We start from the raw sequence: 56,936 nt of genomic DNA on the forward strand, positions 1-56,936 counted from the left end.
GGGCGACGGTCGCCCTCTACGAGGCGCCCGACGCGACCGATCTGCACGACGCGCTGGCGTCGCTGCCGATGTGGCGCTTCACGGACGTCCGCGTCGAGCCGCTCGCGAGCCACCCGCAGGAGCGCTGAGCGACTGCCGCGCCGAGCCGGCTGCCCCACGACGCAAGAACGGGGCCGCTCCGAAAGGAGCGGCCCCGTCTGCGTTGCGGTCTTGTCCGGCTGGGATCAGTTGATCCCGAAGACCTGCTTCTGGTAGGCCTGCAGGTCCAGCAGCTGCTGCTTGCTGAACGCGGGGAGGTTGTAGAGCGTGACCTGGCTGGCGTCGAACAGCGACGTCGAGATGCCCGGCAACGCGGAGCCGGAGTCGGTCGCGGAGATCTCCTGCGCCTCTCTCGTCATCGCCCAGTTGGCGAACACCTGGGCGGCGTTGGGATGCGGGCTGTCTCTCGTCAGCGCCATCAGCGTCAGCGGCGCCGGCGGCTTGTCGAGGAAGCCGACCTCGATCGGGGCGTCTCTCGGCACGAAGGCCTTGGCCGTGAACGACGTCCAGGCGTACTGGCCGGCCGACAGCGCCTGCATGCCCTGGTTGAGGCCGATCATCAGCCGCGCTCTCGCGTCGGCGGACAGCTGGACGAAGTTCGGATCGTTGAAGGTCTTGTCGTAGGACTGTCCGATCAGCCACACGCCGTACGCCTCGTTGGTGTCCTGCGTGAAGTCGAGCATGGCGTTCGGCATGCTCTTGTACTGCCCGTCGGTGAGCAGCTGCTTGAGCGTCGGTCTGCCCTTGATGAGGTCCGTGTTCCAGGCGTACGCGATGATTTGGAAGCCGTACAGCGTCCACAGCGGCGCCTCGGCCGGGCCGGTCCACTTCTTGATCGTCGACGAGTCGATTATGTTGGGACCTCTCAGCGGGGTCCAGTAGTCCTTGTGGTCCTGCATGAAGCCGAGATCGGACGAGATGTCGATGTCGGCGATCTTCTTGCCGCCCTTCTGCTCCGCGTCGATCTTGATGTCGCCGTTGGGCAGACCGCAGAGGAAATCGACCTTGATGCTCGGGTACGCCTTCTCGAACGCCACCTTCTGCTGCGGGCACGTGGTGTCCGGGTTCTGGTTGGAGTAGACGGTCAGCGTGCCTTCTCTGTTGGCGGCCTCGACCACCTTGTCCCAGTCGGCGGAGCTGGTTCTCGCTGAGCCTCTGTAGGAGCCGCCCGGCATCCCGTCGACGGTCGCGTCCGGCGGGACCGGGGGTTGTCTCGGCGTCGCCGAGCTGGACCCGGCGCTCGTGCCGGATCCCGTTCCTGAGTTGGACGCGCCACAGCCAGCTGTGAGCAGCGCGACTGCAAGGACGACCAGGGCCGCCCATCGCACAGATTTCATCTCTTCCTCCCTCGAACTTGCTGGTCACCGATTGGCCAGCTACTGATTGGCCAACAACCGGTCGGGGCTGCGAAGCCGAGCTTCGCGGCTGTCGGCTCGACGTACTTCACCGTGGGGCGCTCTCCTCTGATCCGCTTGGATCCGCACTGCGATCCGGTCCATCTCGCGCCTGTGGCCAGGCTACCCGCGGCGTCCAGACCCGGCTGTGCCCACCGTGCCGGGTTTCTTGCCTTTCTGTGCATTCGGCGCGAAGAGCGCGTGACCATGACGCCGAATCACGACGCTGACACGGTGAATTGACCACCGTAGCGGCGCTCTGAACAATGATCTGAGGGTCGGGGGCGGGCGTCATCGGTGTGTGACGCCCGGCTCCGCGCCGCGCGCGAGCGTCTGTTCCTTGACCGGTACGTCGCCCAGCGCCTCGTCGATTGCGGCAAGCGTGTCCGGCGTGAGTTGGATGCCGGACGCCTTCACGTTGGCGCGGACCTGTTCGGGCCGCGAGGCGCCGACGATGGCGCAGCTGACCTCGTCGCGGCGCAGCACCCAGGCGAGCGCGATCTCGGTCAGTGAGAGTCCGGCCCCCTCGGCGACCGGGCGCAGGCGCTCGACCGCGTCGATCGCCGCGTCGCTCATGACGAGGTCCATCGCCGTTCCCATCTCGCTGTGCGCCGCGCGCGAGTCCGCCGGCACGGGCTGACCGGGACGGTACTTGCCGGTCAGGAGCCCCTGGGCCAGCGGGGACCAGACGATCTGCCCGATCCCGTTGGCGCAGCAGAGCCCGAAGACCTCGGCCTCCGGCGCCTGCCAGAGCATCGAGTACTGCGGTTGGGAGGAGACGAACAGGTCGGCTCCCGCGATGTCGATCGCCGCCTGGATCTGCTCGGGCGTCCACTCGCTGAAGCCGAGACAGCGCGCCTTGCCGGCGGTGACGACCTGCGCAAGCGCGTCGATCGTCTCCTCGATCGGGACGCTGACGTCGAAGCGGTGCGCCTGGTAGAGGTCGACGTGATCGGTGCGCAGCCGCGCCAGCGAGGCGTCGATCTGCTTGGCGATCTGCGCGGCCGACAGACCGCGGTCGGCCGGGTCGTCGGACATCTGGCCGCAGACCTTGGTGGCGAGCACGTAGGAGTCGCGCGGGCGCTTGGACAGCAGCTCGCCCCAGACGGACTCGGCGGCGCCGCGGCCGTACACGTTCGCCGTGTCGAAGAAGGTGACGCCGGCCTCGAACGCGGCGTCGGTGCAGGCGCGCGCCTGCTCGAACGCCACGCCGCCGTCGAACGTGAGCCATGACCCGAGCGAGATCTCGGAGACCTCGATGTCAGACGAGCCGAGCTTTCGGTAGTTCATGGAGGAGGCTGTTCCTTTCCGCGGGTCTTCGGAGGGGCTCAGACGAGCGCTTCGCGCGCGAACGGGCGCTCACGCGCGAGCGATGGGTCGATCTCGACGCCGAATCCCGGCTTGTCCAGGGCGGAGACGCGGATGCGCCCGTTCACCGGCACCGGCTCGTCGAGGAACAGGGGTGAGAACATCGGGATCACCTCCGTCGCGTCGTGGTGCAGCATCAGGAACTCCGCGTACGGCGTCGTCGGGCGCGTGCAGACGAAGTGGTAGCTGTAGACGCTCGAGCCGTGCGGGATGACCGGCGTGTCGTGCGCGTCGGCGTAGGCCGCGATCTTCAGCAGCTCGGTCATGCCGCCGCACCAGTTCACGTCGGGCTGCACGAAGTCGGCGCAGCCCATGTCGATCAGCATCCGAAAGCCCCAGCGCGACCATTCGTGCTCCCCCGTCGAGAGCAGCACGTCGCGCGGCGCACGGCGACGGGCCTCGGCGTAGCCCCAGTAGTCGTCGGGCGGCAGGAACTCCTCCAGCCAGCGCAGCTGGTAGGGGGCCAGCGCGTCGATCAGCCGCAGCGCGTACGTGAGGTCGAGCGCCATCCAACAGTCGTAGGACATGAAGAACTGGTCGGGGTCGCCCGCGCGCTCGCGCATCTCGGCGAAGATCTCGACGTTCTTGCGCAGGCCCTCCGTCCCCTCGGCCGGACCGTGCTTGAGCGTCATCTTGCCGCCCACGAAGCCCATCTCGCGAGCGAGGTCGGGACGCGGGCCGGTGGCGTAGAAGCTGATCTCGTCGCGCACCGCGCCGCCGATCATCGCGTGGACCGGCTCCTCGCGCAGACGGCCGAGCAGATCCCACAGCGCGAGGTCGACCGCCGAGATCGCGTTGACCGCCAAGCCCTTGCGGCCGTAGTAGAGCGAGGCGCGCCACATCTGGTCCCAGCTGCGCTCGATCTCGTGCACCGGACGGCCCTCGACGAAGCGGGCGAGGTGGTTCTCCACCAGCCAGCAGGCCGGCGGGCCGCCGGTCGAGACGCCGACGCCGACCTCGCCGGTGTCGGACTCCACCTCCACGATCACCGTGCCGAGCGCGTTCAGCCCGAACGAGGAGCGCGTCATGCGGTACTCGGGATAGGGGGACATCGGCGTGGCGATCTGGCCGTCGATCCAGTGTCCGCTCGCCTGGTCGTGGTAGTCCGCGCCGCCACCGGCGACGACGTACGCCCGCACCGACGCGACCCGCGCGGTGCTTCGAGCACGTGCGTTCAGCAAGGTCTCGCTCTCCTTCTCGTCATGCGTCATGGATCCTGTGTTTCCGCGGCGGCTCAGCGTGCGGCCGTCATGCCAAGATGGCTGTAGGTGGCGCGCTCGACCGCGGCGAAGACCCGCAGCGTCGGCTCGTCCAGGAACGGCAGGATCTGGGTCATCATCAGCCCGGCGACGCCGGCGGCCGGGTCGATCCAGTAATGCGTGTTGGCGATCCCCGCCCACGAGAGCGCGCCCGCACAGCGGCCCTCCGGCGTCGGCTCGGTCGTGATGACGAAGCCGAGTCCCCAGCGCTTGGGGATGCCGCCGGTCAGGTCGAGGTCGAGCGAGAACTCCGGCAGCACGCTCCTCCAGCCGCGCATCGGCAGGGTTCCGATCTGGTTGCGCGTCATCGCGCGCACCGACGACGGCGCGACGATGCGGACGCCGTCGAGCTCGCCCTCCCCGAGCAGCATCCGCAGGAAGCGCAGGTAGTCGCGGGCCGTGCTGTAGAGCCCGCCGCCCGCGTTGGTGAACTCGGGATCCTCGACCAGGTCGAGCGTCGTGGGGACGAGCCCGGCGGGACCGCGCAGGTGGACGCACGCGGAGCGGCGCACCTGGTCGTCGCTGCGCTGGAAGACCGTGTCGTGCATCCCCAGCGGATCGAGCACCGCCGCGCGCAGGTGCGCGCCGAGCGGCCGGCCGGTGAGCGCCTCGACGACCTGACCGGCCCAGTCGAGGCTGACGCCGTAGCGCCACTGCTCGCCGGGATCCGACAGCAGCGGCAGCTCGTGTGCGCGGCGCAGCCCGCCGCCGGCGCGCGGCAGGCCCGTCCGCCGCACGTAGTCGTCGAGCGAGGCGTCGGCGAAGTCGTAGCCGAAGCCGGCGGTGTGCGTCAGCAGATGCCGCATCGTGATGCGGCGGGCCGGCGGGCGCAGACGCGGCTCGCCGCGCTCGTCGAACCCCTCGAAGACCTGCACCTCGTCGAGGTAGGGGACGATCTCGCCCGCCGGCGCGTCGAGTTCGAGCAGCTGCTGCTCCACGAGCTGCAGGACCGCCACGGTCGTCACGGCCTTCGTCATCGAGGCGACGCGCACGACGGTGTCGGGCGTCATCGCGGCGCCGGCGCAGCGCGCGCCGGCGGACGCCATGTGGCAGTCCGCCGGCGTCGCGACCGCCGCGCACGCGCCGACGAGGTCGCCGTCGCGGACGGCGTCGTGCAGGATCCGCTGCAGCTCGGCTTGCATCGTGTCCACGGGACCTCGGCCGTCGCGCCTCAGCCGCGCGGCGACGCCCAGGCGAGTCCGCGCAGCTCTGCGAGCTCCGCGGGCGTCGGCGTCCAATCGCGCGCCTTGATGTTGGCCTCGGCCTGCTCGGGCGTGCTCGCGCCGACGATGACGACGCCGACGGCGGGCATCGCCGCGATGCCGCCGATCGCCAACTCGACCAGCGAGATCCCGCGCGCGTCGGCGAACGCCTGCAGGCCCTCCAGCGCGTCCCACGCCGCGTCGCTGACGTCGTCGAGGAGCGCGTTGTAGCGGGCCCCGTCAGGTCCTCTCGCGCCGCGACGGAACTTGCCCGTCAGGAGGCCGCTCTCCAGCACGAACCATGGGTGCACACGGATTCCCAGCCGCTCGCAGGCCGGGATGACGCTCTCCTCGTTCTGCCGTGAGAGCAGGCTGTAGTGCGTCATCGACGAGATCGGGTACGGCAGCTCGCCCGCCTTGGCGGCGCTCGCGGCCGCCTCGAGCTGCTGCGCCGAGAAGCCGGCGACGCCGACGTAGCGGACCTTGCCCGCGCCGACGAGCTCGCCGAGCGCCCCCAGCGTCTCCTCGATCGGCGTGACGGGGTCGGGCTCGTGGATCTGGAAGAGGTCGATGTAGTCGGTTCCGAGCCGTCTGAGCGCGCCCTCGCACGCCCACCGGACGTACTCGGCCGAGCCCTTGGGCACGTCCGGGGCACCGGGGATGTCGCCGTGGCCGCCGAACTTCGTGCCGACCATGACTTCGCCGCGCCGCGCGCCGAGCGCTCTGCCGAGGTACTCCTCGCTCTCGCCGGCGCCGTACACGTCGGCGGTGTCGAACAGCGTGTAGCCGAGGTCGAGCGCCGCGTGCACGACGCGCTCGCAACGCTCGTACTCGACGAAGTTGCCGAACGGGTTGTGGCCGAAGTTGTTGCAGCCGAAGCCGAGGGCGGACACGTCCGGACCGCCCTCGGTGAGCTTGATCGTCCGCATGCGGCTAGGCGGTCTGCGGGACGGTGCGGCCGACCCACTCGGTGCCCGCGTCGGCTGCCATTCTGTGCAGACGCTCGAAGCTGACGACGTAGTCGTCCTCGGTCTCGAGGTGCTCGCACATGCACGGGAAGTCGGCGTCGTACGCGGCGAGGTGTCTGATGTAGGTCGGGTAGTCCATCTCGCCGTCGCCGACGATGACCTCGTCGAGCCGCAGGAACTGGTAGTGCCGATCCCAGCGGATGTCCTTGAGGTGAGCGGCCCAGATCTTGTCGCCGAGCAGCTCGAACGTGGTGTCGATGACCTCGGTCGTTCTGTAGTAGGTCGCCTGCGAGATCATGTTCATCATGTCGAGGTGAAGCCCGAAGTCGGGGTGGTCGACGGAGCCGATCAGCTCGGCGCAGCCCTCGGGGGAGTAGAAGAACGTCTTGTTGTTGGCCTCGAGGCCGTACTTCGTGTGCTTGAGCTCGATGCCGTCGAGCACGCGCAGGACGAGCTCGCGCAGCTCGGCCTGGAACTCCGGCGTGAAGTTGTAGGCGCACTGTGCGCCGATCTCGTCGGAGGGGTGAGCGCTGCCGGCGAACCCGAGCACGCAGCGGGCTCTCATCAGGTCCGCCTTGCGCAGCAGCGAGCGGCCCAGCTCGACCCGCTCGGTCCGCAGCTCCGGCGTGGGCGCGACCAGGTTGGTGAGGAAGTGCACCTCCGAGATCACGAGGCCGAGCGACGCGGCCTTCTCGCCGAACTCGACGCACTCGTCGTCGTCCATCTCAGGAGTGCGCACCGGCGATGCGATCGCCGACAGTCCGTAGAGGTCGAGCTTCTCGACGATGCGGTCGAGATCGTCCGCGGTCTCCGCGCGGAAGTAGCTCAGTCTCGCGTCGTTTCTCTGGCCGCCTGCGGCTCCCAATTTCATCTCATTCTCCTCATCGTTGTGATAACTCTGCAGATTGCGTACGTGCCCCGATGCGATCGAACATCGGGATGGATATAGCTCGGTTGCCTTACTTCACTGCGTCGCTATAGTCACGCCCCATGGCCAAAGTTATCGTTACACGTGCAATTCCCGGACCCGCGATGCAACAGCTCGTGGAGCGCCACGATGTGAGTGTCTGGCCGGGTGAGTTGGCACCCGCCGCCGAGCAGCTGCGCGAGCTGGTCGCGTCTGCCGACGGGTTGCTGTGCACCAGCGCGGACCGCATCGACGAGCAGCTGCTCGACGCCGCGCCGCGCCTGCGGGCGATCGCCACCTACGCGGTCGGCTCCGACAACATCGACCTGGCCGCCGCCGCGGCGCGCGCCATCCCCGTCGGCGTGACCCCGGACGTGCTGACCGACGCGACGGCTGACATCGCGATCGGCCTGCTGCTCAGCGTCGCACGCCGCCTGCGCGAGGCCGAGGCGGCGGTGCGCGCCGGGAAGTGGGGCCCCTGGACGCCGCAGGCGTGGCTCGGCGCAGACCTGAACGGGGCGCGGCTGTTGATCGTCGGCGCCGGGCGCATCGGCAGAGCGACCGCGCGGCGCGCCCAGGCGTTCGGCATGGAGATCGCGTTCGCCGGCCGCGACGACGACCTGCCCAGCCTGCTCGCGGACGCCGACGTGGTCTCGCTGCACACGCCGCTCACGCCGGCGACGGAGCGGATGATCGACCGTGCCGCACTGGCCGCGATGAAGCGCGGCGCGATCCTGATCAACACCGGGCGCGGCCGGCTCGTCGACCAGGAGGGGCTGCGCGAGGCGCTCGTCAGCGGCCAGCTCGGCGGCGCGGGACTCGACGTCACCGATCCCGAGCCGCTGCCCGCCGACGCGCCGCTGCTGCAGGCGCCGAACCTCGTCGTGCTCCCGCACATCGGCTCGGCGACCCACGCCACGCGCGAGGGGATGACGCGCCTCGCCGTCGCGAACCTGCTGGCGGCGCTGGACGGGCAGCCGATGCCGCATCCCGCTCCCGCTCCCGTTTCCGCGTCGCACGCCTGAACCGCCCTCAGTTCCCGGTCTCGGGAAGCAGGTTCAGGCGCTCGCGCCAGGCCAGCCCGTCGCGGGTTCCCGCGACGGGTCGGTACTCGCACCCGACCCAGCCGCGGTAGCGGAGCGCGCGCAACTGCTCGAAGAAGCGCTCCCAGGCGATCGTTCCGCTGCCGGGCTCGCCGCGGCCGGGAGCGTCGGCGACCTGGACGTGCACGGTGACGTCGATCAGCGCGCGCAGGCGCTCGGCCGGGTCCTCGCCCGCGCGTGCGCAGTGGTAGGCGTCGAACAGCAGGCCGAGCCGCGGGTGCGCGATCGCCTCCACGACCTCGGCCGCATGCTCGCTTGAATCGAGCACGAATCCCGGCGCGTCGCCGTGGTTGAGCGCTTCGATCGCAAGCGTGACAGCGGTCGGCGACGCCTGCTCGACGCACCAGCGGAGGTTGTCGCGGTAGGTGTCGAGCGCGTCCTCCCGCGTGACGCCGTCCGGGCGGATCCCGCCCAGTACGTGGATTACGTCGGCGCCGAGTTCCGTCGCGTACTGCAGCGCCGCGAGCATGCCGTCGCGAAATTCGGACACGCGATCCGGCATGCACGCGCTGCCGTTTCGCGTGGGGGAGTCGGGCGCGCCCGCAGGTGAGTTGATCAGCACCTGCTCGAGGCCCGCGTCGTCGAGTCGCTTGCGCAGCGACGCGGGCGAGCAGGCATACGGGTCGGGGAACTCGACAGCGCGAAAGCCGGCGCGGGCGGCGCTTTCGAAGCGCTGTTCCAACGGCTCCTCCGTGAACAGCCAGCCCAGATTGGCATCGAGGCGGACAGGCGTCGGGACGCTGGAGTCGTCGATCGGCAGCGGCGCCTGCGGGGCCGTCGGTGTCACGTCTCGCTCCTCTCTTCGTCCGCTGCGCCTCGACCTCATCCGAAATCTCGGATAAGAATCCGTACTTGCAGACAGCGACGCTAGCCTGCACAATGGCCCAAGTCAACTGGCGGGTCGTGCAACCGCTGTGACGACCTTGCAGATCACCCGAGGGGGAGCGACCGTCTTGACGAAATCCGAACTGCTGCTTGCGGGACTCGGCCTGCCAGGGCGCGACGTCGGAGACCTCGCACCCTCGGGCAAGCGCTTCCCCGACGCGGCCCAGGTTCGGGTGGAGATCCCGTCGGTGGAAGGCCCCGCGGCGATGGCGAGCGTCATCGCCGCCGCGGCCGAAAGCGGCACGCCGATCCACCGCGTCAGCCAGGGCAGCGGCATCTGGATGCTCGACGACGCCGAGATCCAGGAGATGCTCTCGATCGGCGCAGCCTCCGGCGTCGAGGTGTGCCTGTTCGTCGGCCCGCGCGCGGGCTGGGACATCGGACGCCAGACGCTGAGCTCGTCGGGAGCGGCGATCGGGGCGTCGCTGCGCGGTGCCGATCAGCTCGCCTACGGCATGGAGGACGTGATCCGCGCCTGCGAGCTCGGCCTCCGCAGCGTGCTCGTCGCCGACCTCGGCCAGCTGATGGTGCTGGGCCGGCTCAAACGCGAGGGCGGCCTGCCAGCCGACCTGCAGCTGAAGGTCTCCGTCTCGCTCGCGATCGGCAACCCGGCGACCGCGCGGGTGATGGAGGACCTCGGCGCGACCAGCCTCAACCTCCCGGTCGACCTTCCGGTGGCGGCGATCGCAACGATCCGCCAGGCCGTCGACGTCCCCCTCGACATCTACATCGAGGCCCCCGACGACTTCGGCGGCGGGATGCGCTACCACGACATCCCGGACCTCGCGCGCACGGCCAGCCCGCTGTACCTCAAGTTCGCGGTGCGCAATGCCGCGCACACCTATCCCAGCGGCGGCCACCTCGACTCGCTCGTGCGATCGCTCTCGATCGAGCGCGTGCGGCGCGCCGCTCTCGGCATCGCGCTGCTGCGCCGCCAGGCACCCGACGTGATCGTCAGCGGGGACGCCTCCTCGGTGCCCGGAGCGGCGATGTGAACAGATCTGACGCCTCATCGGCGATCGGCATCGACTTCGGAACGGAGTCCGGTCGGGTCCTGGTCCTCGATCTCGCGACCGGCGCGGAGCTGGCGACCGAGACCGTGCGTTATCGCCACGGCGTCATCGAGGACACGCTCCCGTCGTCGGGAGCGCAGCTCGAGCTGGAGTGGGCGCTGCAGCATCCGCTCGACTACCTGGAGGTGATCGAGCAGGGCATTCCGCTGGCGCTGCAGTCGGCCGGGGTGAGCGGCGACCGCGTCGTCGGCCTGGGCGTGGACTTCACGTCGTGCACGGTCCTTCCGGTCACCGAGGACGGCACGCCGCTGGCGGTCACCGACCGCTGGCGCGATCGCCCGCACGCGTGGCCCAAGCTGTGGAAGCACCACGCCGCGCAGCCGCAGGCCGATCGCCTCACCGAGGTCGCGGTGCAACGCGGCGAGGCGTTCCTCGCCCGCTACGGACAGCGGATCTCATCGGAGTGGTACTTCCCGAAGCTGCTGCAGATCTACCAGGAGGACCGCGGCGTCTACGAGGCGACGGCGGCCTTCCTGGAGGCGACCGACTGGATCGTCTGGCAGCTCACCGGCACGCTGTGCCGATCGCGCTGCGCCGCCGGCTACAAGGCCTTCTGGAACGAGCGCGAGGGGCTTCCGTCGCCGGACTACTTCGAGGCGGCCTGCGCCGGATTCTCCAGCGCTCGCGCGCGGCTCGACGCGCGCTTCGCGGCGCTCGGCACGCGCGCCGGGCTGCTGCGCGCGGACCTCGCCGCACGCGTCGGCCTGCCGGCGACCGTCGCGGTCGCCGTCGGCAACGTCGACTCGTTCGTCTCGGTTCCGGCCGTCGGCGTCGAGCGGCCGGGCACGTTCGTGACGGTCGTCGGCACATCGATCTGCAGCATGGCCGTCGGCGAGGAGGAGCTGCCGATCCCGGGCATCACGGGCGTCGTCGAGGACGGGATCCTGCCCGGGCTGTATGGCTACGAGGCCGGTCAGCCGGCGGTCGGGGACATGCTCGCGTGGTTCGTCGATCGTCTGCTCGGCAGTGCGGGCGGCGGGTACGGCGAGCTGGAGGCGGCCGCCGCCGCACCTGCCCCGGGCGCCGGCGGCCTCGTCGCGCTCGACTGGTGGAACGGCAACCGCTCCGTGCTCGCCGACGCCGACCTCTCCGGCGCGATCGTCGGCATGACGCTGTCGACGACGCCCGCGGAGATCTACCGGGCGCTGCTGGAGTCGATCGCGTACAGCACGCGCTGCATCGTCGACAACTTCACGACGCACGGACTCGGACTGGATCGCGTGGTCGCGTGCGGGGGGATCGCGGAGAAGAGCCCCCTGCTGATGCAGCTGTTCGCCGACGTGACGGGACGCCCGGTCGACGTGCCCGCCTCGTCGCAGGTGCCCGCCCGCGGTGCCGCGCTGTTCGGCGCGGTCGCGGCCGGTCACTTCGCAGACACCGCGAGCGCGGTCGCGGCGCTGCGACCGGCGGTCGCGCGCTCCTACGCGCCCGATCCGGCCGCCAGCGCCGTCTACGCGCAGATCTACGACGTCTACCGATCGCTGCACGACCTGCTCGGGCGCGAGCACGTCGGCCTGATGCACTCGCTGCGGCGCATCCGGCGCGAGGCGACCTCGCCGCAGGGCTGGACGCTCACGCATGCTTGAGCAACTGCGCGACGCGGTCCTGGAGGCGAACCTCGCGCTGACCGCGCACGGCCTCGTGACCCTGACGTGGGGCAACGCCAGCGGCATCGATCGCGAACGCGGGTTGGTGGTGATCAAGGCCAGCGGAGTTCCCTACGCGTCGATGTCGGCCGCTGACCTGGCGGTGGTGACGCTGGACGGCGAGGTCGTGGAGGGCGGGCGTCCGTCGACGGACACGCCGACGCACCTCGCGCTGTACGCCGCGTTCGAAGAGCTCGGCGGCGTCGTCCACACCCACTCGACGTGGGCGACGGCGTGGGCCCAGGCGACGCGCGAGATCCCCGTCCTCGGCACGACCCACGCCGACTTCTCGCCGTTCCCCGTCCCGGTCGCCCGCGAGCTCACCGCGAGCGAGGTGGACGCGGGCTACGAGGCGAGCACCGGGGCCGCGATCGTGGACGCCGTGGGCGATCGTTGCACCGCCGAGGTGCCCGGCGTGCTGCTGCCGTGGCATGGTCCGTTCGCGTGGGGCGCGACCCCGGCGGCGGCAGTCGAGAACGCTGTCACGCTCGAGCAGGTCGCGCGCGTCGCGCTGCTGACGGAGCGGCTGCGTCCGCAGCCCCGGCCGATCCCCGGCCCCGTGCTCGCCAAGCACTTCGAGCGCAAGCACGGGCCGCGCGCCTACTACGGGCAGCGCTGACGGACGCGCCTGGCGCGTCCGTCGTCGAGGTCCCCGCCGCGCTCGCCGTCAGTCAGCGGTCGCGCAGATGCAGGCGCAGCAGCTCGCGCAGGTAGTCGCGGTTGCGCGCGGACACGCTCAGGCCGTCGCCGCCGTAGTGCTCGACGCAGATCGGGCCTGAGAAGCCGGCGTCGAGCGCCATCTTCAGCGCCCGGCGGTAGTCGATCACCCCGAGCTCCGCCGGCGCCGGTGTCGTGAAGTACGCCCCGGTGGCGGGGTCGTGGTCGCGGAAGTAGTTCTTCAGGTGCCAGTGCTTGGCATAGGGGAGGACCTTCTCCAGCACCGACTCCCACGGCTCGATCGGGCGGTGAAGGCGCACGAGGTTGCCGATGTCGGGGTTGATGCCGACGTTCGCGAGGCCGATCTCCCGTACGAGCCTGACGGCGTCGTCCGCTGTGCCGAGATAGGACTCCTCGTACAGCTCGAGCGACACCTGCACGCCGCGCTCGGCGGCGTATGCGCCGACCTCGCGCAGGCGCTGGACCGCGAGCTCCCAGCGTTGCGAATCGCCGTGCGGGTCGCCGTCCCAAGGCGCCAGCCAGAACCATTCGGCCGCCTCCTGCTCGGCGGTCAACGGCCGGTGCAGCCCGGTCCCCACGACGCTCGCGCCGAGCACGACCGCGGCATCGACCGTGCGCAGCGTCGAGGCGAGGTGCTCGCGCGCGAGCGCGTCGTCGGGGTCGATGACGCTCTGGCGCGCGATCGAGATCGCGCTGACGCGCAGGCCCGCGCCCTCGACGCAGCGGGCGAGCTCGCGCAGCCGCTCCGGCTCGAGGTCACCCGGCCGCAGCCAGGAGGTCGTGACGTCGACGTGGTCGAAGCCGGCGGCGGCGACCTCGTCGAGCACCTTCGCCCATGCCTCGGCCGGGGCGTCCTGCACGCTGCGCCCGGCCGCGTCGACGCCGGGGAACTGCAGCAGCGCCGCGCCGATCGGCCACTGGTCGGCTGTCATCGACATCGGGTCACGCCTCCACGGGAGCCGCGTCGGCGGATGCGCCGAGGCCGCGGACGAAGTCGGGGAAGCCGGCCATCAGGTCGGCGCTCGCGGACATCCGCTGGCCGGGCAGCGATGCCGGCTCGCATTTGTAGCCGACCCAGCCGGAGAAGCCGCGCGCGGCGAGCTCGGTGAACATCCGCTGCGCCTGGACGATGCCGGTGCCGTACTTCGCCAGCTCGAACCGCACGTGGAAGTAGCGGCCGTCGAAGCGGCCGAACTCCTTGTCCCGCACGACCTGCCGGTCGGCGAAGCAGATCTTGTGGATGTGCTGCGCGTAGCGGTCGATCAGCGCGAACATGTCCTCCTGCATCACCAGAACGTGATCGCAGGAGAACTCGACGCCGAAGCGCGGGTCGCCGGCACGCTCGACGGAGGCCAGCGTCTCGCCCGCGTTCGCGCGGCCGATGTGGTTCTGGATCACCACGCTGGTCACCTCCGGGATGCCGTCGAGGCCGCGCGCGACCGACTGCCAGACGCGGTCGAGGTACTCGTCGTAGGAGGCCGCCGGCGGGAACGCCTGCTCCGGGCTGATCATCAGGCGCGGCGCGCCGACCTTGCGCGCGAGCTCGGCGTGGCGCGCGATCTCGTCCTCGAACAGCGTCCATGAGCCGGAATCCGGGAGCTCGGGGTCGAGCGGCGAGCAGAGCAGGCTCGAGACCTCGACGCCGGCGCGCTCGAAGGCGGTCCGGATGCGCTCCAGCTGCTCGTCGGTGGACACGAGGCTCAGGTCGGCGATCCGGCCGGCGTCGTCGCCGCGGGCGGCCCGCAGGTCGACGCCGTCGTATCCCCATTCCTTCGCGTGCCCGGCGATCTGCTCGATCGTCCACTCGGGCTCTCCGAGCATCCAAAAGCAGAGCTTCATCGATCTCGTCCTCCTCGTTCGCTTCCCGGCCGGCTGCGCGCCGGAGTTCACTTGATCGCCAGCGCGTTGGCCGGCGAGCCGACGCCGGCGCGCGTGCGGATCGGGGCGCTGATCACCGCGCACTCGTGCACGCCGTCGGCACGGCAGTCCGCGGCCAGCGGTCCGAGGTTCCAGAGCTCGCCGAGCGCGAGGCCCAGCTCGCCGATCAGAACCGTGTGCAGGAACCCGAACGGGTAGGCGGCCTCGCTCTGGTCGGGCGGCCAGGCCTCGATCGCGATGTTGTCGACGACCACCATGCTGATGTGCAGGTCCCAGAGGTACTCGGCCATCTCCTCGGACTGCTCGAGGCCGGCGTTGCGCACGTCCGCGACATACGCGCGGCGGTCGTCGCGCCCGAGCGCCGACCACCAGTCGACGAAGCCGGTGTGCAGCAGCATGACGTCGCCCGGCTGGAACGTGAGGCCCGTGCGGGCCCGCGCCGACTCGAGGTCGGCGACGGTGATCGGCACGCGCGTCCCGACGCGCGGCTCGCCGCCCGGACCCATCCCGAGTTGCTGCGCCATGTCGAGGACGATCCCGCGGCCGACGATCCCCTTCGTCGCCCACGCGTCGATCGAGTTACGTCTGCCCGAGCGGATCTCCGCCGCGGTCGCTCCGCCGTAGAAGACACCGTCAGCTGCGCCGATGTGGCCGAGCGAGTCGATCTGGCTGGAGGCCTGGGGATAGAAGTTGTCGAGTACGTCGTCGAAGGCACGTGCGCTGCCCGGCAGGATCGTGTGGCGCGGCGGCGTGCGCTGCCCGAAGAACGGTGGGTCGAAGAGGTCCAGCGGCGCTGACAGCGAGAAGACCTCGCCGCGCCGCGCGAGTCGCAGCGCCTCGACGATCCGCTGCGGCGTCTGAAGGTTCATGAGGCCGAGGTCGTCCCCGTCCCCGAACAGGCCCCATCCGCTCCCCGCGCCGCTGACTCCCCGCGGCAGGTCGCGATACGCGGGCAGCCCGGTGCCCGTGCGGTCTTCTCGCATCTCTCACTCCGTCCGTGACTGGCTCGGCTGGCGGCGAGACCATAACATATGGTTCGAGAATCCAGACAAGTATCCGAAATACCGGATGGAGTGAGGCGCCAGCTATGGAAGACGACTCGGTGACACGATTCGCACGGGCCGGCGTCCGCGCGCGCACACCGCCGGACGCGCCCGGTGGCCACCGCGGGATGGGGCGCCGATCAGTCGGCCGAGACGGCCAGCTCGGGCGTCCCGAGGCGGCGCGACATCTGCGCCGCCGCCTCGACGACCAGCTCGATCAGCCGCGCCTCCTGGTCGTCCCAGCGCATGATCGGCACCGAGACGCTCACGCCCGCGACGATCTGCTGGTCGCGGTCGCGCACCGGCGCCGCCACGCAGCGCACGGCTTCGTTGGACTCGCAGTCGTCCAACGCGAAGCCGGTCAGGCGGATCTGCTCCAGCTCGCGTCGCAGCTGGCCGACGTCGGTGATGCTGTTCGGCGTCAGACCGGGCAGCGGTCCGTCGCCCAGCCGCAGCGTCAGCTCCTCGTCGCTGAGACCGGAGAGCAGAGCCTTGCCGGTGCCCGTGCAATGCGCGAGCACGCGACGCCCGACCTCCGAGATCAGGCGCAGCGAGTTGGTCCCGTCGACGCGAGCGATGTAGACGGCCTCGACGCCGTCGAGGATCGCCACCTGCGCCGTCTCCTGGCACTCGTCGACCAGCCAGCGGGCGGCGACGGCTCCCTCCTCCGCGAGGTCGAGTCCGGAGCGGTAGGCGCTGCCGAGCTCGAACGCGCGCAGGCCCAGTCGGTAGCCCGCCGGCGTCAGCTCCAGGTAGTGGCGCTCGCGCAAGGTGAACAGCAGTTCGTGCATCGTGCTGCGCGGGATGCCAAGGCGCTCTGCCAGGTCCCTCGCGGACAGCGGCCCGCGCTCCCGCAGGAATATCTCGAGGATGTCGAACGCCCGGCTGGCAGCGTTTACGAGGCGAGCCATGATCCGTCGGAGTTTATCGATCCGCTGCCGATCGTTGAGCGGTTGGTTGCAAGCTCCGGTCGCTGCGCGGACGTGCGGCCGTCGTCGTCGCGCGGGCGCCTGAACGGAACGGATCGTTGACAGCCGTGCCCGCGCCCGCCGCCCGCCGGTCGGTCGGCCGCCCGGGTCGCCTGGTCGTCGTCCTGGGCGCGCTGACGGCGTTCGGCCCGCTCACGATGGATCTCTACCTGCCAGGGCTGCCCGACCTCGCCGAGGATCTCGGCACGGGCGTCGCCGACGTGCAGGTGACGGTGACGGCCTGCGTGCTCGGACTCGCGTTCGGTCAGGTGCTCGCTGGGCCGATCGGCGACACGTTCGGCCGCCGGCGTCCACTGCTGATCGGCCTGGCGCTGTTCACGCTGGCGTCGGTCGGCTGCGCGCTCGCGAGCTCGATCGGGATGCTGAACGCGCTGCGTGTCGTCCAGGGCCTCGCCGGAGCCACCGGCATCACGCTCGCCCGGGCGATGGTCCGCGACTCGTTCGAAGGCGCGGAGGTCGCGCGGATGTACTCGAGCCTCGCCGCCGTCGTCAGCGTCGCCCCGATCGTCGCACCGCTGGTGGGCGCTCTGCTGCTCGCCGTCGGCAACTGGCGCTTCCTGTTCCTGTTCCTGGCTGTCGTCGGTGCTGTCCTCTTGATCGTCAGCGCGGCTTGGACCGCCGAGACGCTTCCGCGCGCACGGCGTCGCTCGGGTCATCCCGCCGACATCCTGCGCACCTATCGGGACCTCCTGCGCGACCGCGGCTACCTCTCGTACACGGTCCCGCTCGCGATGTCGGCGGTCCTGATGTTCGGCTTCCTGACCGCGTCGTCGTTCGTCTACCAGGACGTCTACGGGGTCAGTCCGCAGGTCTACGGCCTGCTCTTCGGCGTCAACGGCTGCGTGCTGATGGCCAGCAACATCGTCAACAAGCGGCTGGTCGGGCGCGTGCCGCAGCGACGGCTGCTCGAGGTCGGGCTGGTCTGGATCGCGGGCGGCGGATCCGTGCTGGCGATCGCCGGCATCGCGGGCGCCGGCGCGATGGTGGTGATCCCGCTCGTCTCGGTCGCGTGCTGCGGCCTCGGCATGGTCAACCCCAACGCGACGGCCCTCGCCCTCACCGAGCAGAAGGAGCGAGCCGGCTCGGCGGCCGGCCTGATGGGCCTGCTGCAGTTCGCGGCGGGAGCGATCGTGCCGCCGGTGCTCGGTGCGATCGGCACGAGCCCCGCGACGATGGGCGGCGTGATGGCGACGGGCGGGGTGCTCGCGCTGGCGTCGTTCGCCGTGTTGTCGATCCGGCGCGAGGGCGCGCCGGCGTCGGCGGCGTCATGAGCCGCCCGCGCGCACGCGGCCGACGCGCGGGGGCGCGCGCCGTGACCTGCGCGCTACGCGCCGGCGGCCGTGCCGGGCGACGCGCCGAACAGGTCGCGACGGCGGTGGGCCTCGTCGGGACGGTCGGCGAGCGTCGCGGCGTGCGCGACGTCGAGCGGCTCGATGCCGCCGGCCGCGAGCGCGACCGCGCGCACGCGCGCGGCCTTCACGCACATGTCGGTCACCGCCTCGACGGCGGCCGCGCTCTCGCCGAGCGCGACGATCCCGTGGTTGGCCAGCAGCAGCAGTCGCGGCGCGGGCGCCCCGCCGCGCGGCGCGCGCAGCACGTCGGCGACGGCACGGCCCAGTGCGAGGCCGGGCTCGTGGTAGGCGACCCACGCGGGCGTTCCCAGCACGACCATCTCGTCGGGGAACAGCGGTGCCGCCCACAGGCTGGCGGCGCCAGGCGTGCACAGCAGGCCGACGACGGGGCTCGGATGGGTGTGCGCGACCCAGCGCGCGCCGCCGTGGACGACCGCCGCGACGTGCACGAGCGTCTCCAGCGAGGCGCGCGCGCCTGCCGGTCCGGCGACGCTGGTGAGCGCTTCGTCGAGCGCCTCCTGCGTGCTGGCGGGATCGTCGAGCAGCGCGACGAGCGGGGCCGGTTCGACGAGCGCGAAGTCCTCGGGGCGGGCGCCGTCCATCCGCGCGCCGCTGCGCTTGACCGCGATGGTGCCGTCAGCGAGCACGGTCGACGTGTTGCCCTCCGCGAGCACCACGAGGTCGCGCGAGCGCGCGCCCAGTCGGCGGCTCAGGTCGACGAGGGCGGAAGGGACGGCGGAGGGATCGACGCGGACGCTCATCGCGACTCCGGGGAGTCGAGCGCGGCGAGGAGGGCAATCACGTTCAAAGCATGTCACGGCTGCGCGTGCGCTGGCATGGCGGCGCGCCCAAAGGAGGTGATCGACCTGTGGTGAGTACGAAGATGCACGGTCCGGTCGCCGCCGTCGACCTCGGTGCTCAGAGCGGGCGGGTCGCGCTCGGCGCGGTCGTCGGCGGGAGACTCGACCTCCAACTGGTGCACCGCTTCGCCAACGAGTCCGTCGACCTCCGCGGCCGGCTGCTGTGGAACGTGCTGGGCATCTTCGCCGAGATCAAGCGCGGGCTGCGCGAGGCGGCGCGCCGCGGCGGCGAGGTCGAGTCGGTCGCGGTCGACGCGTGGGGTCTGGACTATGCGCTGCTGGACGCGGGCGGCCTGCCGGTCGGCCCGGTCTTCCACCATCGCGATCGCCGCACCGACGGGATGATCGAGCGGGCTCTGATGCGGGTCCCGCGCGACCAGATCTACGCTCGCACCGGAACGCAGTTCATGACGGCGAACACGCTCGACCAGCTTCTCGCCGAGGCGCCGTCGACGCTGGCGCGGGCCGATCGGCTCTTGATGATCCCCGCGCTGATGGCTTACTGGCTGTCGGGTCACGGCGCGTGCGAGCCGACGATCGCGAGCACGACGCAGCTGTTCGACGTGCGCGCCGGCAGCTGGGCGCACGACCTGGTGGGGATGCTGGGCATCCCGGCGCGGCTGCTGCCGCCGATCGTGGGATCGCACGAGCCGCTCGGCCCGCTGCTGCCGGAGGTCGTCGCCGACGCCGGCCTGGCGCGCGCGCCGCTGGTGCGGCTCGGCGCCAGCCACGACACAGCGGCTGCGCTCGTCGCCGTGCCGGCCGCCGACGAGCAGTTCGCGTATGTCTCCAGCGGGACGTGGTCGCTCGTCGGCGTCGAGACGCGCGCGCCCGTGCTGTCGCAGGCCGCCTGTGCGGCGAACGTGACCAACGAGTTGGGCGTCGACGGGACGGTGCGCCTGCTGAAGAACGTCACCGGCCTGTGGACGCTGACGCAGGCGCAGCGAACATGGGAGCGGGAGGGACGCCCGCAGGACCTCGCGCAGCTGCTCGCGGCCGCGGCGCGGCTGCCGGCCGGGCACGCCGTCGTCGACGTCGACGACCCGTCGCTGCGGCTGCCCGGCGACGTGCCCGCGCGGTTGCGCGCGCTCTGCGCCGCCGCCGGAGAACCGCTGCCCGAGCATCCCGCGGAGGTCGTGCGGGTCCTCGTCGACTCGCTGGCATGCAAATACGCGCTGGTGATCGAGCAGGTCGCCGCGCTCGGCGGCGTGACGCCGTCGGCCGTCCACGTCGTCGGCGGCGGGAGCCAGAACGAGCTGCTGTCGCAGACGACCGCCGACGCGACCGGCCTGCCGGTGATCGCCGGCCCGGTCGAGGCGACGGTCGCCGGCAACGTGCTGTGGCAGCTGCACGACGGGATCGGCGACCTGTGGGATCTGCGCGAGGTCGTGCGCCGCTCGACGCGGCTGCGTCGTTACGAGCCCGCGCGCGCGGGCGCGCGAGCGCTCGAACCCGCGCGTCACCGGCTCGCGGCCACGGCCGCCCGCAGCAGGTCGCGCATCGCAACCGTCTCGGACAGGGGATGAGCGCGTCGCGATCGGCCTGCGCGATCGCCTGCGACACCAGCTGGGGCGATCAGGATGGACATGCGCTCACCTCCGGCAGCGGCGCGGCGGAGCGGCGTCCGAGGACGAAGAGGGCGGCGCCCGTGGCGCCGAGGCCGCCGATCACCGCGATCGTCGCCATCGGCGCCACGGAGCTGCTGCCTCCGATCCCGGCCAGCGGGGCGATCGCGGCGGCGAGGGCGAACTGCGTGAGCCCCATCAGCGCCGAACCGGCCCCGGCGATGCGCGTGTGGTTGGCGAGCCCGATCGCCACGAGGTTTCCCTGCGAGAAGCCCCAACTGGCGACGAGCAGCATCAGCGACGCTTCGAGCGCGATCAGCCCGAGGCCGCCGACGGCGACGGCCGCGAGGCCGGCGCAGCCGGCGAGCAGGAGCGCGAGGCCGACGCGCGTCAGCGTCGCCAGCCCGACGCGATGGAGCAGATGGGCGTTGATCTGGCTCGACGCGACCATCACGAGGCCGTTGACGCCGAAGAGGATCGCGAACAGCTGCGGCGAGCCGCCATAGCGATCGGTGACGAGGAACGGCGTCATCGAGACGTAGGCGGTCAGCACCGTGGCCATCAGTCCCGTCGTGACGATGCAGCCGACGTACACGCGGTCGCGCAGGAGCGTGGCGTACGCCGCGCGCGCGGCGGCCGGCGAGCCGGAGCGGCGCAGTTCGGGGGCGAGCGTCTCCGGCAGCTTCAGCGCAACAGCGCTGACGAGCAGGACTCCGAAGATGGCGTTCGCGACGAAGACGCCGTGCCAGCTCGTCGCGCCCGCGACCGCCGAGCCGATCAGCGGCGCCACCATCGGAGCGACGCCGTAGATCAGCGTCAGGCGCGAGTAGTAGCGCGCCGAGTCCTCGAGCCCGTAGAGGTCGCGCACGATCGAGCGCGCGATCACGATGCCGCTCGCGCCGGCGGCGCCCTGCAGGATCCGCCCGAGGCAGAGCAGGGGCAGCGTCGTCGCGCTCGCGCACAGGATCGAGCTGACGGTGAACAGCGCCAGTCCGACCAGCAGCGGCCGCCGTCGGCCGAAGACGTCGCTGAGCTCGCCGAAGACGAGCTGCCCGAGCGCCAATCCGACCAGGAACAGCGCGATCGTCAGCTGCGCCGACGACGTCGAGGTGCCGAGGTCGTCGGCGACCTGCGGAAGTGCCGGCGTGTACATGTCCATCGCCGCCGGCGCAGCTGCGGAGAGCGCGCCGAGCAGCACGAAGAAGCCGACGCCGGCAGTCGGCCGGCGCACCGCCTGCGCCGTCGGCCCGGCGCTCACGAACGCGTGCGGAGGAGTCCGCGGGGCTGCGAGAGGGAAGTCATGGGCTGTCTCTTTTCAGGCCGCGGACGGCTGCCGGGGTTGACTTGCGCGATGGACCAGGTTAGCGTCGCAGTCTACAAAGTCGGAAGACCATCCGGTATTTCGGAAAAGATCGCAGCTGAGGAGAGTGCGTTCTGTGGGGTCGAGGAGTCATGCAGTTGGCACTCAGTGTCGAACGCGATCGACGTCAACCGTCGTGTGCGGCGCGCGCCGCCGTGACGTGTCACCCGTGAGGGGGCGGCCATGAGCGTCGAAGCAGAGCGGCTTCCCGTTCAGGGCGCCGCTTCGATCCGGTGGCGCCGGCTGCTGATGCGGCTGGGCATCGTGGGTCGCGGGCCGGCCGTGTTGCTGATCCTGCTGACCGGGGCAGCGGTCATCGCCCCGGCGGTCTACGTGTTCAATTATGCGTTCGCGGGCAACCCCTCCGGGGTCAGCCAGATGCTGAACGCGACGGGCAGTTGGAATCTCGTCGTCAGCACGCTCGAGCTCGCGCTCGGGTCCGGCGCGTTGGCGTTGGTGATGGGGACGACGCTGGCGTGGTTCGCCAGCCGGCTCGGACCCCGCTGGCGCTGGCTCGCGAACGTCCCGTTCCTGCCGCTGGTGGTGCCGCAGCTGGCGATGGTGACCGGCTACGTCTACCTGCTGAATCCGTCGATCGGGTACGTCAACCAGATCTACCGGTCGCTGTTCGGGGGCACGTACGGCCCGATCAATCCATACACGCTGCCGTGGATGATCATCATCGGCAGCTTCGTCCTGACCTCGATCGTCTTCCTGTTCGTCAAGACCGCGCTCGCGCAGTTGAGCCAGGAGCTGCTCGACGCGGGGTCGGTGTTCGGCTGCGGGCCGACGAGATTGCTGTGGAAGGTCGTGCTGCCCGTCATGCGGCCGGCGCTGATCTACGGTGCCATGACGACGTTGCTGCTGGGCATCGGCCAGATCACCGTGCCGATCATCTTCGGCAGCCCCGTGGGCATCCACGTGCTGGGGACCTCGATCTACGCGAACACGGCTTCCAGTTCGCCGAACTTCAACCTCGCCGCGGCCTATGGCCTGCCGATCCTCGTCGTCGGGATCATCGCGCTGATCTTCCAGCGCGTCATGCTGCGCGACGCCGCTCGCTACGTCACGGTCGGCGGCCGTGGCTCGCGGCCGGCCACCGAGCAGTCCGGCTGGGCCGGTCCGACCGTCTTGATCGTGTACGCGCTCATCTCGCTGGTGCTGCCGCTGATCGCGATCGTGATCGTCTCGCTGCAGCCGTTCTGGAGCGGCCACATCAGAGTCGGCGACTTCACGCTGCACAACTACTCGCTGATCTTCTCCCAAGACGATCTGCGCGAGGCGGTCACCAACAGCTTCAAGTACGCGGTCGCCACCGTGCTGATCGGCGTGCCGGTGACACACGGCTGCGCGCGGATCATCTACGCGAATCGCCGCATCCCGGTGCTCTCGTCGATTCAGGACGCGATCGTCAACCTCCCGCTCGTCGTGCCGACGGCGATCTTCGGCCTCGGCTTCCTGCTGCTGTACACGGAGACATCCGTCGGGCTCTACGGCAACGCGTGGGGGATCATCATCCTCTGGGTCGTCCTGATCCTGCCGATCGCGACGCGCCTGCAGCTGACGGCCTTGGTGAACCTGGGGCCCGAGCTGAACGCGGCGGCAAGGACCTGCGGCGCCGGCTTCCTACGGCGCGTCCTCACGATCGACCTGCCGCTCCTGCGCCCTGCGCTGGCCGGCGGCGCGGCGCTGGTGATGGTGGTCTCGATGCAGGAGTTCACCGCATCGATCTTCGTCGCGTCGATGAACACCCAGGTGATGGGCACTCAGCTCTACCAGCTTTTCTCTTTTGTTGGCTACTCGCAGGCAGGGGCGATGTCGATCGTCATGTGTGTGATTACCGCGCTCGGTGTGGGTCTCGCGTTCCTGTTCGGGGGACGTGGCGCGCTGAGCAGCACCTCGAAGGGACGTGCGACCGTTGGCTAGAATCACTGCAGAGGGCGTCACCAAGAGCTACAAGGTGCGCCGTCGCCAGATCGACGCCGTCCGCGGCGTCTCGTTCGACGTCACCGAAGGCGAGCTGCTCGTCCTCTTGGGACCGAGCGGCTGCGGCAAGACGACGACGCTGCGCTGCCTGGCCGGGCTCGAGGAGCCCACTGACGGCGCGATCGTGCTCGGCGACCGTCCGGTGTTCGACCGGCAGAAGGGCGTCAACGTGCCGTCGAACAAGCGCAACCTGGGGATGGTCTTCCAGAGCTTTGCGCTGTGGCCGCACCTGACGGCGTACCAGAACATCCAGTTCCCGCTCAAGGCGCGGCGCGTCTCGCGCCAGCAGCACTCGGCGCTGGTGTCCGAGGCGGCGCGGCTCGTCGACCTCGACGAATCGCTGCTGCAGAACCGACCGGGCCAGCTCAGCGGCGGGCAGCAGCAGCGCGTCGCGCTGGCGCGCGCGCTGGTGGGCAACCCGTCGATCGTGCTGTTCGACGAGCCGCTCAGCAACCTCGACGCCAAGCTGCGCGAGCAGCTGCGCACAGAGCTGCGGACGCTGCACCGTCGCGTCGGATTCACCGGCGTGTACGTCACGCACGACCTGCTCGAAGCCGCCGTGCTGGGCGACAAGGTCGCCGTGATGCACAGAGGCGAGATCGCGCAGCTCGGCGCGCCGGAGGCGGTCTTCGACCACCCGACCGGCGTCGACGTCGCCGAGCTGGTGGGCTATCGCCGCCTGACGGCGGCCGTCCGCGGCGAGGGTGCCTGGCGCTCCGGCGAGCTCGAGCTCGAAGGCGCGCTGCCGTCCACGACGATGGCGCCCGAGTCGCTGCGCGTCTACGCGCGGCCGGTGCACGTCACGGTCAGTCTCTCGTCCGCGCCGCTGGATGTCGGCATGGCTCGCATCGGCGGCTGGACGATCGACGAGCTGGAGGTCACCGGCGATCACGCCGACGTGCTCGTGAGCAAGGGCGAGGAGTCGGTCCGCCTGCCCGTCGAGCCGCGATCCGTCACCGGGATGGCGCGCGGCGACGTCATCGCGCTCGACATCCCAGGTTCCAAGGTTCGCTTCTTCGAGCCGGACGGGACGTCTTGGTCCAACAGCCGGCACGCCGCCGAGCCCAACCCAGCGGACGTCAAGAGCCGCCAACCGATCAGCTGACATGACCCTCATCCATACCTGTTATCGCATCGTCGACATCGACGAAAGCGTCGCCTTCTACGAGGCGCTCGGCTTCGAGGAGCGCCATCGCATGGCGTTGCCCGACGGCGCGACCAACGTGTTCCTCGGCACGCCCGGCGACAGCGACCGGCTCGAGCTGACCTACAACCCCGGCGTCGAGAGCTACGAGATCGGCACCGGCTACGGTCACATCGCCATCACGACGCCGGACATCGACGTGACGCTGGCGGACCTCGGCACGCGGGGCATCTCGCCCGAGCGCGCGCCGTACACCGTCAGCGCGGACGGCCCGCGCATCTGCTTCGTGCGGGATCCCAACGGCTATCGGATCGAGATCGTCGAAGGCACTGGATGACGGTCCGCGCGACGGCGGAGTTCTCCGGGACCGATCCGCGGACCGGGGAGCGGGCCCCCGGCGCCTACGTCGACGCCACGGCGGCCGAGGTCGCCGCGGCGGCGCGCGCCGCCCGTGCGGCGTTCCTCTCCGAGGGCGATCGGCGCACCTTCTCCGACGCGGCGCTGCTGCGGGCGGTGGCCGAGCAGATCGACGCCCGCGCCGCCGAGCTGTGCGAGGCGGCCGAGCGGGAGACCGGGCTGACCTCGGCGCGGCTCACAGGCGAGGTGGCGCGGACGACCGGCCAGCTGCGCGCCTTCGCCGACGTGGTCGACAGCGGTGAGCTGCTGGAGCCGATCGTCGACGCGGCCGACCCGGCGGCGACGCCGCCGCGACCCGACCAGCGGCGGATGAACCTGCCGATCGGCGTCGTGGCGGTCTGGGGCGCCGGGAACTTCCCGTTCGCCTTCGGCGTCGCCGGCGGTGACACGGCCGCGGCGTTCGCCGCAGGCTGTCCCGTCGTCGTCAAGGCGCACCCTTCGCATCCGCGCACCTCGGAGCTGACCGCCGAGGCGGTGCACGCCGCGCTGCTCAGCGTCGGGGCCTCGTCGGCCTGGTTCTCGCTGCTGCAGGGCCGCGAGCACGCCACCGGCGTCTGCCTGGCGACCTGCGACGACGTCGACGCCGTCGCGTTCACCGGCAGCCGATCCGGCGGGCTGGCGCTGGTGCGGGCCGCAGCCGAGCGGCCGCGCCCGATTCCGGTCTACGCCGAGATGGGCGCGGTCAACCCGACCGTCGTCACGCCGGCGGCGGCCTCCGCGCGCGGCGCGCAGATCGCGCAGGAGCTCGGAGGCGCGATCGTCGCGAGCAACGGGCAGCTCTGCACCAAGCCCGGCATCATCGCGCTCGTCGACGACGGGGCGGCCCGTGCGCTGGTCGGCACGCTCGCCGAGCTGCTCGCGGCCGGCGAGTCCCAGCCGCTGCTCGACTCGCGCACGAAGGAGGCGTTCGTGCGCGGCGCCGACGAGCTGGCCGCGGCGCCCGCGGTCGAGGTGATCGCGCGCGGAGCCGAGACCGATCGGCCGGGCAGCTGGCAGGCGCCGCTGCTCGCGCAGGTGGCGGCGTCGGCGCTGACGTCCGGAGTGACGCAGGTCGAGGAGGTCTTCGGCCCGGCGGCGGTGGTCGCCTGGTGCGCCGACGAGGCCGAGCTGCTGAAGCTGCTCGAGTCGCTGGAGCCCGCGTTGGCCGCGGGGCTGTACGCCGAGGCCGAGGAGGCCGCTCTGCACCCGATCATGGTGCGGCTGCAGCGCAAGGTCGGACGGCTCGTCTTCGACGGCATCACGACGGGGGTGACGGTGGGGCGCGCGACGGTGCACGGCGGACCGTTCCCGGCGACGTCGATCGACGGGCACACGTCCGTCGGCATGACGGCGCCGCGGCGCTTCCTGCGCCCGGTCGGCTTCCAGGGCTTTCCCGAGGCCGCGCTGCCCGCGGCCCTGCGCCGCCGCGCGGCGTCCTAGCCGTCGCGCACCGCGCTTCCGCCCCGCCGCCGGCCCGCGGCGACGCGGAGCACCCCGCCGCCGGTCGGGGTCAGAGCAGCTCGAGCGGCTCCTCCACGATCGGCGCCTGCGGCGGCGGTCGGCGCAGGACCAGGCTGAACGAGACGACCGCGGCGGCGCCGGCGCACGAGAGGGCGACGATCGCCGGGACGACCGCGCTGTCGCCGCCGCCGAGCCCCGCCAGCGGAGCCGCCACCGCTCCCATCGTGTACTGGAAGACGCCCATCAGGGCCGAGCCGGAGCCGGCGACATGGCCGTGCTCGGAGAGGCCGATCGCGATCGTGTTGCCCTGGACGAAGCCCCAGCTTCCGAGCATGCACGCCCAGCTCGCCTCCAGCGCGATCAGCCCGAAGCCCGCCAGCTCGACGACCAGCACCCCGGCGGCGCCGGTCACCATCATGCAGAGGCCGAACCCGGCGAGTCGCGTCGGAGCGAAGCGGTGCAGCAGATGGGCGTTGATCTGGTTGCTGGTGACCATCGCGGCCGCGTTGATCCCGTACAGGATCCCGAACAGCTGGGGGGAGGCGCCGTAGCCGTCCTCGATCACGAAGGTCGCGCTGGAGACGAACACGATCAGTGCGCCCATCGTCAGACCGAGGGTCGCCGTGCAGCCGACGAAGCGGCGATGGCGCAGGAGCGCGCCGAAGGTCTGCATCGTGTCGGCCAGGGTGCCCGAGCGCCGCGCCTCCTTCGGCAGCGTCTCGGGAAACCACACGAACGCGCCGATCACGAGCAGGATCCCGAAGCAGGCCTGCACGACGAAGATCCCATGCCACGACGCGACGCGCAGGATCGTCGCGCCGATCGTCGGCGCGACGATCGGCGCGACCCCGTAGATCAGCGTCAGCCGCGAGTAGTAGCGAGCGGAGTCGCGCAGGCCGAACAGGTCGCGCACCACCGTGCGCCCGATCGCCATGCCGCACGCGCCGGCGGCGCCCTGCAGCAGCCGTCCGGCGCACAGCACGGGAAGCGACGGGCTCACGGCGCACAGCAGCGACGCGAGCACGAACAGCACGAGCCCGCCGAGCAGCGGCAGCCGGCGCCCGACCACGTCGGCCAGCTGGCCGAAGACGAACTGGCCGAGCGCCATGCCGACCAGGTACAGCGAGATCGTCAGCTGCGCCGCCGAGGTGGTGACGTCGAGCTCCCGTGCGACGGTCGGAAGCGAGGACAGATAGAGGTCCATCGCCGCCGGGCCGACCGCGCTGAGACAGCCGAGCAGCAGGAAGAAGCGGACGCTCTCGGGCGGAGGGGCGGACCGCGGCCCGCCCCTCGTCGTGGTGCCCGTCATGGCGGGCCCTGCTAGGCCCGGTCGACGCGGCGGCCTTCGCGCCGCTCCCAGCCCTCCGTGAAGAGATCGAACCGCACCTGCTCACGCGGGTGCTCGGCGACCGCGTCCCAGTCGACGCCGATGCCGAGGCCCGGTGCGGTCGGAACGGGCATCGCGCCGTCGTCGCCGACGTGCGGCAGGCCGGGGAACAGGTCCCGGACCCAGCTGTCGGCGAAGTCGTTGAAGTGCTCCTGGATCTTGAAGTTCGGCACGGTCGCGGCCAGCTGCAGGTTGGCCCCCGTCGCGATCGGCCCGCCGACGTTGTGAGGCGCGAGCAGCACGTATCCCGTCTCGGCCGTGGCGGCGAGGTGGCGCAGCTCGAGGATGCCGCCGAAGTGGCAGAGGTCGGGCTGGATGATGTCCGCCGCCTGCAGCTCGAACAGCTCGCGGAACTCGTAGCGGGTGTGCAGCCGCTCGCCGGTCGCGACGGGAACGTTCGCGCGCTCGGCGACCTTCGCGAGCGCCTTCAGGTTCTCCGGCGGGACGGGCTCCTCGATCCAGCCCGGGCGGTAGGGCTCCAGTTCGCGGGCGATGCTCAGCGCGGTGGAGGGGGTGAAGCGCCCGTGCATCTCGACGAACAGCTCCGCGTCGGGGCCGATCGCGTCGCGGACGGCCTCGACGAGCGCGATCGACGTGCGGCGCTCGGGGGCGCTGAGCTCCTGCTGGCCGGGCCCGAAGGGGTCGACCTTGAGCGCCCGGTAGCCGCGTTCGACGACCTGCTTGGCGGCCGCGTGGAACTCCTGCGGTTCGCGCTCGACCGTGTACCAGCCGTTGGCGTAGACGGGGACGCGCTCGCGCACCGCGCCACCGAGGAGGCGGTGGACGGGCTGTCCGAGCGCCTTGCCCATGATGTCCCAGCAGGCCATCTCGACGGTCGCGATCCCAGACATCACGACCGCGCCCGCGCGGTCGTAGTCGTTGCGGAACATTCGCTGCACGAGTGACTGGACCTCGAACGGGTCGCTGCCGACGACGTGCGCGTCTTGCGCGTAGGAGAGATATCCGAGCAGCGCGTCGGTGTGGTTCACCATCCGCGCCTCGCCGAGTCCGGTGATCCCCTCGTCGGTCTGGACCTCGACGACCGTCAGGTTCCGCCACGGGGTCCCCACAACCTGAACACGCAGGCCTGTTATCCGCATATACAGACATCCCTCCTCATATTCGGACAACCAATATACCGACCGCGCCAGTGCGCGACGGCGGCGCGAGCGGATCGGTCGTCATGCGGACGTGCGCGGTGCCACCGCCACCGTCAGCCCCTGCCGGCGCAGCCGCTGAACCGCCGTCGCGGGGGTGGCGTCGTCGACGACGATCAGGTCGAACTGCGCCAGCGGCGCGACGCGGTGCAGCGCGACGCGATCGAGCTTCGTGTGGTCGACCGCCAGCACCGTGCGCCGCGCCGAGCGCAGCATCGCGCGCTTGACCAGCACGATCTCCTGCTCCTGGTGGAAGGCGCTGCGGTCGGAGACCGCCGCGGTCGAGACGATCGCGAGGTCGGTCGACATCGCCTCGATCGCGTCGATGCACGCGACGCCGAGAAACGAGTCGTGCGCGGCGTGGTACTCGCCGCCGAGCGCCAGCAGCCGGATGCCCGGCACGTCGCACAGCAGCTTGATCGACTCCAGGTAGTTGGTCACGACCGTCAACGGCGTCACGTCGCCGAGCAGACGCGCGAACGCCAGCGCGGTCGTCGAGTCGTCGAGCATCAGCGACATGCCCGGCTCGATCAGTTCGCGCAGGCGGCGGGCGATCGCGTCCTTCTCGCGCCGGTTGGCCTCCAGCCGGTAGGCGATGTTCGATTCGAACACGCTCGACGGCAGCGCGGTCGCGCCGCCGCGGTGCTTGCGCACGATCCCGTGCGCTTCGAGGTCGTCCAGGTCGCGGTGGACGGTCATCGCGCTGATCTCGAACCTGCTCGCCAACTCGCTGACGGAGACCGATCCACGGCGCATCACGTACTCGGCGATCCGCCGGCGGCGCGCGGACGCGCTGGACGCGCGCGGGCTCATCGGCCGCTCGCCCGCGTCGGGTCCCGCAGCGGCGCGTTGAGGCGCCGCAGCCCCGCCCCGCGCGCGCCGAGCGAGATCTCCGCGAGCGCGTCGTGGTCGATCCGCGGCAGCGCGCGGCGGTAGGCCCCGAGTTCGATCCCCAGCAGCTCGCAGAGCGCCAGTCGCAGGATCGTGTTGTGCGCGACGACGAGCACGCGTCCGCCGGGCGCGGCCGCGGCGGCGTCCCGCAGCGCCGCCGCGGCGCGATGGGCGGCCGCGGCAGGGTCCTCGCCGCCCGGCAGCGGGTGAGCGACCGGGTCGCGTTCGAACGCCCGCACCGACTGGGGGTGCTCGGTGCGCAGCTCGTCGAGCCGGCGTCCCTCGGCGGCGCCGAAGTCGAGCTCGCGCAGCCGCGCGTCGCGCACCAGTTCGAGGCCGGCCGCATGCGCCGTGCCGGTCGCGGTCGCGACCGCTCGGACCATCGGCGAGCAGCGGATCGCGTCGAGCTGTGCGCCGGCGGCCCACCGCGCGAGTCGTCCCGCCTGCTCGCGGCCGACGTCGTCGAGGTCGATCTCGCTGGCGCCGGCATAGCGTCCGTCGGCGCTCCACTCGGTGCGGCCGTGGCGGGACAGGAGCAGGGTCGTGGAGGTCATCGCGCCACCGCCGCGGCGGCGAGGACCGGGGCCAGGTAGCCGCGCTCGACGAGCGCCTGCGCGAACGCGCCGAAGCGCTCCTGGAAGCGGGCGGCGCGGTCGGGGCGCGGCTCGATCCGCGCGCTCGGTGCGAGCAGCCGCTGCGCCGCGTCGCGCAGCGATCCGCCGTCGGCGCCCGCCGCTGCCAGCACCGCCATGCCGACCGCGGCTTCGGGGTGGCGCGGCAGCTCGACCGGTCGGCCCAGCACATCGGCGCGCAGCTGGCACCAGTAGCGGCTGCGGGTCGCGCCGCCCGTCAGTGCGAGCGGCCCGTCCAGCGGCGCGCCGAGTTGGGCGAGCGCGGCGACGCCGATCCGCTCGACGTACGCCACCCCTTGCAGGAGTGCCGCGAAGCGGTCTCCGTCGTCGGCGGCGACGCCGATCGTGAATCCCTCGGCCTCCGGCCGGTAGAAGGGAAAGCGCTCCCCGCGCGCGGTCAGCGGGTAGGTCAGCGGTCCGGCCGGCTCGTGCGCGGCAGCGGCGACGTCGAGGGCGGGAAGGTCGCGGCCGGGGAAGGCGGCCGCGAGCGCGCCGGCGCCGACGTTGGAGGCACCACCCGGCAGCCACTCGCCGTCGGGGGAGCGGTGGCTGTAGACGGCCCCGTGGGGGTCGCGCAGCAACTGCTCGCTGACGCCCTTGAGCACGAGCGTCGTGCCGAGCACGGAGACGACGCGGCCGGGGGCGAGCGCGCCGGCGGCGATCTGGCCGCCGCAGCCGTCGGTCATCCCGGCGACGATCGCGGCGCCGGCCGGCAGTCCGGTCGCGGCTGCGGCCGCGGCGCCGAGCTGTCCGATCGGGGTGCCGGGGGCGACGACCCGGGGAAGCGCCTGCGGGGGGATCCCGAGCCGCTCGAACAGTTCGACGGGCCAGCGGCGGCGGATGCTGTCGTAGCCGCTCTTCAACGCATGGCTGGCGTCGGTCGCGGTCGGCTCGCCGGCAAGACGGGCGGCGACGAAGTCGGCCGAGTGCAGCACGCGGGCGTCGGCGGGCAAGCGGGCGGCGGTGCCGCCCGCTCGCGCAGCCGCGCCGGTCGCGTCGCCGCCGAACAGACCGACGAGCTTCGGCAGCGCCCACGAACCCTGCATTCGCAGGCCGAGCTCGTCCCACAGCGCTGCGCCCTCGGCGGCGACGCGCGCGACGTGCGGGGCGCCGCGGTCGTCGTCGTACATCACGCCCGGCGTCAACGGCTCGCCGTCGCGGTCGGCGAGCAGCAGCGTCCCCGAGGTGCTGCAGATCGCCAGCGCTCGCACGGCGCCCACGTCGACCGCGGCGCGCGCCTGCGCCAGCGCCGCAACGGTCGCGCTCCACCATTGCTCGGGATCCTGCTCGTGCCGGCGGCCGGGGCCGCGACGACTCTGCAGCGGGGCGGTACCGCCGCCGACCAGCGTCCCGCGCTCGTCGAGCAGCGCGACGCGCACGCCTTGCGTGCCGACGTCGACGCCGACCCAGACGGCCGCTCCGACAGGCGCTGATGCACCGTCGTCGGGTGTGTGCACGGCGTATGGGAGAACGTCAGTCATCGACGGCCATCATCCCAAAATCACACCAGTTGGCGTTAGATCCAACAGCGTGGTGATCGTCCGCGTCGAGACGGTGGACGCAAGACGCATTCGGCCGAACGCGGTGATCCGGTCGGCCGCCGCCTGCGTGTGTACAGACATCAGGTGTAAAGCTTTCCGTCGAGACTGCCGAGAGACCCCGCGAAACGTATGACAGAGAAACCGATCACCGGAGTGCCAGACCGCAGCGTGCTGATTGACCTCGTCGAGGGCCTCGACGACCTGGCGATCATCCTGCTCGACGTCGAGGGGCGCGTGACCCTGTGGAACCGCGGCGCTGAGCGCCTGAAGGGGTATGAAGCGAGCGAGATCCTCGGCGAGTCGTTCGAGCGCTTCTATCCCCAGGAGGCGATCAACCTGGGCCATCCCCGGCGAGAGTTGGAGGCAGCGGCGGCGCTCGGGCACTATGAGGAAGAGGGCTGGCGACTGCGCAAGGATGGATCGCGCTTCTGGGCTCACGTTCGCATCGTCGCCGTCTACGATCCGAGTGGCGTCCTGCGTGGCTTCGGGAAGGTCACGCGCGACCTGACCGATCGCAAGCAGTCGGAGGAGCAGCGGGCGAACGTCCTCAGACTGCTGGAGACGACCGCGCGCACCGACGCGCTCACGGGTCTGGCCAACCGCCGCGCCTGGGACGAGACGCTCGCGCGTGACATCGCGCAGGCGCGGCGACGCGGCACCCCGCTGTCGATCGCGATCGTTGACGTCGATCGCTTCAAGGAGCTCAACGATGAGCTCGGGCACAGCGCCGGCGACCAGTTCCTCAGGCGTTGCGCGATCGCTTGGCGCGATGCGTTGCGGGAGGGCGACCTGATCGCTCGCTACGGCGGCGACGAGTTCGCCGTCAGCCTGCCCGACTGCGCCGCCGAGACGGCGGTCTTCGTCCTCTCACGGCTGCGCGCGGCGACGCCGAACGGTCGCGGCTGCTCGGTCGGGCTTGCCGTCTGGGACGGCAGCGAGTCGTCCGAACGGCTCTTCGGTCGCGCCGACGCTGCGCTGTATGAAGCGAAGGCGACGGGACGAGACCGGATCGTCCACGCCGCTTGCGGCGCTCGCCGCTGAGCGCGTCCACCGAAGACCGGACGCGTCTTTCAGCGACTGCGCAGGAGCGTCTCGGCGTGAGCGGCGAGCAACTCGATGCAGGAGCGCAGGGGCGGGTCGATCGCCGGTCTGGCGGCCTTCCAGGCGATCGCGAGGACCGCGCGCGAGTCTGCCGCTGCGGGAATCGGCTGAAACAGCGCCGAGCGGGCGTCGAAGCGCTCCGCCAGCCGCGGCGACGGTATCGGATGCGTGGAGAGGTCTTCGACGAACAGCGGATGTCGCGAGGCGTATGCGGTCGCGACGCCGGAGTGCTCGGTCAGCGCGTTGGTGCGCAGCCCGGGTCGCACACCGCCGTGCGATGCCGACAGGACTAGCTCGCCAGGGGCCGCGCCGGGCTGCCAGAGGCCGACCACGTCCGCCTGTGCGAGCTCGGCCGCCTGCTCGCACAGCCGTGCGGGCAACGCGTGCGCCGGCGCCGTCTCGAGCGCCGCGTAGACGGCCTGGAGCCTTCGCAGCGTCACCGAGTAGCTGTCCACTGCGGCGGTCGCGTCGCGGCGCACGAGCAGGTTCGCGAGTCGCACGCCGATGCTGGCGAGGGCGTTCATGTCGCCGCGGTCGGGTTTCGGCATGTCGGCGCCGAAGAACTCGACGACGCCGAGCGCGCCGTCGCGGTCGAGGAGCGGGATCGCCAGGGCGCTGCGCAGGCCGGCCGCGCGCAGCGCCTCGCCGCGCAGCAGCGCCGGCTTCGCGTCGACGTCCTCGACCCACACCGGATCGGGCGATTCGAGCACGACCCCGGGCAGGCCCACGCCCGCGGCGAACGTCATCGCGCGCGTCATCTGCAACAGCGGAGACTGCGCCAGCCGCTCGGCCGACCAGACCGTCACGCAGCGCAGCGACCGCTGCCGCTCGACGTTCGGATCGGTGCGCCACCACGCGGCGAACTCCGCGCCCAGGGTGCGTGCCAGCCGCGCCGCGGTCGTGTGGCAGACCACGTCCAAGGCTCCGCTGTCGGTCATCGTCTGATCCAGCGCCTGGTGCAGGCGCAGACTCAGCTCCACCGTCCCATGCGACCGCGCCTGCGGTTGGGCGGGGCAGCTCGTCACCGCCGCAGCCGGGCGCCGTGACGCGGAGGTCAGCTCGCGATCGAGCCAGGCGTACAGCTGCGGGGGCGGCAACGGCGCACTCACCGCGTAGCCCTGCGCGATCTGGCAGCCAAGACCAGCGAGCAGCTCGAGCTCTGCCTCGGATTCCGCACCTTCGGCGACGACCGTCATGCCGAGGTGGCGGCCCAGCGCCGCGATCGCCGTGATCACCCCGGTGTCATCGGTGCGGCGCAGCTGCTCGACGAAACTGCGATCGATCTTGACCTCGTCGAGCGGGAGCGACTGCAGCCGCCCCAGCGACGAGTAGCCGCTGCCGAAGTCGTCCAGCGACAGCCGCACGCCGAGGCTCTTGAGGCGACCCAGGACCTCGCGCAGCACGCTCGGATCGCCGCTCAGCGCATCCTCGGTGACCTCGAGCGTCAACCGTTGCGGCGTGACGCCCGAGCGGTCCAGTGCCGCCCGCACGCGACGGACGATGCCGACGTCCGACAGCTCTCGCGCGGACACGTTGACGGCGACGCGGAGGCTCGGCGCCCCGAGCCCGTCGAGACGCTCCACGCAGCCGAGCGCCTGCTCCAGCACCGCGGCGCTGACCGCTTCGCCGAGTCCGTGCGCCTCCGCCAGCGGGATGAACGTCAACGGCGGCACCGGCCCCGAGCGCGCGCTGGACCAGCGCGCGAGCGCCTCGACCGCCACGACGCGGCCGCTGCACAGGTCGACCTGCGGCTGCAGGTCCACGCGCACCTCGCCGGCCCGCAGCGCCGCCGCCAACTCGCCGCCCGACGGCTGCGGCGCAACCGCGGCCGCGGTCGTCGCAAGCTCGTGGAAAGACGAAGTGAGTGACACGCGTAACTCCGATCAGGCTCGCTGACAGTTTCCTGCATCACCTCGACGGTCTCTCTCACCCGTCGATGGGAACAGTCTGCGCCCGTAGTGCGTAGAGCAGTCGCATTCGGATGCGCCGCTCAACGGATGTACTGCCGCGTGCGCGGCTGCGCGACACGTCGCCCCAATCGCTCAAGCCCGAGTTCCGCGCGGTCGATACAAGACGGCTGGAGCGATCCGTTGCGCAAGCTCGTTCGTTCGGTCATCCGTCCACTCTTCATTACGTGATGAACCGGCTGGGAAGCGTCGCCGCAATTCACTTCACAGCCCGTCGGCAGCACCACGCCGACTCCCGACTCCGGAGGACGCTGCGCGCCATGTCTGCATCTCACCGCCGTCTCACAACGCTGTGCGCCATCGCCGCTGCCGCGACGCTGATCGTCCCGGCCGCCGCATCGGCCGCCGGGACCGTCCACCTCTCGGCCGACCGCTACGACGTCTCCGAGGGCGCCGGCAACGCCGTCATCACGGTCACGCGCACCGAGGCCGCGCGCGGCGGCGAGGTGCGCTACGCCGTGTACCACAAGACCGCGCAGCAGTTCCAGGACTACCAGCCGGTGAGAGGACGCATCGACTTCGCTCCCGGTCAGACGACCGCGACGTTCGAAGTCCCGATCGTCGACGACCCGCTCGTAGAGCCCGACGAGACGGCCACAGTCGGGATCTACGGCGCATATCCCGAGAGAGTCGGCAAGCCCGATCGTGCACTGCTGACGATCGAGGACAACGACGCGATCTCGACCGATCCGCGCGACACGGTCAATCCGCTGGGCCTGAACCCTGCGCCGACGGGCGACAACCCGCTCGAGGGCGCGCGCTTCTACAGCAACCCGTCCCAGACGATCGCCGGGACCTATGCACGTCAGATCCGGGGCAAGAACCCGACGGCCGCAAAGGCGCTGCAGGTGATCGCCGATCAGCCCGAGGCAAAGCGCTTCGGCAGCTTCAACGCCCAGCCCGGCTACGTCGTCTCGAAGTACCTCGCCGAGGCGTTTCACAGCAATCCCGGGGAGGTCCCGCTGCTCGGCACCTACCGCTTCCATCACCACACCTGCGGCGGCTACAGCGACAGCCCGGCCGAGGCCGCGGCCTACAAGAAGTGGTACAGAAAGTTTGCGCAGGGGATCGGCAACAACAGGGTCGTCGTCTTCTACGAGATCGACGCGCTGATCACCGCGAAGTGCCTTTCCGGACAGGGCTTGAAGACCCGCATCGACGAGATGCGCTCGGCGATCGACACGCTCTCCAGAGTCCCCCACGCGGTCGTCTACGTCGACGCGGGCGCCAGCGACGCGCGGCCGCCGCAGAACATGGCGAAACTGCTGCGCGCGGTCGGCGTCGACAAGATCCAGGGCTTCTTCACCAACGCCACGCACCAGAACAAGACGATCCGCGAGATCAAGTACGCGAACAAGATCTCAGCCGGAATCGGCGGCAAGCACTACGTGATCAACACCGCCACCAACGGCAAGGGCGCGCTGCGCCCGAGAAGTCGCGTCAAGTTCGGCAACTCGATCCGCTGCAACGCACCCGACCGCGGCCTCGGTCCGAAGCCGACCTCAGACGTGCCGGCGCGCTTCGCGAAGCTGGACGGCGTCTTCTGGATCGGCAACCCCGGCCGCTCCGCCGGCGGCTGCGGCAAGACGGACGCGGCGACCGGCACGTTCGTGCTCGACTACGCGCTCGACCTGATCAAGAACGCCAACTTCCGGCTCCCGCGCTGAGGTGGACCCGCGTAAGCTCTGTCGCCATGTGCATCCAGTGCATGGCAGGCGCGATGACGGCGACCGCCGGCGCGGCGGGCATACGCGCGTGGCTCGCGACGCGCGCCTTCGGCTGGCTGACCCCCAAGCGCCTCAAGGCGATCACGATCGTGCTCGTCGCAGGCGCCCTGCTCGCGACGACGGTCCTCGTGAGAGGAACCACGGCGGCGAGCGCGAGCAGAGGCCAGTCCCATGTACGCATGGATTCGCTCAGCGGGCGTACATGATGACGCCGACGCCGGCGAGACAGAGGGTCGCGCCGACGAGGTCGGCGCGGTCGGGGCGGAAGCCGTCGAAGGCGACGCCCCAGAGCATCGAGCCGATGATGAAGACGCCGCCGTAGGCGGCGAGGACGCGGCCGAACTCGTTGCTTGGCTGGGCGGCGGCCACGACGCCGTAGAGGCCGAGCGCGACGATTCCGAGCGCGATGACGAGCGCGCCCTTGTGTTCCTTGATGCCGATCCAGACGAGATAGGCGCCGCCGATCTCGGCGAGCGCGGCGGCGATGAAGAGCGCGATCGAGCGGCCGGTCATGCGCGGCATCCTGTCAGGGCTGCGCGCTTGCGGCCGTTCGCTCGCGTCACGCCTTGGTCGCGGCGAACGCGTCGGCCAGTTCGTCGAGCATCAGCCGCGCCGCGTCGTCGGCGGGCGACGCGATCGTCAGCACGATCGCGCCGGCGTCGTCGCGCAGGTCGAAGTTCAGGAACGCGCAACAGCGCGACTCGGCGGTGACGATCGCGGCGAGCCGCTCGCGCGTGTCGTCGCTCGCGCGGAAGCGCAGGCGGGCGGTCGTGGGGGTGCGGTCGGCGGTCAGGAGCGCATCGGCGCCGATCGCTTCCATCTCGGCGAGTCGCTTGGGCAGCTCGGTCGCCGACAGCGAGCAGGCGATGGGGGTTCGAGTGGGCATGCGGCTACTGTGGGTGTTGAACTCGTGTTGAAGTCAAGGCGGTGATCTCGGAGATGGACGACGCGACGCTGACGATCGGCGAAGTCGCCAGACGAGCTGGTGTCAAGACCTCGGCGATCCGCTACTACGAGCGCGTCGGCGTTCTGCCCGAGCCCGACCGGCTCGCCGGTCAGCGCCGCTATACCGCCGAGACGGTTCGCCGCCTTCAGGTGGTCGATGTCGCCAAGCGGGCCGGGTTCTCGCTCGACGAAGTGCGAGAGCTGTTGGACAGCGACCGCGCGTCGGACTCGCTGCGCATGCTGGCGCAGCGCAAGCTGCCCGACGTGCAGGCACTGATCGAGCGCGCCACGGCGATGCAGTCCTGGCTGACGACCGCGACCGGCTGCGACTGCCCGACGCTCGACGTGTGCGACCTGTTCGGCCCCGACGCTGAGCGACCCGAGGGATCGGATCGTGCCGCGTTCCTGCCGCTGACGCACGTCGGGTAGGGGCCGCAAGCCGGCGCGATGCGGCGCCTTCGCACGCTCGACGTTGGTGTCAGCAGCCCGATCACGGTTGGCAGGCCTCGCGGTTGTCCGCGTCAGGGACGTACGTCAAGACCCCGCCGCTCGTCCTGCTCCCACGGCGGCGCCTCCGGAAACGGCCGCCGCGGAGCGGAGAGCGCCTTACCATTGGTCGCCATGCGCATCGACGAGATCATCGCGACGTCGCCCGATCCGACGTTCTCCTTCGAGTTCTTCCCGCCCAAGACGGACGAGGCGGAGGCGGCGCTCCACGGAACGCTCCAGGCGCTGCGCGAGCTGCAGCCGTCGTTCGTGTCCGTCACCTACGGGGCGGGCGGCAGCTCGCGCGACCGGACGATCAACGTCGTCCGCAACCTGCGCCTCGAGCACGGCCTGGAGGCGATGGCGCACCTGACCTGCGTCGGCGCGACCAAGGACGAGATCCGCGCGGTGCTCGGCCAGATGCGCGACGCCGAGATCGACAACGTGCTGGCGCTGCGCGGCGACCCGCCGGGCGGCGAGGAGCGGTTCTCGCCGACGCCGGGCGGCTTCGCGTCGTCGCCGGAGCTGACCGCGCTGCTCGCCGGCGAGTACGACTTCTGCATCGGCGGGGCCGCCTACCCGGAGCCGCACCCCGACGCCCGCCACGAGCACGACGACGTCGAGACGGCGAAGGCCAAGGTCGCGGCCGGCGCGCGGTTCCTGATCACCCAGATCTTCTACGACAACGCCGACTACTTCTCGTTCATCCGCCGGCTGCGCGACGAGGGCGTCGACGTGCCGGTGATTCCGGGGCTGATGCCGATCACCCAGATCAGCCAGTCGCGTGGCTTCCTGGCGAAGATCGGCGCGCGGATCCCGGACGCCTACCGGCGCGAGCTCGACGCCCGCGCGGACGACCCGGACGCGGTCAAGGACCTGGGCGTCAGCTACGCGACCCAGCAGGCGGCGCAGCTGCTCGCCGCCGGGGCGCCGGGAATCCACTTCATCACGATGAATCGCAGTCCGGCGACGCGGGCGATCCTCTCGACGCTGCGGCTCCACCGCCCGTGGGAGAACGCCGATCCTGCTCGTGCAGTGGCGTCGAACAGCACGGCGTGAGAATCCTGTCGCCATGATCAGTCGCGGGCAGTATCGCCTCGCGTGTCGACTCCCGGCGAATCTGCGCATAGAAAGCCCCGCCGGAGCGTGGCTCTTCCTGCGCAGACCTATCCGACGACGCTGACCGCGCCGCGCAGCCGGGGTCACTGTGCGTGGCCGGCCCAGGCGGTGAGCTTGGCGGGGTTGCGCACGACCCAGAGGCGATCGGCGCGGCCGTCGGTGACGGTGATCGAGATGACCGCGAGCGGCCGCCCGGCGCCGTCGTGGGCGAGCAGGCCCGGTGTGCCGTTGACGGTCGTGCCCGTCAGCGAAAGGTCTGGCTGCCGCGTCAGGACGCCGAGCAGCAGCCGTGCGATCGCGCCCGCTCCACGGACGGGTTCGCGGGGCGCGCTGACGTGCCCGCCGCCGTCCACGAGTGCGACGGCGCCTGGGTCGAGCTGGCGCACGAGGCCGTCGAGGTCGCCTGCCTCCCATGCCCGTTTGATGGCGCTCGCGGTTCGGGCGAGCTCCGCGCCATCGCCGCTGCGACGGCGCTCGTCGCGGGCGCGGTTGCGTGCGACGGAGGCGAGTTGTCGGCAGGCATGCGGCGTGCGCCCGACGATCGCGGCGATCTCGTCGTAGCGGTAGTCGAAGACGTCGTGGAGGACGAACGCGACCCGCTCGGCTGGCGTCATCGACTCGAGCAGGACCAGCAGCGCCATGGTCAGCGACTCGTCGTGCTGTGCGAGTTCGGCCGGGTCGGCGACGTCCGTGGCGCCGACGGCGCTCGTCCAGGGAAGCGCGGAGGGCTCCGGCTCGGGCAGCCATTCGCCGACGTAGTGCTCTCGTCGCGCACGAGCGGAGCGCAGGACGTCGAGGCAGACGCGGCTGACGGTAGTGGTGAACCAGGCCTGCGGCACGCGCACCTCGCCGCGGCGCTCGTGCGAGAGCGCGTACCAGCGTGCGTACGCCTCCTGGACCGCGTCCTCGGCTTCCGCGAGAGAGCCGAGGAGCCGGTAGGCGACGCGCAGCAGCTGCGCGCGGTCAGAAGGTTCGAGGTCGGTCATCCCGGGGTCGGCGACGGAATCCACACGGTGTTGACGACGCAGCAGCTCGGAACGTCAGGTCGTGCCGCACGTCCGCCGCGCCTGACGTCGGGGTGGGCTGGCTCGTCATCACTGTGAGAGGGGAGGACGGTCCACCCCGCAGACGAAAGCAGAGTACGACCATGGCTGACGAGCTGACGACCTTCATCAACATCATCGAGGTGGACCCCGACCGGCAGCAGGAGCTCGTCGAGCTGCTGACGACGGGTGCCGAAGAGGTGATCCGTCACCGACCGGGCTTCGTCGACGTGACGATCCTCGCCAGCCTCGACGGCGCCCGCGTCGTCAACGTCGCTCGGTGGCGCAGCCCGCAGGACGTCGAGGCGACGCAGGCCGATCCCGCCGCCGCCGAGTACGCCAAGCGGGTCGCCGCGATGGCGCCCGCCGCGCCCGCGCTCTACCGTGTCGCGGCAGAGGTTCGCTGAGGACGCATGTCCGTCTTCGCCGTCGCGGTCGTCACGACGAGTGGCCGACCGGACGATTGAGTTTGCGCCCCGGGAAGTCCACCGATCGGCGGTGTATCTCAGTCTCGGAGCCAGCGACCCGAAACGTCGCGCCTGCGCAGCAGGCCGAGATATGCCGTCGGGCGGTGTATCGCGGTGACCGCAAGTCCGTTGTCGAGACTGCGTGTGCGCCAGTATGCTTTGTTCGGGAATCCGACAATCGGGTCACCGCCAGGTTGGGGTGGCATATTCCGGTGACGGCGCACTCAGTATCGAGCCTGAGCAAAGATATGTAAAAAGGTAGTGAAATTAGGCGTGATTGCGCGGCTCGTCGGAGCTGTGCTGGGATTGAGCGGAGCACCGGTGAGCCGCTCACGACGAAGGGGACGCATGAGTTCACGGGGCATTCACCGATTTGTTCGGTGCGCGGGCGCGCTGGCGGCGACCGTGTTGATCACCGTCGGCGGCGCTGGCCAGCGCCGCACCACCGCTTGACCCAACGCAGTTGAATACTCCACAGGCGCGGGAGATGGCGAAGGCCGCGGCCGCAGATTCATACGCTAAGGCGTACAACGTAAGTGTCGACAAGGCGCGGGAGATCCTTGACGAGCAGGCGAAGGGTGAAGGCCTGCCCGAAGAGCTGCGTAAAGAGATCGGCGAGAGCTTCGGTCAGGTCTGGTTCAACAACGGGCGCTACGTCGTCGAAGTCGGGCCGGGTGGGAGCGTCGCCGCGGTTCGGCGAGCAGTCGAGGGTCGCGGCCTGGCCACGGACACGGTCGTGCGTGAGGTGGGCTGGAACGAGACGACGCTCAACGCCGCATTGCGCGATGTCGCGGAGCGTCTGGATCGCGAGATCCGTGCCGGGTAGGTGTCGGCGATGATCGTTGGCGGTGGACTGAAGGTCACGGGCTTTTATGCGACGGCTGCTGGGGGGAACCACTTTCTCACGGCCGGGCATTGCATCCAGGCTGCGGGAACCCCGCGGAACGTCTGTGATCTCAGAAGAGCGTGTTCGCTGATGGGCTGGGATGTCGGAGGCTTCGTGAACGCCGGTGGTGACGTTGGCGTCATCGCCCTGTCGGGTTACTGGCCCCGTACCCCGCGTTCCTGGATTGAACCAGTCCGTGGACCACGGCAGGTGTAAGCGGTGTGGGATCCAGCGTCATCAACGGCTACTATTGCCATACTGGCACGGGATCCCCGACCTATGGTCACTCGGCATCGACCTGCGGCACGAACCAAGGAATTACGGCGGTCACATACACCGGATACCCAACCGCCTACCTTCAGACCTTGAACGGCGAGTACCTTTGCATTTGGCGGGGTGATTCGGGCGGACCCGTCTGGAACCCGGCGACCGCTGGCGCGACCGGTATCACCAGCGGCTTCGGCACCAGAGAGGATCGCAGAAACGGGGGATGCAACACACTCTTTTGGATGTACTACACCGATGTCGGCCCCGCCGCTGCAACACTTGGCGTCACGGTCGCTCACCTCTAGCATGAGTAGCCAGGGGAACTTCAAGCAGGGAAGGGGCAGAGGATGAAGCGTGGTTCCAGCCGCACAGCGAAGTGCACGACGCGCCTCGCTGTTGTGGCTGTCATGGCTGTCGGCGGCGTGGTGGCGATGCCCGCCGCTGCGGTCGCGACGACGTACGCGACCGCTCGGCCGCCGATCGACGTGCTGCCGGTGAACCCGGCTGCCGAAATCGGCCGCCCTGGTCTCGCAGGTTGGATTGGGACGCCTGGTTACACGGCGACGGCGTATGGGACGCCGGGCGACTTCCCCGATGCGGCTGTGTCGGCGTCGATCGCGGCCGGCAGCGGGACCGGCGGAGGCGGTGCGATGTTCTTCGACCCGGGCAACGAGCCGAACGCCCGGCTGGTGCAGGATGTCGATCTGACAGCGTTCGCAGCGAGAATCTCGAGTGGCGAGGTCAATGATCTCGGGCTGGTCGCATTTCTCGGCGGATTCGGCAGTTCTCCGGACACAGTCGACATCCAGCTGACTCCCCTCGATGCTCTCGGCCAAGCGCTGGTGACGCCGACGCGCATCCCAGGGCCTACTGCCTCAGAACGAGGAAACCAGACGATGCTGGCGGCGCGTGGAGATCACCTGCCGCTGCCGTCCGCCTCTCGCAGCGTCCGGCTCGAACTGATCGCCACTGGACAGCCGGGTCAGAAGAACCACGGCTACGCCGACGAGATCATCCTCATGCTCGGCAACCGGCCCTCCGGTCCGATCTATCAGACGCCGGCCGGGGGCGGACCGAGTAGCGTGGCTCAAACCATCGACCGGCAGGCGCCGCCGACCGGCCCCGCTCCAGACCCTGGCATCCCCGGCCGTCCCACCATCACCTTCGGCAAGCAAGCTCCGGTCCTGCTGAAGCGAAACAGAGGCCTCCTGCTCGATCCGCGTGCAACGGTTGCTTGCCCTGACGACGGGTTGACGTGTCCCGTGACCCTGAAGGCACGCACCAGAGCCGGAGAGGTCATAGCCACCGGTACTGTCAAGATCAGAGCGAATGGCACGGCCAGACCACGGCTCACCGTCAAGGCCGCCGCCGCGAGAAAGCTCAGGAGAGGCGCTCGTATCCGGGTGACGATCGACGTGGCGGCTGCCGTCGGCCGGCGGCCACCATCAGCCACAGCCACACGCAACGCGACGCTCCAACTCCCAACGACGAAAAGATAGTCCCGGCTTTGGGGGGTGCCGCGCTTCGGGCGCGGTTCCCCCAAGCCGGAAACCCGCGTCGGGCGTCAGAGCCGGATCTCGATGCGGGGTGTAAATCGCGGGTTTGACCCCCGTCGCTCCCGCGACCCGAGCATTGGTCGAACCTGTGGCGAGACGCCGCCGTGGTCGTCCATCGTGTCGAGAACAATCGGCTGCGTGGACGGCTCGATGCCGTCACTCCCGCGACCTCGACCAACGCGAGGAGAGACATCCGATGCAACACGCGCATTCCCGGGCGTCGAGCGACGCGGACGTTGAAAGGCTAGGTTCCGTGCGGGATGCGGGTAGGGACGAAGTGAGTGTTTGAGGCGGTCGCGGACTTTGGTTGGCCGGGCGCCCGCGCCGACGATTCCACGAAATCGCTGATGGGCTCCATTTCTGCCTAGCGTGTCGATTCCCCGGCGAACCTGCCCATAGAAAAGCCCCGCCGGAGCGGGGCTTTTCCTTAGCAGGCCTGTAAGCCGGATTCTGTCGGGAGCAATCATCCATCTGTGCGGCCGACCTGGACCTTGGCGGGCAACCTGCGAACGGTCCGGCTTGACCTTGCATCGGGTGGGGTTTGCCTTGACGCGCCGCGTCACCGCGACGCCGGTGCGCTCTTACCGCACCTTTTCACCCTTGCCGGCCTGTCGCTCGCGGACGAGCGGCTGACGTAGGCGGTATGTCTCTGTGGCACTTTCCCGCGGGTTTCCCCGGGTCGCCGTTAGCGACCACCCTGCCCTGCGATGTCCGGACTTTCCTCGAAGGCCCGTGCTGCACCTCCGCGACTGCTCAGCCTGCCGCCACAGGTTAACGCGCGCGAGCGTGATCGCGTTCGGACAGTGCGCCTGACGCCGGCCGCGCGGCACCGTACACTGCTCTTTTTGCGCGCGCGGCGATTGGTCGCAGCGGCGAACGAAACGGACGAGCGTGGACTGGTACTTGGAGGGCACCGAGCCGGAGGCCGTCGCCGACCTGCGTCGTGAGGTCGGAGAGCACCTGCGTCGCCATGCCGCTCCCGGCTCCGACCTCGACGGCGCCGCGATCGCCATCTCCGAGCTGCTCAGCAACGTCGAGCGCCACGCGCCCGGCCCCGCCTGGGTCCAGCTCGACTGGTCCAGGGTGCGCGCGGTGCTGTCGGTCCACGACCTCGGCGCCGGCTTCGAGGACACGCGCGAACTGCCCGCCGACCTGCTCGCCGAGGGTGGCGGCCGCGGGCTCTTCATCGTCTCCAACGTCGCCGGCTGGATGACCGTCGCCGCCAAGCGCGCGGGCGGCTCCAGGGTCACCGTCGAGCTGCCGGTGCTGCGCGACCTCGAGCGCGACCAGGACGTGCCGCGCCGCCGCCCGGGCGCGCTGCCCGCGCCCGAGGAGGTGCGCCCCGACGGCTTCTTCGACAGGGAGTCGTTCCTGCGCGCGCTCGTCGTGCAGCTCGCCGAGGCGGTCGAGCGCAACGAGGGACCGGACGCCGCCGCGGCCGCGATCGCGCAGGTCGGCGCCGACGTCGGCGGTCGCATGGAGGACGAGTACCGCCGCGTCGAGGGCGTCGTCGGCGACCTCGGCCCGGCCCAGATCGCCGACCTCTACGTGCGCCTGAAGGCCGCGATCGAAGGCGACTTCTACGTGATCGACGCCGACGACGAGCGGATCGTGCTCGGCAACCGCACCTGCCCGTTCGGCGACGTCGTGCGCCGCGCACCCGGCCTCTGCCGCATGACCTCCAGCGTCTTCGGCGGGATCGCGGCGCGCAACACCGGCGGCGCGTCGGTCGTGCTGGAGGAGCGGATCGCGCTCGGCGATCCGGAGTGCCGCGTCGTCGTGTGGCTCAAGGGCGCGCACCGCGGCGAGTGGCGCAGCGCGCACGAGTTCGGCGCGATCGGCGGCTGAGCCGGCCCCCTCAGGCCCTCCGGTCCCGGCTCAGCAGCCGGTACGCCTTCAGCCCGAGCCCGAGCCGTTCGCGGTGCTCGCCGTCGGCCGGGTCCATCTCGGTCAGCTCGCGGATCCGGTCGAGCCGGTACGCGACCGTGTGGCGGTGGGCGTAGATCCGCGCCGCCGTCGCGTTCATGTTGCCGTTCAGCTCGAGATACGTCTCCAGCGTCGAGACGAGATCGGTGCGGTGGTGCTCGTCGTAGCGCACCAGTACCGCCACGGTGCTCTCGTACAGCGCGCTGACCTCGCCGGGGTGTGTCGCCAGCAGCCGGAACAGCAGCCGGTACGTGCCGCCCATCACCCTGTCGACGTCGACCGGCGTGTCGGACAGCCCGATCACGTCGAGCACGAACTCGGCCTCCTCGAGCGCCTGGCCGAGCTCGCCGACGGACGTGTGATGGCGCGAGACGCCGGCGACCCCGTACGGCCGCAGCCGTTCGACCAGGTCGCGCATGCGGTCCAGCGACGACTGCTCGCCGTCGAGCGGCAGCAGCGCGATCACGCGCTCGCCCGTCTCCTCCACGAGCGCCCCGTTCAGCTCCTGCGAGATCAGCGCCCGCGCGACCCTCGCGCGACCGGGCTGCGGCTGCATGCAGAGCGCGATCGCCCCCGCGGAGAGGTCGCAGCCGAGCCGTGCCGCGCGCTGCGCGAGCAGCTGCGGATCGGGCACGTCGTCGCCGCGCAGCTGCTCCAGCAGCGAACCGTGCAGGTCCTGCTCGATCGACGCGCGCAGCTCGATCGCCGCGATCCGCGTCAGCGTCGCCGCCGCCGCGACGTGGAGGAACTCGACCGCGGTGCTGCGACGGGCGCAGTCGGCCTCGCCGGCGAGCATCAGGACCGCGCCGAGCAGCTCGCCGCGGCGCACGATCGGCGCGTCCGCCAGCACGTCGGCGGGGACCTGCGCGGGCCGGCCGCGCATGCGATCGCTGACGTGCCTGATGAGCGCCGCGACGACCGCGCTGTCGGACCGGGGCGCGACGTGCACGATCTGCAGGTGCGGCACGACGATCGCCACGGGGGCGCCGACGGCCGCGGCGGTCAACGCGGCGACGCGGTCGAGGTCGTGGTCCCACAGCACCGCGTCGAGCGCGTCGGCGTGGAAATCGCGCAGCGCGGTCGTCGGCTGCGGTGGGTCGCCAAGGGCGGTGAGCCGGCGAGCGGGCGTCGTTTGGAGAGTCATTGCACCAGCTGGGGAGGCAAGGGGACAGCGCGCGGGGCCTGCGCGAGGGGCGGCGGCGGGTGCTGTGCATCCTCGATGAGGATTCACACCCGATCCATATCCGGATGTCCAAATCGCTGCTGGGATCGTTTGTTCGGCGCGCTTGCGCTTGCGGTAAACGCGCCCACTTCCGGTCCGCCGATCGACTGCGCGACCCTGCGTCAGGCGTCTGCTGGCGGCCGCGGCACGAGCAGCAGCGAGCACGGCGCGCCGCGCAGCAGCTCCTCAGCCGTCGAGCCGACGACGACGTGCGCGAGCGCCCCGCGTTGACGCGACCCGATCACGAGCAGATCGGCGCAGGCGGCCGCAGCGGCCAGCTGCTCTGGCGGATCGCCGACGCGCAGCTCGCCGGTCGGGCGGTCGACCGCGAGCGCCTCGTCGAGGATCCGCTGCGCCAGCTCGCGCCGCTGCGCGACGACCTCGTCCCAGCCGGCCAGCTCGACGACCTCGCCGAGCGGCGCGCGTCGCAGCGGGAGCGACTCGTCGGCGACGGAGACGACGTGCAGGGCGGCGCCGCAGCGGTGCGCGAGCGTTCGCGCGGTCGCGAGTGCGTCGGCCGCCTCGGGCGAGCCGTCGACGCCGACGACGATCCGCCGCAGCGCGAACGGCTGCGGCTCGTCGGGCGCGTGCAGGCCGCGCGCGGCGAGCGCTATCGCGCACGGCGCGCCGTTGAGGACCTGGCGCGCGGTGCGGCCGGCGAACGCCTCGCCCTCGCGCGCGCGTCGCGAGGAGCCGAGCACGACGACCGCCGTCGGCTCGCGCGCGGCCAGCTCATGCAGCGCGCGCGGCGCCGAGCGGGCGTTGAGGAACTGCGCCTGCGCGGTCGGCGCGCATTCCGTTCTCAGCAGCGCGACGGCGTCGTCGAGCTGCTCGCGCGCGGCCGCCTGCGCGTCACGATGCAGCCGCTCCCCGATCGACGCGCGCGGCTCGATCGCGACGGCCGCGAGCAGGAGCGGAGCGGGGGAGGCCGCGTCCGCGCCGGGCGCAGCGCCTGCGCCCGCGCCGGCCGCGCCGGCCTGGGCGGCACCGCCTGGGCTCGCGCCCGCGCCGCTCGGCGACCCACCGCACAACGCCGCGGCCAGCACCGCCGCGTCACGCGACGCCGGGGCCGCGTCGACGCCTGCGAGGACGGTCATCGGTGGCAGTGGCGATTGCGATCCGGTCACGGGACCTGGCAAGCTACCGGGAATGGAGGCGAGGATCTCGAATGAGTTCGACGCGGGCTTCACCTGGCTCGTCGACGAGCCGATGGCGCGCGCCTCGCACGCGCTCGTCGCCGACGGCCGTTACTGGCTCGTCGACCCGGTCGACTGGGAGCCGGCGCTGGAGCGCGCGGCCGCGCTCGGCGAGCCGGCCGGCGTGCTGCAGCTGCTCGATCGTCACGGCCGCGACAGCGCCCGGCTCGCCGAGCGCCTCGGCGTGCCGCTGCTGAAGCTGCCGCGGACGCTGCCCGGCACGCCACTGGAGCCGACGCGCCTGATCGACCACCGCTGGTGGCGCGAGGTCGTGCTGTGGTGGCCGCAGCAGCAGCTGCTGGTCGTGCCCGAGGCGGTCGGCACGGCGCCGGCGATGGCGCTCGGCCGCCCGCTCGGCGTGCACCCGCTGCTGCGCCTGACGCCGCCGTACAGCCTGCGCTGCTTCAAGCCGCGCCACATCCTCGTCGGCCACGGTCCGAGCCTGCACGACGACGCCAACGACGCGCTGGAGCAGTCGCTGGAGCACGCCCGCAGCGACATCCCGCGCGGGATCGCGAAGCTGCCCGGGCTGCTGAAGCGCGGCGGCTGAGCGGCGCCGCAGCCGTCGTCCACCGCGCACCGCCGCACGCCTCTGAAACGCAAAGAGCCCCGCCGAAGCGGGGCTCTCGCACGTCCCATCGAGGGATTTTCCCTACGTCGTCACTTCACCGTCGAGGTGTACGACGTGCTCCCGCTCTTGCCGCCTCTGGAGGCGACCTTCAGCGTCAGCTTGCCGGACTTGCCCTTGAGCGCTCTTCTGGCCTTCGCGCTCAGTCTCACCGAGAGCGTCGCCATCTTGCCTCTCGCGACCTTGCGCGTGATTCTGAGCGTGAACTTCGCTCTGCCGACCTTCAGCGTGCCGGTCGCTCTGATCGTGCCCGTGCCGGTGCCGAGGTAGAGCACCTTCGCGAACGTCACGACGCCTCTTCTGGAGACCTTCGGCGCCTTCATGAAGGTCACGATCGACGCGCCCGCCTGCTTGGCGACGGTCGTCTTCGTCGTGATCGTCGTGAACGAGGCGGTCACCGTCGTGGAGGTCGCCGCGGCGCTCGCGCCGGCCGCGTTGGCGGCCACCACACGGCAGCTGATCGCCGTCAGCACGTCGGCGTCGAGGACCGTGTACGTGGCGCTGGTGGCGCCCGCGATCGGGGTGCCGCCGCGCAGCCACTGGTACGCGTAGCTGGTCGGCGCGCCGCTCCAGCCACCCGGCTGGCATGTCAGCCTGGAGCCGACTCTCGCGCTTCCGGTCACCTTCGGAGCTGCGGTGCTGACGGGCACCGTGGCAACCGGAGGTCTCGTGTCCGGCGGTCTCACCTCGGGCGCCACACCGGCGCCGGTGAGCGCGACGACGAGCGGGTCGCCGCCGCCGAGCGCCGTGTACGGGATCGACAGCGTGCCTGCCGCCGCGCCCTCGACCGTCGGGGCGAAGCGCAGCGTGATCGTGCAGAGCGCTCCGGGCGCGACCGTGCCGCCCGGCGTGCAGGCGCCGCTGCCGGCGACGGTCGAGAAGCCCGTCCCGCTCAGATCGAGCGATCTGAGCGTCAGGGCGTATCTGCCGGTGTTGGTGACGGTGATCGTTCTGTCGACCGTCGATCCCAGCGTGACGGAGCCCGCGTCGAGCAGCGTGGTGTCGACGGCGGCGGCGACGTAGTCGGCGGGCGCGACGACCGTCGCGACGACCGTCTCGACGGTCGTCTGCCCAGCCGAGTCGGTGACGCTCGCGACGAACGTGTGGCTCTCGCCGATCTCCTCGAAGGCAGGTGTGAAGCCTCCGCCGACGAACTCGTAGGGAGCGGTGCTCACGGTGCCGAGCGTTCTGCCGTCCAGCGACAGCTCGACCGATCTGACGCCGAAGTCGTCCGTCGCGCTGACGGTCGGCTCGAACGGCTGGCCGGCGATGATCTTGCCGTCGGCCGGCTCGGCGAGCACGGCGGTCGGTGCGTTGTCGACCGTCGTGCCGGGAGCCGTCGCGAGCGGCGGAGCGCTCGCACGGAACAGCTGGTACTCGATGCTCGGCTGCGAGTTCGCGTCGTTGCCCGACATGCCGTTGCAGAATTGCGGGGATCCTCTGACGAGGACGTTCGCGCTGGCGCCGCCGACGATCGGGCCGACGCTGCAGCCCCAGTAGGACTCCGTCGTGCCGCTCACGATCGGCAGCGTGAAAGCCGGCGCGCCGAGGCGGACGTCGGTGTTGGCGGCGTTGGCGTTGAACATGCCGTAGCCGTTGCCGGTGAACGAGCTGTAGTCGAGTCTGAACGCGCGCTCGCTGGGGTTGGACGGATCGACGCCGGTGTCGGCGTCGGTCAGCAGCAGGCCGACCGATCTGCGCGGATCGGGCGTGAAGTCGTTGTCCGAGATTCTGGTGCCGATCACGGCGCCGCGCTGGCCGGAGTGGTACTCGATGCCGGTCTGCGGGATCAGCGTGCTGTCACCGCTGCCCTGCACGGTGCTGTTTCTGACGTAGCCGTACTGGACGATGCCGGAGCGCTGCAACGTCGTCGGGTCGCCATCGGGACCACGCGAGTCGTCGAACAGGATGCCGCCGGACTGGTAGCCGGTCACGAGGCTGTTCTCGATCGAGACCTCGCGATGCGGGCCGGCCTCGGCGCCCTGGAAGTGGTTCGTCATGACGACGCCCCAGCCATGGGGTCTCGCCGCCAGCTCGACCGAATCGGTCGCCCGCAGCAACGGGCCGACGACCGAGTTTCTGATCGCGCCGTTGGCGTTGAAGAAGGCGACGCCGGCCTCGGCGTATGTCGTCGGCGCGTCGATCGTGACGCCGGAGATGTCGACGAACATCGTGTTGATGTCAGTCGCATCGCGCGACTGGCGCGAGATCGTGACGACGTTGCCGCCGCCGTCGCGCAGGTACGGGGCCGTGCCCGCGAGGGTGGTCAGCGAGCTTCTCGGCCGGATCGTGACCTTGCTGGCGCCGGTGCCCTTGATCGTCAGCGGCTTCGTGATCGTGAGGCCGTTGAGCGAGCCGGTCGCGGACGGCGAGCCGGTGCCGGAGGCCGGCGTCGACTGCTCTTCGTAGATGCCGTCGCAGACGATGATCGTGTCCCAAGGGGCGGCTTGGTCGACGGCTGCCTGAATCGATCTGAACGCGGCGCTGGGGCATTGGGCCGAGTCGTCGTCGACCGTGAAGGTCGACGCGGACGCGGCCGCCGGCGCCAGCGCGGCTGGGATCGCCACGCAGACGAGCGCTGCCCGGAGCGCATGGCGGAGGGTTCGTTGCGTCATGGAATGGGGGGAACCTCGTGTGGGATCGACAGAGCCACCCTGCGCTTAATCAAAAGAGCATCGGGCGGGGGTGGCGCGGGAGATGTGTCGACGCCCCGGAACGGCGCCGCTCGCCGGCCTTGGCTGAGGGCTCGTTCAACATAAACGACAGAACATCGGATTCCCGTTATCCCTGAGGAACGGAATTCGCAGCTACGGTTTGTCCGCAGGGATAGGTGAGTGTGCAACCACCGCCACTACCATCGTCGGGCCACTGTGCAGCGGATCCCGCTCGGGACCGGCGTCGTGGACCCGATGAGGGTCTGGCCCACGCGCACCGTCCAACCGACGACGAGCGGCGCCGAAGCGCAGGGCATCAGGCTGACGCAATGCAGCTCCGGAACCGCGCGGCGCGCCCACAGCCCCCCGACCGCAGCGACAACTGACTCTCGGAGACCTGGTGAAAAACGCCCAATCCCCCTCGCGGGCGCTCGCAGCATTGCTGCTCGCGAGCATCGCGCTGGTGTTCGCCGCCGCCTCGGCGAGCGCCGCACTGCCCGATCCGATGAATCGCGGCAACTATGCCGTCACGACCCTCGATCCCTTCCTCGGCGGCACCGTCAACCTGCAGGAGGCGAACTCGGCCGGCGGTCCGGTCGCCGGCGCCGCGGCCGCCGCGACGCTGCAGCTGCGCGGATCGCTCTACTACCCGAGCGATCGCACGACGCCGTCGCAGGTGCTCGTGCTCGTGCACGGCAACCACACCAACTGCGACAGCGGCACGTCTCCGCACTGCACGGCGTTCAAGCGCAACGACCGCGGCTACGCGTACCTCGGCGAGAACCTCGCCAGCCACGGCTACACGGTCATCTCGCTGGACCAGGACCAGCTGATGTACTTCCAGGACGGTCAGAGCTCCGGCATGCATCAGCGCCGCCTGCTGATCGCGGCCGCGCTCGACATGCTGACGAAGGCCAACGCGGCCCCGCTGCCCGACGGGCCCAACTCGAACATCGGCGGCCGACTCGTCGGAAGACTCGACATGGACAGAATCGGCCTGATGGGCCATTCGCGCGGCGGTGACGCGGTCTCCAGCTTCATCAACTACAACCGCATGCGCCCCGCGCCGGGCAGACGCTACAACCTGCGCGGCGTGATCGCGCTCGCGCCGGTCGACTACGAGCGCTCGACGCCGTACGGCACGCCGTACCTCGCGATCGAGCCGCTCTGCGACGGCGACGTCTCCAACCTCCAGGGCGCGCGCATGTACGAGCGCGGCCAGTACGCGTTGCCGGGCGACCCGTTCCCGCGCATCCAGATGTCCGTCCACGGCGGCGACCACAACTACTTCAACAGCGTGTGGTTCGTCGACAACGACGACTCGACGTCGGCCGACCCGGCTTGCGGTCCCAGAGACCCGACGAACATCCGTCTCAGCGGCGGCGCCTACGACCTCAACACCCGCGGCTCCGGCGACCCGGCGCTGATGGGCGACCAGGAGAGAATCGGCCTCGCGCTGATGAGCTCGTTCTTCCGCCGCTACGTCGGCGGCGAGGTCGACTTCGATCCGTACGTCACGGGTGAGCTGAGCAACGAGGGCGACGGCAAGCAGCTTCCCGCCAGCGCCTGCCCGACGAGCCCGAGCGGCATCCGGATGGCGTGCAACGAGCGCGTCATGACGAGCTACTTCCCGGGTGCGGCAGAGCGCCGCGACGTGATCTCGCCCGATCCCGACAACCCGCTGACGGTCAGCGCGGTCGGCACGGCGCTGACGTCGAGCGGCTTCGCCAACCCGTACACGGCTGACGGCGGCGTGATCCCGATGCCGGCCGACACCGCGACCGGCCTCGACTGGTGCAATCCGGAGCCGGATCACTTCGCGCCGACGAACCTCAGACTCGGCGGGGCGCTCCCGACGGCGAAGAAGGGGTGCCCGATTCCGGCTGCCGGCGCCCTCGGCGGTCAGACCGCGGCACGTGAGAACGCGCCGGACAACCGCTCCTACGGCCTGCAGCTGGCCGCGGCATGGGACGACCCGGTCGGCAGAACCGGCAGACCGGCCTCGCTCGCGACCCGCATCCCGGCCGCGAGCGGCGACGTCAGCGGCTTCAAGGCGCTCGGCCTCGCGGCCGCCGTCAACTTCTTCGACCCGCGCAATCCCGCACGGATAGGAGACGCGCTCTGGAACCCTGCGACGCTGACGCAGGACTTCTCGATCTCGCTGACGGACGCGGACGGCAACGTCGGCACGGTCGCTGCCGCCGACCATCGCTACGGCAACGCGCTGCAGCCGACGATCGGCAACATCACGGCGCGCGTGCACATCATCCTCAACCAGATCCGCGTCCCGCTCGGCGACTTCGCCGCTCAGGGCGTCGATCTGACCGAGGTGCGCGGACTGGAGCTGAGATTCGGCGAGGCCGGCAAGCCCGTGACGGGCTCGATCGAGCTGTCCGACATCCGCTTCCAGGAGGCGGCGGGCGGCTCGCAGCTGCTGGCCGACGGGCCGAAGGCGACGTCGGTCGCCGGCGTCCAGCCGGTCGACCTGGTCGACGCGTCCCCACGCGCGAGCGTGGCCGACGCCGGTCAGGCCGTCTCGCTGATCCAGCCGGTCGCGACCGCGACGCCGAAGGCGAAGACCTGCACCGACACGGTCAAGCCGGCGGCGCGCATCGCGACCAAGGGCAAGCGCGTCGTGCGCGGCACCGCGTCCGACAAGGGCTGCGGCGCGAAGCTGTCGTCCGTTCAGGTGACGGTCGCCAAGGGCGTCGGCGGCGGCAAGTACCGCTACCTGACGCCGAAGGGCACGCTGACGAAGGCGCTGCCGACCGCGGGCGCTCGCTCGCTGGTCGCGAAGGGGACGTCGAAGTGGACGCTCTCGCTCGGCTCCAGGCTGCCGGCCGGGACGTACCGCGTCGCGGTCCGCGTGCTCGACGCCAGCGGCAACAGCAGCGTCACGACGACGAAGCTGGTCGTGCGCTGATCGCTGCGCGCATGTGACACGAGACCTGGGAGGGCCCCGCTTCGGCGGGGCCCCTTCCGCAACCGAAGGACGCCCGGGGGAGGGCACCAATGAAGCGACGTTTGCTTGCGGTCACGGTCGTTGCGGCCGCGTTCGCATGGGGACCGGCCAGCGCCGGCGCGACCACGACGAGATCGGTCGCGAGCAGTTCGTGCGAGGTCGGCGCGATCTCGATGCTGGTCGGCGACTACAACATGTCGTACGAGAGAACGACGCCGATCTGCGACAGAGCGAGCACCGCCTCGATCGTCGTCGGCGGGCACGAGTACTTCGGACCGGCGACGCCCGGCTACGAGGAGATCGGGATGCGGCTGTCGTTCGGCGCGCTCGCCGCGGCGCTGTCGCCGACCGACACGGTCAGATCGGCCCAGCTGGTCGTCTTCACCGAGGACGGCACCGAGCCGGACGGCCTGCGCGCGGTCGTAGGCGACGACTACGACGGGACCTTCGCCACCGCGATCTCGCTCAGAGCGAGATCGAGCGTCACGTTCGACGTGACGGGCATCGTGGCGGACTGGCAGGCCGATCGCGCTGCCGGCCTCGGCCCGTTCTACATCACGCAGGAGGCCGGTTCGAGCCTGTTGATCGACGGCTGGACGTGGGGCGACAACGAGTTCAACGCCTGCGTGATCAACAGAACGATCGGCTGCCCGGAGGGCGCCTCGACGCTCTCCTCGACGACCAACGCGACCAGCGCCCAGCACCCGTATCTGGAGGTCCTCAGCACTCCATAGCTGCTCAAAGCTCGGCCTTCACCGCACCTTCACCAGTTTGAAGGTGCGGGAGAGGAAGGTTCCGGGTCATGGAACCGTCCATGCACGCGACGCTCGCGCCCTCGGCACCGCTGGGGGCGCGTCCGGCGCTGAACCTGCCGCCCCGCGTCGCGCTCGATCGCTTCCTGCAACGCGGCCCGACGGCGGGGATGCGCGTCGCCGACGACGCGATCCTCGAGGCGACGCTCAGCACGCCGGTGTGGGGCAGCCGCGCCTGGCGCGCGGCGACCGGCCGGCGCTGCAGCCGCCGCGCCGGCGCGCACGACTGCGTCGAGGTCGCGCACGTCAGGACCCACACCGACGGCGGCGGCGAGGTCGTCGTGACGCTGCGCCCGCAGGGCCGCATACGGCTGCTGCTCAAGCTTGCACGACCGACCGGCGCGCGCCTGCACGTGCGCGCCGTCGACAGTGCTGGAAACGTGACGACGCGGACAGCGCAGGTTGCACTGCGCTGACTCCCTCGCCGTGTCGCGCGCCCTCCGCACAGGGGGAACTCCGTGTTGGGGAACGCGGAGCCGCGGAGACAACGGGGCCTCGCCGCACGTGCCGCGGCGAGGCCCCGAACGCTTAAGGAGTCCCACGAGGCACAGAAAACTGGATAGTGTGGGCTGACCGGGGCCGAATTGGGGACGCCTCGCGATCTAGGGGAGAGAGCATGTCCACCGTCATCACCCGCGCGTGCGCGGGCGTCCTGCTGTTACTCGCGCTCGCGCTCGGGGCGAGCGCCGCGCACGCCGACGGACCAGGCGTCGGCACGCCGTGGGTCGCCACGCTCGGCGACTCGTACATCTCGGGGGAGGCCGGCCGCTGGGCCGGGAACACGAACACGTCCGCGTCGAACATCGACGCCGGCGGGGCCAGAGCGTACTTCGACAATGCCACCAGAACCGGCGAGGCGATCGTCCGCTGCCACCGCTCGACGGCTGCCGAAGCGCACATCGGCGGCGGCGTCAACAGCGTCAACCTCGCCTGCTCCGGCGCGCGCACGGCGACGTTCACCGACTCCGACGGCAACTTCAAGCCGGGGCTCGACTTCTACAACTCCGGTGGCAACGAGGGACAGGCGCTGCGGCTGCAGAGATTCGCCGCCGTCAACAACGTCAAGCTCGTCGCGGTCTCGATCGGCGGCAACGACTTCAACTTCGCCTCGATCATCCAGACCTGCCTGACCGACTGGCTGCTGTCGCCGTCGTGGTGGCCGGACTACTGCAACGACGACTCGTCGGTGACCTCGAACTTCACCGCCAGAAACGTCACCGCCGTGACGACCGCGATCACCAACGCGATCCTCAACGTCCGCAGCGCGATGAGAAGCGCCGGCTACGCCGACAACGCCTACACGATCCTCGTGCAGGACTACGAGTCGCCGATTCCCGACGGCTCCGGCTTCCGCTACTCCGAGTCCGGCTACACGCGCCAGAACACGGGCGGCTGCGGCTTCTGGAACGCGGACGCGAACTGGGCCAACGGCACCGCCCTGCCGACGATCTCCAACGCCGTCCACACCGGCGCCAACAACGCCGGCCTCACGAACGTCGCGCACATGTACCTCGGCAGCGCGTTCAACGGCCGGCGGCTGTGCGAGAACACCGTCGGGCTGCTGGAGGAGAGAGGGCTCGCGAACTGGAGAGCGGCCGGCGCGGTCGACAGAACCGAGTGGGTCAACATGATCCGCACGGTTTCGACGATCGGCTCGGACTTCTACATCCAGGAGTCGCTGCATCCGAACTGGTGGGGTGAGCTGGCGCTGCGCAACTGCCTGCGCCAGGCGTACAACGGCGGCGCTCCGAGAGGCGGCACCTGCACCCGCTCGGCGACCGGCCTCAACGGCAGCGGCGAGCCGGTGA

General features: G+C 70.9%; 50 protein-coding genes and 1 other RNA gene (2 of these 51 cut by a window edge). 25 read left to right on the forward strand and 26 right to left on the reverse strand.

The window, feature by feature from the left end:
• Positions 1-128, forward strand: partial view of a muconolactone Delta-isomerase gene (locus Q7L65_RS22175; protein WP_304724631.1) — the 3' end only. Its footprint begins 148 nt before the window's first position; the window shows 128 of its 276 coding nt (coding positions 149-276); its start codon lies beyond the left edge, outside the window; it ends in the stop codon at positions 126-128.
• A gap of 96 nt (positions 129-224) precedes the next feature.
• On the opposite strand, the gene Q7L65_RS22180 is transcribed toward Q7L65_RS22175, so the two are convergent.
• From Q7L65_RS22180 to Q7L65_RS22205, 6 genes are all read right to left on the reverse strand, one after another.
• Entirely contained in the window at positions 225-1,376 is a 1,152-nt protein-coding gene (locus Q7L65_RS22180) for a hypothetical protein (RefSeq protein WP_304724633.1), read from the reverse strand.
• 348 nt (positions 1,377-1,724) lie between these two features.
• Complete coding sequence (locus Q7L65_RS22185) at positions 1,725-2,723, reverse strand: aldo/keto reductase family protein (RefSeq protein ID WP_304724635.1); 999 nt, start codon at positions 2,721-2,723, stop codon at positions 1,725-1,727.
• A gap of 38 nt (positions 2,724-2,761) precedes the next feature.
• Entirely contained in the window at positions 2,762-4,012 is a 1,251-nt protein-coding gene (gene rhmD / locus Q7L65_RS22190) for an L-rhamnonate dehydratase (RefSeq protein WP_304724637.1), read from the reverse strand.
• Positions 4,013-4,035: 23 nt separating this feature from the next.
• Entirely contained in the window at positions 4,036-5,202 is a 1,167-nt protein-coding gene (locus Q7L65_RS22195; RefSeq protein ID WP_304724638.1) for a serine hydrolase, read from the reverse strand.
• A gap of 29 nt (positions 5,203-5,231) precedes the next feature.
• Positions 5,232-6,191 carry an aldo/keto reductase gene (locus Q7L65_RS22200; RefSeq protein WP_304724639.1) on the reverse strand — a complete coding sequence of 320 codons (960 nt, stop codon included), beginning with the start codon at positions 6,189-6,191 and terminating at the stop codon, positions 5,232-5,234.
• 4 nt (positions 6,192-6,195) lie between these two features.
• Positions 6,196-7,101, reverse strand: coding sequence for a sugar phosphate isomerase/epimerase (locus tag Q7L65_RS22205; protein ID WP_304724640.1), 906 nt, complete (start codon positions 7,099-7,101; stop codon positions 6,196-6,198).
• Positions 7,102-7,220: 119 nt separating this feature from the next.
• On the opposite strand from Q7L65_RS22205, the gene Q7L65_RS22210 reads away from it, so the two are divergent.
• Positions 7,221-8,162, forward strand: a complete 942-nt coding sequence (locus Q7L65_RS22210) for a D-glycerate dehydrogenase (RefSeq protein ID WP_304724641.1) — start codon at positions 7,221-7,223, stop codon at positions 8,160-8,162.
• A gap of 7 nt (positions 8,163-8,169) precedes the next feature.
• Here Q7L65_RS22210 and Q7L65_RS22215 read toward each other — a convergent pair whose 3' ends face one another.
• Positions 8,170-9,027 carry a hydroxypyruvate isomerase family protein gene (locus tag Q7L65_RS22215; RefSeq protein WP_304724642.1) on the reverse strand — a complete coding sequence of 286 codons (858 nt, stop codon included), beginning with the start codon at positions 9,025-9,027 and terminating at the stop codon, positions 8,170-8,172.
• A 166-nt stretch (positions 9,028-9,193) separates the two neighbouring features.
• Between Q7L65_RS22215 and Q7L65_RS22220 the strand changes: the two genes are divergently transcribed.
• From Q7L65_RS22220 to araD, 3 genes are read left to right on the forward strand one after another with little or no spacing between them, the layout of a single operon-like run.
• Positions 9,194-10,120, forward strand: coding sequence for a U32 family peptidase (locus Q7L65_RS22220; RefSeq protein WP_304724643.1), 927 nt, complete (start codon positions 9,194-9,196; stop codon positions 10,118-10,120).
• A complete protein-coding gene (locus tag Q7L65_RS22225; protein ID WP_304724645.1) occupies positions 10,117-11,784 on the forward strand; it encodes a ribulokinase in 1,668 nt (555 codons plus the stop codon). The genes Q7L65_RS22220 and Q7L65_RS22225 overlap by 4 nt, the downstream gene beginning before the upstream one ends.
• On the forward strand, positions 11,777-12,463 hold the full coding sequence (gene araD, locus Q7L65_RS22230; RefSeq protein ID WP_304724646.1) for an L-ribulose-5-phosphate 4-epimerase AraD: 687 nt from the start codon (positions 11,777-11,779) through the stop codon (positions 12,461-12,463). The genes Q7L65_RS22225 and araD overlap by 8 nt, the downstream gene beginning before the upstream one ends.
• A 52-nt stretch (positions 12,464-12,515) precedes the next feature.
• Here the strand turns inward: araD and Q7L65_RS22235 are convergent, their stop codons facing one another.
• The 4 genes from Q7L65_RS22235 to Q7L65_RS22250 form a co-directional block, all read right to left on the reverse strand.
• Positions 12,516-13,460: a sugar phosphate isomerase/epimerase gene (locus Q7L65_RS22235; RefSeq protein ID WP_304724647.1), complete on the reverse strand. Its 945-nt coding sequence runs from the start codon at positions 13,458-13,460 to the stop codon at positions 12,516-12,518.
• Positions 13,461-13,464: 4 nt separating this feature from the next.
• Positions 13,465-14,361, reverse strand: coding sequence for a sugar phosphate isomerase/epimerase (locus Q7L65_RS22240; protein ID WP_304724649.1), 897 nt, complete (start codon positions 14,359-14,361; stop codon positions 13,465-13,467).
• Positions 14,362-14,408: 47 nt separating this feature from the next.
• A complete protein-coding gene (locus tag Q7L65_RS22245; RefSeq protein WP_304724650.1) occupies positions 14,409-15,383 on the reverse strand; it encodes a cyclase family protein in 975 nt (324 codons plus the stop codon).
• Positions 15,384-15,583: 200 nt separating this feature from the next.
• A complete protein-coding gene (locus tag Q7L65_RS22250) occupies positions 15,584-16,354 on the reverse strand; it encodes an IclR family transcriptional regulator (protein WP_304724652.1) in 771 nt (256 codons plus the stop codon).
• Positions 16,355-16,479: 125 nt separating this feature from the next.
• Here Q7L65_RS22250 and Q7L65_RS22255 point away from each other — a divergent pair, with 125 nt between their 5' ends.
• Positions 16,480-17,703, forward strand: a complete 1,224-nt coding sequence (locus Q7L65_RS22255) for a multidrug effflux MFS transporter (RefSeq protein ID WP_304724654.1) — start codon at positions 16,480-16,482, stop codon at positions 17,701-17,703.
• Positions 17,704-17,756: 53 nt separating this feature from the next.
• Here Q7L65_RS22255 and Q7L65_RS22260 read toward each other — a convergent pair whose 3' ends face one another.
• Positions 17,757-18,545 (reverse strand): class II aldolase/adducin family protein, encoded by a 789-nt coding sequence (locus Q7L65_RS22260; protein ID WP_304724655.1) that lies wholly within the window; start codon positions 18,543-18,545, stop codon positions 17,757-17,759.
• A 110-nt stretch (positions 18,546-18,655) separates the two neighbouring features.
• On the opposite strand from Q7L65_RS22260, the gene Q7L65_RS22265 reads away from it, so the two are divergent.
• Positions 18,656-20,170, forward strand: a complete 1,515-nt coding sequence (locus Q7L65_RS22265; protein WP_304724656.1) for a rhamnulokinase family protein — start codon at positions 18,656-18,658, stop codon at positions 20,168-20,170.
• Between the two features lie 49 nt (positions 20,171-20,219).
• On the opposite strand, the gene Q7L65_RS22270 is transcribed toward Q7L65_RS22265, so the two are convergent.
• On the reverse strand, positions 20,220-21,467 hold the full coding sequence (locus tag Q7L65_RS22270; protein ID WP_304724657.1) for a multidrug effflux MFS transporter: 1,248 nt from the start codon (positions 21,465-21,467) through the stop codon (positions 20,220-20,222).
• 285 nt (positions 21,468-21,752) lie between these two features.
• Between Q7L65_RS22270 and Q7L65_RS22275 the strand changes: the two genes are divergently transcribed.
• From Q7L65_RS22275 to Q7L65_RS22290, 4 genes are read left to right on the forward strand one after another with little or no spacing between them, the layout of a single operon-like run.
• Positions 21,753-23,495 carry an iron ABC transporter permease gene (locus tag Q7L65_RS22275; RefSeq protein WP_304724658.1) on the forward strand — a complete coding sequence of 581 codons (1,743 nt, stop codon included), beginning with the start codon at positions 21,753-21,755 and terminating at the stop codon, positions 23,493-23,495.
• On the forward strand, positions 23,488-24,660 hold the full coding sequence (locus Q7L65_RS22280) for an ABC transporter ATP-binding protein (protein ID WP_304724659.1): 1,173 nt from the start codon (positions 23,488-23,490) through the stop codon (positions 24,658-24,660). The genes Q7L65_RS22275 and Q7L65_RS22280 overlap by 8 nt, the downstream gene beginning before the upstream one ends.
• 1 nt (position 24,661) lies before the next feature.
• Entirely contained in the window at positions 24,662-25,036 is a 375-nt protein-coding gene (locus Q7L65_RS22285; protein WP_304724660.1) for a VOC family protein, read from the forward strand.
• Positions 25,033-26,535 (forward strand): aldehyde dehydrogenase family protein, encoded by a 1,503-nt coding sequence (locus Q7L65_RS22290; protein ID WP_304724661.1) that lies wholly within the window; start codon positions 25,033-25,035, stop codon positions 26,533-26,535. The genes Q7L65_RS22285 and Q7L65_RS22290 overlap by 4 nt, the downstream gene beginning before the upstream one ends.
• 70 nt (positions 26,536-26,605) lie before the next feature.
• Here the strand turns inward: Q7L65_RS22290 and Q7L65_RS22295 are convergent, their stop codons facing one another.
• The 5 genes from Q7L65_RS22295 to Q7L65_RS22315 form a co-directional block, all read right to left on the reverse strand.
• Positions 26,606-27,865: a multidrug effflux MFS transporter gene (locus tag Q7L65_RS22295; RefSeq protein ID WP_304724662.1), complete on the reverse strand. Its 1,260-nt coding sequence runs from the start codon at positions 27,863-27,865 to the stop codon at positions 26,606-26,608.
• Between the two features lie 11 nt (positions 27,866-27,876).
• Positions 27,877-29,043, reverse strand: a complete 1,167-nt coding sequence (locus tag Q7L65_RS22300) for a mandelate racemase/muconate lactonizing enzyme family protein (RefSeq protein ID WP_370552617.1) — start codon at positions 29,041-29,043, stop codon at positions 27,877-27,879.
• 81 nt (positions 29,044-29,124) lie between these two features.
• Positions 29,125-29,913, reverse strand: a complete 789-nt coding sequence (locus Q7L65_RS22305) for a DeoR/GlpR family DNA-binding transcription regulator (RefSeq protein WP_304724664.1) — start codon at positions 29,911-29,913, stop codon at positions 29,125-29,127.
• Positions 29,910-30,545 carry a histidine phosphatase family protein gene (locus Q7L65_RS22310; RefSeq protein ID WP_304724665.1) on the reverse strand — a complete coding sequence of 212 codons (636 nt, stop codon included), beginning with the start codon at positions 30,543-30,545 and terminating at the stop codon, positions 29,910-29,912. Before Q7L65_RS22310 ends, Q7L65_RS22305 begins: the two co-directional genes overlap by 4 nt.
• Positions 30,542-32,104: an FGGY-family carbohydrate kinase gene (locus Q7L65_RS22315; protein ID WP_304724666.1), complete on the reverse strand. Its 1,563-nt coding sequence runs from the start codon at positions 32,102-32,104 to the stop codon at positions 30,542-30,544. Before Q7L65_RS22315 ends, Q7L65_RS22310 begins: the two co-directional genes overlap by 4 nt.
• A 213-nt stretch (positions 32,105-32,317) precedes the next feature.
• Here Q7L65_RS22315 and Q7L65_RS22320 point away from each other — a divergent pair, with 213 nt between their 5' ends.
• Positions 32,318-33,205, forward strand: a complete 888-nt coding sequence (locus Q7L65_RS22320; protein WP_304724667.1) for a sensor domain-containing diguanylate cyclase — start codon at positions 32,318-32,320, stop codon at positions 33,203-33,205.
• Positions 33,206-33,234: 29 nt separating this feature from the next.
• Here Q7L65_RS22320 and Q7L65_RS22325 read toward each other — a convergent pair whose 3' ends face one another.
• On the reverse strand, positions 33,235-35,136 hold the full coding sequence (locus Q7L65_RS22325) for an EAL domain-containing protein (protein ID WP_304724668.1): 1,902 nt from the start codon (positions 35,134-35,136) through the stop codon (positions 33,235-33,237).
• A gap of 356 nt (positions 35,137-35,492) precedes the next feature.
• On the opposite strand from Q7L65_RS22325, the gene Q7L65_RS22330 reads away from it, so the two are divergent.
• Together Q7L65_RS22330 and Q7L65_RS22335 are read left to right on the forward strand one after the other, a co-directional pair.
• Positions 35,493-36,899 carry a glycoside hydrolase family 6 protein gene (locus Q7L65_RS22330; RefSeq protein ID WP_304724670.1) on the forward strand — a complete coding sequence of 469 codons (1,407 nt, stop codon included), beginning with the start codon at positions 35,493-35,495 and terminating at the stop codon, positions 36,897-36,899.
• Positions 36,900-36,940: 41 nt separating this feature from the next.
• Positions 36,941-37,165, forward strand: coding sequence for a hypothetical protein (locus tag Q7L65_RS22335; RefSeq protein ID WP_304724671.1), 225 nt, complete (start codon positions 36,941-36,943; stop codon positions 37,163-37,165).
• Here Q7L65_RS22335 and Q7L65_RS22340 read toward each other — a convergent pair.
• Together Q7L65_RS22340 and Q7L65_RS22345 are read right to left on the reverse strand one after the other, a co-directional pair.
• Positions 37,149-37,472 carry a YnfA family protein gene (locus Q7L65_RS22340; RefSeq protein ID WP_304724672.1) on the reverse strand — a complete coding sequence of 108 codons (324 nt, stop codon included), beginning with the start codon at positions 37,470-37,472 and terminating at the stop codon, positions 37,149-37,151. The genes Q7L65_RS22335 and Q7L65_RS22340 overlap by 17 nt on opposite strands.
• Before the next feature lie 46 nt (positions 37,473-37,518).
• On the reverse strand, positions 37,519-37,845 hold the full coding sequence (locus Q7L65_RS22345; RefSeq protein ID WP_304724673.1) for a hypothetical protein: 327 nt from the start codon (positions 37,843-37,845) through the stop codon (positions 37,519-37,521).
• A 53-nt stretch (positions 37,846-37,898) separates the two neighbouring features.
• On the opposite strand from Q7L65_RS22345, the gene Q7L65_RS22350 reads away from it, so the two are divergent.
• Both Q7L65_RS22350 and metF read left to right on the forward strand, forming a co-directional pair.
• On the forward strand, positions 37,899-38,333 hold the full coding sequence (locus Q7L65_RS22350) for a MerR family transcriptional regulator (RefSeq protein ID WP_304724674.1): 435 nt from the start codon (positions 37,899-37,901) through the stop codon (positions 38,331-38,333).
• Positions 38,334-38,525: 192 nt separating this feature from the next.
• On the forward strand, positions 38,526-39,449 hold the full coding sequence (gene metF, locus Q7L65_RS22355) for a methylenetetrahydrofolate reductase [NAD(P)H] (protein WP_304724675.1): 924 nt from the start codon (positions 38,526-38,528) through the stop codon (positions 39,447-39,449).
• Positions 39,450-39,592: 143 nt separating this feature from the next.
• Here the strand turns inward: metF and sigJ are convergent, their stop codons facing one another.
• A complete protein-coding gene (gene sigJ, locus Q7L65_RS22360; protein WP_304724676.1) occupies positions 39,593-40,519 on the reverse strand; it encodes an RNA polymerase sigma factor SigJ in 927 nt (308 codons plus the stop codon).
• A 137-nt stretch (positions 40,520-40,656) separates the two neighbouring features.
• On the opposite strand from sigJ, the gene Q7L65_RS22365 reads away from it, so the two are divergent.
• The 3 genes from Q7L65_RS22365 (at position 40,657) to Q7L65_RS22375 (ending at position 43,671) form a co-directional block, all read left to right on the forward strand.
• Positions 40,657-40,959, forward strand: a complete 303-nt coding sequence (locus tag Q7L65_RS22365; RefSeq protein ID WP_304724677.1) for an antibiotic biosynthesis monooxygenase — start codon at positions 40,657-40,659, stop codon at positions 40,957-40,959.
• 547 nt (positions 40,960-41,506) lie between these two features.
• The gene (locus Q7L65_RS22370) at positions 41,507-41,845 is read left to right on the forward strand and encodes a hypothetical protein (RefSeq protein WP_304724679.1); all 339 of its coding nucleotides are present in this window, start codon (positions 41,507-41,509) and stop codon (positions 41,843-41,845) included.
• Between the two features lie 674 nt (positions 41,846-42,519).
• Positions 42,520-43,671: a hypothetical protein gene (locus Q7L65_RS22375; protein WP_304724681.1), complete on the forward strand. Its 1,152-nt coding sequence runs from the start codon at positions 42,520-42,522 to the stop codon at positions 43,669-43,671.
• Positions 43,672-44,151: 480 nt separating this feature from the next.
• Here the strand turns inward: Q7L65_RS22375 and rnpB are convergent.
• An RNA gene (rnpB, locus tag Q7L65_RS22380) (RNase P RNA component class A) lies at positions 44,152-44,493 on the reverse strand.
• Positions 44,494-44,619: 126 nt separating this feature from the next.
• On the opposite strand from rnpB, the gene Q7L65_RS22385 reads away from it, so the two are divergent.
• A complete protein-coding gene (locus Q7L65_RS22385; RefSeq protein WP_304724683.1) occupies positions 44,620-45,576 on the forward strand; it encodes a methanogen output domain 1-containing protein in 957 nt (318 codons plus the stop codon).
• Between the two features lie 10 nt (positions 45,577-45,586).
• Here Q7L65_RS22385 and Q7L65_RS22390 read toward each other — a convergent pair whose 3' ends face one another.
• The gene (locus tag Q7L65_RS22390) at positions 45,587-46,798 is read right to left on the reverse strand and encodes a CdaR family transcriptional regulator (RefSeq protein ID WP_304724684.1); all 1,212 of its coding nucleotides are present in this window, start codon (positions 46,796-46,798) and stop codon (positions 45,587-45,589) included.
• Positions 46,799-46,998: 200 nt separating this feature from the next.
• Positions 46,999-47,973, reverse strand: a complete 975-nt coding sequence (locus Q7L65_RS22395; RefSeq protein WP_304724686.1) for a universal stress protein — start codon at positions 47,971-47,973, stop codon at positions 46,999-47,001.
• Positions 47,974-48,025: 52 nt separating this feature from the next.
• Between Q7L65_RS22395 and Q7L65_RS22400 the strand changes: the two genes are divergently transcribed.
• Entirely contained in the window at positions 48,026-48,622 is a 597-nt protein-coding gene (locus tag Q7L65_RS22400) for a hypothetical protein (RefSeq protein ID WP_304724688.1), read from the forward strand.
• 110 nt (positions 48,623-48,732) lie between these two features.
• Here the strand turns inward: Q7L65_RS22400 and Q7L65_RS22405 are convergent, their stop codons facing one another.
• Positions 48,733-51,315, reverse strand: coding sequence for a choice-of-anchor D domain-containing protein (locus tag Q7L65_RS22405; RefSeq protein WP_304724689.1), 2,583 nt, complete (start codon positions 51,313-51,315; stop codon positions 48,733-48,735).
• A gap of 439 nt (positions 51,316-51,754) precedes the next feature.
• On the opposite strand from Q7L65_RS22405, the gene Q7L65_RS22410 reads away from it, so the two are divergent.
• The 4 genes from Q7L65_RS22410 to Q7L65_RS22425 form a co-directional block, all read left to right on the forward strand.
• Complete coding sequence (locus Q7L65_RS22410; RefSeq protein ID WP_304724691.1) at positions 51,755-54,277, forward strand: alpha/beta hydrolase; 2,523 nt, start codon at positions 51,755-51,757, stop codon at positions 54,275-54,277.
• A gap of 89 nt (positions 54,278-54,366) precedes the next feature.
• Complete coding sequence (locus Q7L65_RS22415; protein WP_304724693.1) at positions 54,367-55,050, forward strand: hypothetical protein; 684 nt, start codon at positions 54,367-54,369, stop codon at positions 55,048-55,050.
• A gap of 68 nt (positions 55,051-55,118) precedes the next feature.
• Positions 55,119-55,544: a hypothetical protein gene (locus Q7L65_RS22420; protein ID WP_304724695.1), complete on the forward strand. Its 426-nt coding sequence runs from the start codon at positions 55,119-55,121 to the stop codon at positions 55,542-55,544.
• Positions 55,545-55,744: 200 nt separating this feature from the next.
• A protein-coding gene (locus Q7L65_RS22425; RefSeq protein WP_304724697.1) for a hypothetical protein crosses the window boundary here: on the forward strand, positions 55,745-56,936 show its 5' portion. Its footprint extends 14 nt past the window's final position; 1,192 of the gene's 1,206 nt are visible here — the first part of the coding sequence; it begins with the start codon at positions 55,745-55,747; the stop codon falls past the right edge of the window.

This window comes from Conexibacter sp. CPCC 206217 (genome assembly GCF_030646165.1).
In the GTDB taxonomy this organism is placed as follows: Bacteria; Actinomycetota; Thermoleophilia; order Solirubrobacterales; family Solirubrobacteraceae; genus Conexibacter.

Coding starts and splice junctions, on each gene's coding strand:
- Q7L65_RS22180 (WP_304724633.1), bottom strand. CDS start 1,376: ATGAAATCTGTGCGATGGGCGGCCCTGGTCGTCCTTGCAGTCGCGCTG.
- Q7L65_RS22185 (WP_304724635.1), bottom strand. CDS start 2,723: ATGAACTACCGAAAGCTCGGCTCGTCTGACATCGAGGTCTCCGAGATC.
- rhmD (WP_304724637.1), bottom strand. CDS start 4,012: ATGACGCATGACGAGAAGGAGAGCGAGACCTTGCTGAACGCACGTGCT.
- Q7L65_RS22195 (WP_304724638.1), bottom strand. CDS start 5,202: ATGCAAGCCGAGCTGCAGCGGATCCTGCACGACGCCGTCCGCGACGGC.
- Q7L65_RS22200 (WP_304724639.1), bottom strand. CDS start 6,191: ATGCGGACGATCAAGCTCACCGAGGGCGGTCCGGACGTGTCCGCCCTC.
- Q7L65_RS22205 (WP_304724640.1), bottom strand. CDS start 7,101: ATGAAATTGGGAGCCGCAGGCGGCCAGAGAAACGACGCGAGACTGAGC.
- Q7L65_RS22210 (WP_304724641.1), top strand. CDS start 7,221: ATGGCCAAAGTTATCGTTACACGTGCAATTCCCGGACCCGCGATGCAA.
- araD (WP_304724646.1), top strand. CDS start 11,777: ATGCTTGAGCAACTGCGCGACGCGGTCCTGGAGGCGAACCTCGCGCTG.
- Q7L65_RS22235 (WP_304724647.1), bottom strand. CDS start 13,460: ATGTCGATGACAGCCGACCAGTGGCCGATCGGCGCGGCGCTGCTGCAG.
- Q7L65_RS22240 (WP_304724649.1), bottom strand. CDS start 14,361: ATGAAGCTCTGCTTTTGGATGCTCGGAGAGCCCGAGTGGACGATCGAG.
- Q7L65_RS22245 (WP_304724650.1), bottom strand. CDS start 15,383: ATGCGAGAAGACCGCACGGGCACCGGGCTGCCCGCGTATCGCGACCTG.
- Q7L65_RS22250 (WP_304724652.1), bottom strand. CDS start 16,354: ATGGCTCGCCTCGTAAACGCTGCCAGCCGGGCGTTCGACATCCTCGAG.
- Q7L65_RS22260 (WP_304724655.1), bottom strand. CDS start 18,545: ATGAGCGTCCGCGTCGATCCCTCCGCCGTCCCTTCCGCCCTCGTCGAC.
- Q7L65_RS22275 (WP_304724658.1), top strand. CDS start 21,753: ATGAGCGTCGAAGCAGAGCGGCTTCCCGTTCAGGGCGCCGCTTCGATC.
- Q7L65_RS22285 (WP_304724660.1), top strand. CDS start 24,662: ATGACCCTCATCCATACCTGTTATCGCATCGTCGACATCGACGAAAGC.
- Q7L65_RS22290 (WP_304724661.1), top strand. CDS start 25,033: ATGACGGTCCGCGCGACGGCGGAGTTCTCCGGGACCGATCCGCGGACC.
- Q7L65_RS22295 (WP_304724662.1), bottom strand. CDS start 27,865: ATGACGGGCACCACGACGAGGGGCGGGCCGCGGTCCGCCCCTCCGCCC.
- Q7L65_RS22300 (WP_370552617.1), bottom strand. CDS start 29,043: ATGCGGATAACAGGCCTGCGTGTTCAGGTTGTGGGGACCCCGTGGCGG.
- Q7L65_RS22305 (WP_304724664.1), bottom strand. CDS start 29,913: ATGAGCCCGCGCGCGTCCAGCGCGTCCGCGCGCCGCCGGCGGATCGCC.
- Q7L65_RS22310 (WP_304724665.1), bottom strand. CDS start 30,545: ATGACCTCCACGACCCTGCTCCTGTCCCGCCACGGCCGCACCGAGTGG.
- Q7L65_RS22315 (WP_304724666.1), bottom strand. CDS start 32,104: ATGACTGACGTTCTCCCATACGCCGTGCACACACCCGACGACGGTGCA.
- Q7L65_RS22330 (WP_304724670.1), top strand. CDS start 35,493: ATGTCTGCATCTCACCGCCGTCTCACAACGCTGTGCGCCATCGCCGCT.
- Q7L65_RS22335 (WP_304724671.1), top strand. CDS start 36,941: ATGGCAGGCGCGATGACGGCGACCGCCGGCGCGGCGGGCATACGCGCG.
- Q7L65_RS22340 (WP_304724672.1), bottom strand. CDS start 37,472: ATGACCGGCCGCTCGATCGCGCTCTTCATCGCCGCCGCGCTCGCCGAG.
- Q7L65_RS22345 (WP_304724673.1), bottom strand. CDS start 37,845: ATGCCCACTCGAACCCCCATCGCCTGCTCGCTGTCGGCGACCGAGCTG.
- Q7L65_RS22350 (WP_304724674.1), top strand. CDS start 37,899: ATGGACGACGCGACGCTGACGATCGGCGAAGTCGCCAGACGAGCTGGT.
- metF (WP_304724675.1), top strand. CDS start 38,526: ATGCGCATCGACGAGATCATCGCGACGTCGCCCGATCCGACGTTCTCC.
- Q7L65_RS22365 (WP_304724677.1), top strand. CDS start 40,657: ATGGCTGACGAGCTGACGACCTTCATCAACATCATCGAGGTGGACCCC.
- Q7L65_RS22370 (WP_304724679.1), top strand. CDS start 41,507: ATGGCGAAGGCCGCGGCCGCAGATTCATACGCTAAGGCGTACAACGTA.
- Q7L65_RS22375 (WP_304724681.1), top strand. CDS start 42,520: ATGAAGCGTGGTTCCAGCCGCACAGCGAAGTGCACGACGCGCCTCGCT.
- Q7L65_RS22390 (WP_304724684.1), bottom strand. CDS start 46,798: ATGACTCTCCAAACGACGCCCGCTCGCCGGCTCACCGCCCTTGGCGAC.
- Q7L65_RS22395 (WP_304724686.1), bottom strand. CDS start 47,973: ATGACCGTCCTCGCAGGCGTCGACGCGGCCCCGGCGTCGCGTGACGCG.
- Q7L65_RS22400 (WP_304724688.1), top strand. CDS start 48,026: ATGGAGGCGAGGATCTCGAATGAGTTCGACGCGGGCTTCACCTGGCTC.
- Q7L65_RS22405 (WP_304724689.1), bottom strand. CDS start 51,315: ATGACGCAACGAACCCTCCGCCATGCGCTCCGGGCAGCGCTCGTCTGC.
- Q7L65_RS22415 (WP_304724693.1), top strand. CDS start 54,367: ATGAAGCGACGTTTGCTTGCGGTCACGGTCGTTGCGGCCGCGTTCGCA.
- Q7L65_RS22420 (WP_304724695.1), top strand. CDS start 55,119: ATGGAACCGTCCATGCACGCGACGCTCGCGCCCTCGGCACCGCTGGGG.